Raw genomic sequence first — 57,671 nt, 5'->3', positions numbered from 1 at the left:
CGGAATCTACTTCATTCCTCAAAAGCCCGATATTGTTATACTTACACAAACGCCCAAAATTAATCTTGAACGACTTATAGATACGCTCCAGCCTGAAATCATAATTGCAGATGGCAGTAACTATTTATATGCTATCGAACTGTGGAAAGAAACCTGTAGAAAAAAAAGTATCCCTTTTCACTCAACCAGCGAAAAAGGATACTTTAAGATTAAAATATAGGTGTTACTTTAAAAATTGATTCGCTACTTGAAGCCAAGCTGCGGGACCTCCGGCCACATAGCCTGTTTTTCCTAATTGTTGTAAATTAATTTGAGTTCCGTTTTTTTGTGGATTCACAAACCAAATTGTAGGATATCCGGTTACTTGAAAGATTTGTTGCAATTGGGCATTTTGATTCTTTAATTTTTCTTCCAATTGAGTTCTTCTGGGAAAATCAAGCTCTACTAAAACTACATTTTTAGACCATTCTTGGAATTCCGGTTTTTTGAAAACTTCATTTTGCAAACGGATACACCACCCACACCAATCACTACCGGTAAAAAACAAAAGCATTGGTTTTTTGGTACGTGACGAAATTTCAATAGCCTTATTAATATCGGTATGCCATGTAAGTTCTTGAGCACTTACTGAGGTCATTGAAAACAAAATGAATCCAATAAGCAATACTTTTTTCATATTTAGATAGATTTTAATTCTTGTAAAAGTTGTTCTGCTTGATAATATCCTACTATTACTTTGGCAATTTCACCTTTTGCATCAATTACATACATAGAAGGATAGCCTTGTACTTGTAAAAAACCTGTAAATTCGTGCATACTATTTCTACCCTTTCTAGTGGCATCATAGCCGGGATTGGAATATTTTTTGCCTTTGTAATTCACTACAGAGTTTCCTTCACCATTAAATTTTACCGCATAATAATTGGCATTGATATAATCTGCAAATTCTTTGGTTTGAAACGTGTTTTTGTCTAACATTTTACAGGGGCCACACCAATCGGTATACACATCCATAAAAATAGGTTTCGGATTTTTCTTTTGAAGTGCAGTTGCTTCGTCAAAAGTTAACCACTTGATTTCTTGTGCTTGAGTGAACGCAACCGTCAAGAAGGCCACAACTAAAAATAACTTCTTCATACTATTAAATTTTTTCAATTTTGTATTTTTTCAAAAATGATGCCGAGATTATCGCACACCATGCATTAATTTTTTGATTATCGGATTTAAAGCCGAAATCAGAACTCCCATTCCTATGGGAACAATTGTAAAAATAAGGAAAAAAGTGCTTAGCGAGTATTCGTTGGATATTTTCTCAATCATACCTCCCATTGACCCGGCCAACTTATTACCCATTGCAATAAACAAATAATAAATTCCAAACATCACTCCTATCCATTTTGCAGGAACTAACTTACTCACATAGGATAATCCAACCGGTGATAAACAAAGTTCACCTAAAGTATGGAATAAATAGGCCAATATAAGCCAAACCATGCTTACCCTTACAAAATCTTCTCCAGTTACTATTGATTGAGCTCCAAAAGCTAAAAATCCAAATCCGATTCCCAATAAAATAAGACCAACACCAAATTTAACGGCACCGGGTAAATTGTATTTGCTTTCCCATATTTTTGAAAACATAGGTGCAAAAATGATAATAAACAACGAATTTAAAATTCCAAACCAAGTTGCCGGAACTTCTGTTTCTGTGGCACTAAATTCTCTATTTACTTTCCAAATCACAATCCCCCAAATAATGATAAAACTTAAAGATAAAATGATGTTTCCTAATGAATACTTAGAAAATGTTTTGGAAAATAATTTTGCCAATACATAGGAAATGATCCCAAGAGGCAATATAGTTAAAATAGCATCGATAATTTTGAATGAATAACCGGCATTTCCTTCGAGTATTCTTTGAGTGTATTTTTCAGCAAATATGGTCATTGAGCCACCTGCTTGTTCAAAAGCTGCCCAAAAGAAAACCGTAAACAAAGAAAAAATAAAAACCACAATCATTCTATCTCTTATGATATTAGCAGGAGTTGCATCTTCTACAACTTTTTCACTTTTGTTTTTAACTGGAGATAGGCCAACATCACCAAATATTTTTTGAGTGAAGAAAAACTGTAACATCCCAAAGAACATAAAAATTCCGGCCAATCCAAAACCTAAACTCCAAGAAACTTTTTCGCCAATATAACCACAAAGCATAATTCCTAGAAATGCACCAGCATTTACACCCATATAGAATATAGAATAGGCACCATCTTTCTTTTCCGGATGATCTTTATAAAGATGACTAATCATAGAAGTCATATTGGGTTTAAACAATCCATTCCCGATGATTAAACAACCTAAACCAACATATAAAAAGAATTCGGTTTCAATTGCCATAGATGCGTGACCTAAGGTCATAATAAATGCTCCAATAATTACAGCCCAGCGATAACCTAATAATTTATCAGCCAATAATCCGCCCAAAACCGGAGTCAAATATACCCCCATAGTATAAGTTCCATATAGAGCCATTGCTTTTTCCGTTGTCCATTCCCAGCCGCCTTTGTCAAAAGTGGATATTAAAAAAATAACCAAAATGGCACGCATTCCATAATAGGAAAAACGTTCCCACATTTCGGTAAAAAACAATACAAATAGCCCTGCAGGATGACCTAGAACTTGAGTTTTAAAAAAGTCGTTTGAAGATGTTGTCATTGGTAAATAATTATTTGATTCCGTGCATTAATTTTTTTAACAAGGGGGATAACAACAATAGGATTCCTCCAAATATTAATCCAACCCAGAATAATTTAGAAAATAAATCGGTATAACTGGCTAATGCAACAGTTACATCTGTTACTTCTCCGCCTTTTGTATCAATCTTAGCTAAATTAGCTAATACAGCTGCAATAAATTCAGAACTAGCTGTTGCTAAGAACCAAACCCCCATCATAAATCCTACAATTTTTTGAGGTGCTAATTTTGTTACTGATGAAAGTCCAACCGGAGATAGACAAAGTTCACCCATGGTATGAAGAAAATAGGCCAAAACTAACCATATCATAGCAATTTTTGCACCTTCAGGAGTTACATTTGCTCCTATCACTAACATTCCAAATCCTAATCCTACTAATATAATTGCAAATGCAAACTTTACCGGTGTATTTGGATTATATTTTCCAAGTTTCACCCATAAACTTGCTACTAATGGTGCAAATAAAATTATGAAAAGTGCATTCAAACTTAAGAACCAAGGGCCAGGAATTGTCCAATCAAAAAATTGACGATCCAAAACTCGGTCTGCATAGAGGTTCATTGATGTATATGCTTGTTCAAACAAAGCCCAAAAAACTACGGAGAAAACGATTAAAACGGTTAAAGCTAATAACCGTTCACGTATAATCTTTTCTTCTTTTATACTATAAAATATAATCATTAGTAAAGCGATTGCTCCTGTTATGCGTAAAGTCCAATCTACAACAGTGTGACGTTGAACCATTTGAGCGATAACAACTAAACTCGCAATCGATAAAATATAAATTAACCATTCTACGTTTATTCCAGCAAATACTTTTTTAGTCAAAATTTCAGGATTTTTGGGTTCTGCTTTTCCCATTAAATATTTTTGACCATATATAAACGTTATTAAACCCAAAATCATACCTATTCCAGCAGCTCCAAATCCGTAACCCCATCCATAATTTTCTCCAAGCCATCCACATAATAAAGTTGCTACAAATGACCCTAAGTTTATACCCATGTAGAATATAGTAAATCCAGAATCTCTTCTAATATCTTCTTTTTCATATAAGGCCCCAACTATAGATGAAATATTTGCTTTTAGAAATCCAACGCCCAAAATAATCAAAGACAATGAAAAGAAAAAGGCCTGTAAAGCAAAAGTATCCTGAATTAATTCGCCATTTTCTGCTAAATAGGCTTGATGACCTTCATAAGCTAAACCTAAATGTCCTAAAACTAAAAGTACACCACCAAAGATTACAGCTTTTCTAAAACCTAAATACTTATCGGCGAGATAACCTCCTACAACCGGTAATGCATATACCATTGCTGCATAACCCCCAACAATAAAATTTCCGGCTTCATCTGTAAATAAATGGTATTTTACTAAATAGTAAATGAGAAGTGCTTTCATTCCATAAAATGAAAATCGTTCCCACATTTCGGTTAAAAATAATATAAAAAGACCAATTGGATGACCCAAAAATTCTTTGTTAACTTGAGAAGTATCGTTTGTCATATGTTCTATTTATAGGTTAGTTTTGATATAATTAGTCATTGTAGTATACAATTGTAAGCGTATTTTTCCACCATAAATTCCGTGGTTGGTGTCTGGATAAATAGCTTGATCAAACTGTTTGTTAGCCAATTGCAAAGCACGAATCATTCGGGTTGCATTTTGAAAATGTACGTTATCATCGGCAGTACCGTGGATGATAAGGTAATTTCCTTTTAGTTTATCTACGTGATTGATGGGCGAATTATCATCATAACCACTTGCGTTTTCTTGTGGCGTTTGCATGTAGCGTTCTGTATAAATTGTGTCATAAAAACGCCAATTGGTTACCGGAGCAACTGCGATAGCCGTTTTAAATACTTCATTTCCTTTTAAGATGCAGTTGCTGGACATGAAACCACCATAACTCCATCCCCAAATTCCGATGCGGGTTTTATCGATGTAGGGATAATTTCCAAATACTTTTGCGGCATCAATTTGGTCTTCAACTTCGTATTTTCCTAATTCTTTTTGAGTTACTTTTTTGAAAGCTGCTCCTTTGAATCCGGTTCCTCTTCCGTCAACGCAAGCTACTAAATAGCCTTCTTGTGCCAATAGCATGTGCCAATAATCATTCGAATTTAACCATTGATTCGCCACTTGTTGTGAACCCGGTCCGCTGTATTGAAACAACAATAATGGATATTTTTTAGACGCATCAAAATCTTTTGGTTTGATGATGTAGGCATTCAGTTTATGACCTTTCTCGGTTATTAACTCAAAATACTCTTTGGTGGGAAGGTCGTAGCTTTCTAGTTTTGATGCTAATTCTTTATTATCTACAATCAATTGAACTTGCTTTCCGTCTTTGGAATTATTCAACGTAAATGAAGTGGGTTCGGTAGCACTCGAAAATGAATTGATGAAAAATTGAAAATTTGGACTAAAAGTTGCTTTGTTGGTACCGGTTTTGGTAGTTAAACGCATTTTACCTTTTCCATCTAATTTGATTTTATACACATCTCGATTAATGGAACCATTTTCAACCGATTGGTAATAAATTTGTCCGTTTTTCTCATCAAAACCATAATACGAAGTCACTTCCCAATTGCCTTTGGTGATTTGATTTCGCAATTTTCCGGATTTATCATAATGATAAATATGATTGAAACCGTCTTTCTCGGAAGTCCAAATAAAACTATTGTCTTTCAAAAAAGTCAAATTATCCGTCACATCCACGTAAGCAGCATCTTTCTCATTTAAAACCACTTTGGTTGTTCCGGTTTTGGCATCCACAAAAAGTAAATCCAGATTATTTTGATGACGGTTTAACACCTGAATACTTAATGCATTGGCATCATTCGTCCATTTTAAACGAGCGATATAAAAATCATTGTATTGATTTAAATTAATGTTTTGGGTAGTAGTAGTTGCTACTTCGTAAATATGCAAACTAACCTCTGCATTTTTCTCACCCGCTTTAGGATATTTAAACACTTCTTGCGAAGGATATAACTCTTTACCATACACATCCATTGAAAACTCGGGAACATCGGTTTCATCAAATTTAATGTAAGCCAAATGAGTGCTCGAACTATTCCAATCAAAAGCCCTCACAAATCCAAATTCTTCTTCATACACCCAGTCGGTAGTTCCGTTGATGATATGATTTTTCTTTCCGTCTGTTGTAATTTGAGTGTGCTTTGATGTTGCGAAGTCTAAAACATATAAGTTGTTTTGATAACCATACGCCATTTTTTTTCCGTCTGGCGAAAAAGTAGGTTCTTGAATTTTATAATCGGCAATTTTTTGCAATTTCTTTGTAGCTAAATCATACAAGTAATAATCAGAAACAGACGAATGACGGTAAATTGGCTCAGAATTTAAGGCAATCAACAGTTGCGTTTCAGTAGCATTAAAAGTATAACTATCGATAGAAGTTAATTCGACATGATTTTTGGTATCAATTAGCGTATTGACCTTTTTTAAGGTTGCAAAATCATACAAATCGATTTGAAAAGTTCGTGAAGCTCTGTCAAAATTTAAAACGGTATATTGATTGGAATTTTTGAGAGCCTGAAGGGCATCCATTCCTTTTGTTCTGAAAGTTCCTGAGGACCAGATGTCTTCTAAAGTAATTTTTTGTTGAGCAATGGCAGATGCCGATACAAGAAGTAAGAAACAAACGAGCTTTGAGAATTGATTCATTTTTGATGCGTTAAAAAAAGATTCAATTTTAGTGAAAAATTCGGAATAAATCGTGTTTTTTTCTGTTAAATAGCAATTTTGGGTTTATGTAAATGCAATCGTGAGTCAATTTATAATTTTATGAAAAAGGTATCGATACTTTTTCTTCCTTATCTTTGCATCACAATTTGAACTAAACATGAACCACGAGATTTCCGGATTTTCCAAATTATCCAAAACTGAAAAAATTGAATGGATTGCACAACAGTATTTTTCGCAACCTGATGAAGCTATTGCTTTACTTAAAAAGTATTGGAATTCTGATGAAAAACTGCAACAATTGCATGACGAATTCATCGAAAACACCATTTCCAACTTTTATTTGCCTTTAGGAATTGCTCCTAATTTTAACATCAACGGAAGAAATTATACCGTTCCGATGGTGATTGAAGAAAGTTCGGTGGTGGCGGCTGCGGCAAAATCGGCTAAATTTTGGTCAAAACGTGGCGGATTTAAAACAACCGTTTTGAACACCGAAAAAATCGGACAAGTTCATTTTATTTATAAAGGAGATAAATCGAAATTAATTGATTTTTTTAATCAAACGAAATCAAAATTCTACGATGAAACCAACAGCATTACTGCCAACATGCAAAAACGTGGGGGTGGAATTTTAGACATTGTGTTACATGATAAAACCGCTGAATTAGAAAATTACTATCAACTCCACGCTACATTTGAAACCAAAGACAGCATGGGTGCCAATTTCATCAATTCGTGTTTGGAACAATTTGCCAAAACCTTGAAACACGAAGCTCACATTTTTGAATCTTTTACGGAAGAAGAAAAAAACATAGAAGTAGTGATGAGTATTTTGTCTAATTATGTAACAAATTGCATCGTGCGTGCAGAAGTCTCCTGTACCCTAGAAGAATTGACCGAAAAACACATAGACAACCCAAAAGAGTTTGCAGAAAAATTTGTAAGAGCCGTTCAAATTGCACAAATTGAACCCTATCGAGCGGTAACACACAACAAAGGCATCATGAACGGAATTGATGCCGTAGTTTTAGCAACCGGTAACGATTTTAGAGCTGTGGAAGCCGGAGCACATGCTTATGCTTCTCGCGATGGTAAATACCGTAGTTTGTCACAGGCTGCGATTGAAAATGGTATTTTTACCTTTGCATTGGAAATTCCTTTGGCATTAGGAACCGTGGGCGGTTTAACATCATTACACCCATTGGTAAAATTGAATTTAGCCATTTTAGAAAAGCCATCAGCTCGCGAATTAATGCAAATTGTAGCCGCCGTTGGTTTGGCACAAAATTTTGCAGCTTTACGATCGTTGACTACCAAAGGTATTCAGGAAGGTCACATGAAAATGCACTTAAACAACATTTTAAATCAATACCAAGCTACACCTGAGGAACGTGTGAGAGTAACCGAATATTTTAAAGACAATACGATTTCACATGCTTCTGTGGCGGGATATTTGGAAGAAATTAGAAAATAATTTACTTTGAAACAAACCTTTTACAGCAACGGAAAATTACTCTTAACCGGAGAATATGTGGTGCTAGACGGAGCATTAGCTTTAGCATTACCTACAAAATTTGGTCAAAACCTAACTGTAGAACCCCAATTATCAAAGCAGATTCTTTGGAAAAGTTTGGATCAAGACGGAAGTATTTGGTTTGAAGATGCCTTTACGTTTGACGAAATCATCAAAAAACCGTTTGATGCCGAAAATTCGGTTCGAAATACCTTATTGGAGATATTGCATGAAGCCTTCCAAATGAATCCCGATTTTCTTTTAGACAAAAACGGATTTAACATTGAAACTCAACTCTCGTTTCCCAAGAATTGGGGTTTAGGCACTTCATCTACTTTAATTAATAATATAGGACAATGGTTAAAGATTGATGCTTTTGAACTATTGCAACGCAGTTTTGGAGGAAGTGGTTATGATATTGCTTGTGCTCAAAAAAATACACCTATTATATATCAATTGGTAGACCAAAAACCTATTTTTAAAAGAGTTGTATTTTATCCCGAATACAGAAATCACCTATTTTTTGTTTATTTAAATAGAAAACAAAGTAGTAAAACAGCTATTGCAAACTACATGAATAAACAAAGTGAGATTGGTAAAACCATCGAAAAAATAAATGCCATAACACAATCTGTACTTACTAATCCGGATTTTAAAACGTTTGTCTATTCGATGGAAAAGCACGAAAATATTTTAAGCGATGTTTTAGAAACTAGCACCATTAAAGAAGCTTTGTTTGATGATTTTAAAGGCACTATTAAGAGTTTAGGAGCATGGGGTGGCGATTTTATATTGGCCATTTCAAAAGAGAATCCTACAGGGTATTTCACAGAAAGAGGGTTTCATACTGTAATACCATTTGATGAAATGATTTTAAAATAAAAAATCCCGGATATCCGGGATTTTTTATTCTATACTGAAATAAATTCTTAATAGTTAAACTGGAATCTATTATCCTTAATTTTGGCTTTTTCTTTCAAGGCAGGAAACACTCTACCCAAAGCAGAAGCATTCTGACTGTTTAACGCATTTACTTGATTACCATAGTTCATTGTAGGTAATGCATCTGTACGGTTTGTTGTTTTGATAACAAAAACACTTCCGTTACCTTCAATAGGTGCAGACAATTTATTCACGGGTGTAGCAAAAGCAACTCCAACAACTTTAGGTTCAAAACCGGCAGAAGCTACAACGGGTGTTTCTAACGTTACATCTGGTGCATTTTGAACTTGAACCGCATTAGATTTAGCAATTGCATCAAGAGATGCCCCTTTCATTTTGGCTATAATCTTTTCTGCTTTCTTCTTATTTTTCAAAATAGGTTCAACTTGTAAACGTGCTTCTTCAATAGCCAAGAAACCTTCTTCGTTTATTTTTTTCAAACGAGCAACCAAATGCCCCACTTTTGGAATTTCAAAGCGTTTCACATCGTTTACATCGGTATCTTTTTCAAAAGCCCAACGAATTACTTGTCTTTGTGGACCGGCTTGACCCAACATTTCGTCTAATATTTTAACACGCAAAGAGGGTTCAATGGTTAGTTTCTGCTCTTTGGCAGCCGTTTCAAAAGATTTTTCAGTAGCAGCCATTTCAAATTTTACTGCATTAGCATAAGCACCCTCTGCCGTTTTTTCTGAAGCTTGTATTTTTTGAGCAATTGTAGCCAAACGAATGGCATCTTGCTTGTCTGTAACTTTAATAATGTGGTATCCAAACTCTGTTTCAACTAAACCAACTTTACCCACTCCGTTGTTGAATACAAAGTCATTAAAAGCCGGAACCATTTGACCTGGTCCAAAGAAATCTAAATCACCTCCTCTTTGAGCAGACCCTTGATCTTCAGAAGTAGTTAGTGCTAAAGATGTAAACGAATCCGGATTGGCATTGATTTGGGCTAAAATACCTTCAGCTTTTACCTTAGCTTCGTCTTTGGTACGATCTTCTTTAGGTTGTGCTCTAGACCCCGTAAAACTAATCAAAATGTGACTCGCTCTAGCTTTAGCTCCTGCTTTTCTTCCCATTGATTTGCTTAGAGCATAATAATCTCCATAAACATAAGGACCATAAACTTGACCTTCCGGTAAGTTAAACAAGGTTTCCGCAAATTCTGCCGGTAAGTCAGACTTGGCTAAATAGGTAGAATCATACGGGAAATCAGAATTTGCATTTACAAATTCAATAGTATTTGAAGTTGCTGCAAAACTAGGTAAAGTATCATTTTTGGCTGTAGCCGCATTGTAAACTACACGAGGAGACAAGAAAGAAGTCAACTTATTTTTGATTTCAATTTTGTCAGCTTCAGAAGCTTTATCCTCAATAATAACATATTCAATCTCACGCGTTTCGTCTGCTTTGTATTTTTTTGGATACTTTTTCATGTAATCCAATAATTCTTTATCAGACACTGTAACTTCACTGTCTTTTATAGAAGAATAAGGAACAGCAACAAAGTCAAAAGTAACTTTATTGTTTTCCATGTTGTATTTGAATTTGGCATCATTTTGAGTTGTAAAATAACCCGATTTTACCAAAGCTCCATAAATTTGATATTTTGCATTGATATTGGCATTCTCTTCTATAGACTCATAGTATTGAATTTCTTCAGGACTTTTGCTGGATTTGATGTATTGTCTGTATTTGTTAATGTCAAACTGCCCTAGCTCGTTTTGAAAACTTGGATTTTGACCAAAATTCTGGTCGGCTTTAAGTGTTTCAATCAAATGCTTCTCACTAATTCTGATTCCTAATTTTTCAAGCTCTTCAGACAATAATGCTACATTAATCTCTTGCTCCCAAACTCTATTTACCGCTTGAGTAGTAGACATTCCTTGACCGCTTTTTTCTGTATTTGCTACTTTTATTCTAAAATTTTCAAAAGCAATATCTTCTCCATTCACACTTCCTACATTTGTTGAAGATTGACTAAAACCGCCACTTTGAATTACATCTGCCAGTACGAAAGAGAATAATGCTAAAGCAATAATTACAATGAGTATAAAAGAACGTTGTCTAATTTTACCTAAAATCGCCATTTTTTAATATGTTTAATTTTATTTCAGTTTGCGAAAATACAATTATCTATGAAATAATTATAAAGAATTTCATTTAATTTTAATTTTTCACAAAAGATTTAAAGTTGTGGGTAATGGTTTAAAAAGAAACTCCAGTTAGTTGCTAAAATCTGTTGAAATTTTATATTTAAAAATAAATTTATTCTGAGATTTTTAAGGTAACCAACTCGATTTTGTTGCTGGTTGCTTCTTCGACTTCAAAATGAAAATTTCCAACTTCAATATAATCGCCTTTTTGCGGAATCTCTTTGGTATGATTCATAATAAATCCGCCCAAAGTAGAGTAAGAATCTTCTTCCGGTATGTTTAACTTGTAGGTTTCGTTTAAGTATTCCACATCCAAACGGGTAGAAAAGCGGTATATATTTTCTTTTATTTGTTCTTCGATTAAAGTTTCATCCGAGTCGTGTTCATCTTCAATTTCACCAAACAATTCTTCAATAATATCCTCTACCGTAATCATACCGGATGTTCCACCGTATTCATCCAAGACCACAGCAACACTTTTTCTTTTTTTGGTTAAAACATTCAATACATCTTTAATAAACATCGTTTCGGGCACAAATTCAACCGTCATTAACACTGATTTGATCGTTTTGGGTTTCTTGAACATTTCAAAAGAGTGTACATACCCTATAATATCATCCAAAGAAGATTGATAAACCAAAATTTTTGAATAGCCTGTTTCAATAAAAACTTCTCGAAGATCTTTTACTGAATCGTGAATTTCTACTGCAACAATTTCGGTTCTTGGATTCATGATATCTCTGGCTTTTACACCCGAAAACTCTAGAGCATTTTGAAATATTTGAATTTCAGAATCAACTTCTTTTGAATCGTCTACTGTATTCATTTGTTCCGTAATGTAATTTCCCAACTCTACTTTACTGAAAAAAAGTTGAGTTTGATCTCCGTTAGTTTTAAAAACCCTTTTTAAAATAATATCTGAAATCCAAATTACAAAAGAGGTTAAATAATAGAGTAATTGGTAAAAAAAATAAGCCGGAACTGCAAATATTTTGACAAAAGTATTGGCGTAAATTTGAAAGAAAACCTTTGGTAAAAATTCGGCTGTAATGAGAATTAAAATGGTTGACAACAAAGTCTGCACCATCAATACTGAAAAAGGAAGATTTAAACTGTTTGCATATTCCGGATACAACCAACTCACGATTAAATCGCCCATTGTAAAACCGTAAATTACCAAAACAATATTGTTTCCAACCAACATAGAAGCAATAAACTTAGATGGTTTTTCGGTAATTTTATTCAAAATTTTGGCTACTAATCCGTCTTGCATCTTTTCGATGCCCAAGAATACTTTGTTTGAAGAAACATATGCAATCTCCATACCGGAAAAGAAAGCCGATAAAAGCAAACAGATAACAATTACACTAATTTCAAACAAAGCTTTATTTTTTGGTGTTGTTCATTTTGTTAATGAACTTTCTTCTGAAGAAAAACATAAAAAGTGCCATTGCAGCAAAGAAAAACATCAACCAAGGGTTTCTTTCTTGCGATTGAAAAGAATCTATGCCTAAATAAATAAAAAAGGCAAATGCAAAAAGATAAAAATATTGAATGTATTTAAGATAAGCCATTACAGTTGATTTAAGTTTACAAGTTATTCTGCTTCGTTGATTTCGGCATAAACTTTTTGAAAATTGATGCGATTAAAATCTTTGCTGAAATCTAATCCTTGACCGGAGGTGTTTCCTTTCAAAGGGTCTGTAAATTTAAACTTTTTTTCGGTAAAAAACCATTCATTTTTTTGGTCGTAATACAATTGTTCGGTTTCTAAGAATTGGCCTCCATCTGAAGTCATTTTTACATTTCCTTGCAAATCGATAATTTGAGTACCTTTGAAGGTAATGGCATAATCGGATTTGATAAAATTTTTCTTCCCATTTTGATCATATAAAGTTACTTCAACGCCTTTTGGAAATTCCATAAAAGGATACTTTTCGTTACCGTAATCAAACATTTTAGGACTTACAAGAACTGCTTTAATTCTTCCGGAATCGGTGTATTTCAAATTGATAGTGTCGGCTTCACCGGTTGCCATAAACTCAGATACATTAATTTTCTGAATTTCTTTAAAATTACTTTCACATGCAAAAAACAATGTCACAGCAAAAACTGTGACACTATTTTTCAATATTTTTTTAAGCAATGACATAGGTATTACAAATTGGGCACCGCAACGCTTTTACCAACCCAACATTTGAAACTAATAGTTTGACCGGCTCTTCCGGAGCTAAAAATATCTTGTTTGGATGGAGCCAATTTATCATAAGATGCGGCAGCAGCAGTACCAGATGCCGTTCCGGCTTTACGGGCTGTTTGAGCTGCTAACCAATAAATAGCTCTCTTTTCAAACGGATCATCACCACATTCGTTTGCACTGTTGGCATACAACTGAGCAATAAACACATAGGCTTCACCAAAAGAAGGCTTGGCTGCCAGTGCTTTTTCAGCATAGGCTCTAGCTTGAACTTTATTGGAGTTCCCATAAATATTTCTTGCAATAGTATAATACACATTTGCTTTCTTATTGTTGTCTTTTTGTAATTCAGCCGATTGGTTGAAATACTCCAATGCTTTTGCTGTGTTTTTCTTAGTATAAAACGAAACCCCTAAATTGTAGGCAGACTCTGCCGTTGGATTTAAAGCATGTAAAGCATCTGATATTTTTGAGAACAATGGATCTGATGAACATCCTTTTTTGTCTAAACGATCAGCAGCTCTTTTCAACCATTCTGCATCTCCTTTTTTCTCTTCAAAACTTCCTCCTAAAAATGGAATAAGTCGGTCACAAGTAGACAACTGAGCAATTTTGTTATCCATACTTGTTCTAATTGTTTGAAAAGCATCTAGGTTAATTTGGTGATTGCTTTTCGAAGTGTTTTCTTTATCTGACAATTCTACTCCACTTTCCTCTTTTTGCAATAACACATCCAAAGCATCTGAAACTTGTTTTTCCTCTTCTTCAATTTTATCTGAAATCATATCGTACTTAGCAAATAAATCTTGAAGTTTAATTCCTTTTGTTCCGGCTTCAAAATCATTTACATAAATTTCAAAGTATACATATAATGCTTTAGGGTTGGAGAAATTGGCACGATCATTCTTGAAAGCATCGTCTAACAATTGATAAACTTCTGCTGGTGTTCCTACATTGTTTTCAAAGTAAGCCATAGCTTTTTTAATACGGTTACCACGTCCGTTATCTGGGAAATGTGTATCAAATTCCCCTAACATTTTAACCAACTCTTTAACTTCTGCTTCTTTATCAGCAGGTGTTTTTGCTTTGTCTATTCTGTGATTTAAAATTTGTTCCCCTCTAATATAGATAGCTTGATGGAACGTTGGGCAGTTTTTACGAGTATACATCCAGGGCTCATAGGCACTATCAAAATCTTTCGCTTTACAGAGCTCGTTAAAGATTGATAATTTTTCAGCACAATCTGCAGGTGTTTGAGCACTACTGCTAGTCATTCCAATTATAAAGGCAAATACAATACTTAATGTAGTTTTCATAATCTTAAAAATTTCTGTATTATTCATATTTTCTTTTAACAAACCATTTGTCGTTTAGTGACAAACCAATACTTACATTTAAATAATTTTCTTCTATCAAACCGGCGTTGGTTGTTCCGCGTTTTCCGAACTCTACTCCCAGATTAATATTAGAAAAAGAACCTGTAACCGGAAGACCTAAACCAAAAGTTATGCCATAATTATTTATCTGCTCGTTATTTAATAGCAATCCGGTATTTTCGTAATTAAATCCGCCACGATAAGTAACTCTTTTAAAGTAACTGGTAAAGGAGGAATAATTAGGTATATAAAAACCTCCAACACTTATTTTTTGGCTATTCTCAAAGCTTGCATTTTGAATATCATTAAACCGGTTTCCAAACTGACTTGATTCCTGAAATGTAACTTCTGCTCCAATTCCCCACTTCTTTTCCTCTCCAAATCCTAACCCAAAACCAAACTTAGACGGTATCTTTAGGCGGGTATTCGAAACGGGTATTTCTTCCTCAACTTGAGGAATTTCGCCAAAAACAGGAGAAAACAATACTGTAGCTATGGTTCTTTGATTTTGTAAAGTTAATTTCCCTTCAGGTGCATACACAAAACTTGAAAACAACGTATGCTTTTCACTTACTTTTCGAGAATACATTAATCCGAAATTCACATTAACCCCGCTAATGTTACTCTCATTTATTTCACGTGTTCCCAATTCTACTCCCGTAATGTAAGTTGAATTCTTTGTGGCAATATCACCAAAATTGTAATTCAAATCGGCTCCAATACTCAAGTGTGGGGTTATAGAATAACCCAATGCAGCAAATACTCGATTTACACCTCCTGAACCATCGTAAAGATTATTCACCTGACCCGGCTCACTGTTTAGATTTTGAATTTTATACCCCACAGAAGAAAAAGGCAAAAGCCCAATTGAAGCTCCAAACTTTTTTGAGATAGGCATAGCTACTACTAAATACTCCAAAGTGGTTCTTTGTGCCCGTTCTGACTCTGAGCTAGTTTTTAAACCTACAGAATTGTAATTTCCTGCTACTGTAAATGTGGTCAGTTTTAACTTCGAAAAAGAAGCCGGATTTTGTAAGTTCACGTGAATGGAATCTGAAAAAACAGAAACACCTCCCATTGATCTGTTGTCTATTGCCCCCTTGAACTTTACATCTCCAATTCCGTAGAAAGAATAAGGAGAGGCTGTTCCCTCTTGTCCAAAAGAAAGTGTCGAAATAAGTAAGACAACGCCTACGATTATTTTTTTAATCATTATGTGTTTGGTATTGAAATAAATCATTCAAACTATCTAATAAGAAATTTGAATTGGCAAATATGGTATTTTTTAATCTTTTAGCCAAAAAATCAGCGTCTCCTCCCGTTAAAATTATTGTAAAGTTTTGGTTTCCTTGCAAATATTGGTTGATAAAGCCGTCAATTTCATGTATAACACCATTTACAACACCTGAATGAATAGCTTCAAATGTTGAATTTCCGATAAAATGTTGTGGCTCGGCAAACTCTAAAAGGGGAAGTTTTGCTGTAAATTGATGCAAAGCTTCATATCTAAGTTTGATACCTGGAGAAATAGCTCCACCCCAATATTGATTTTTATCGTCTATATAATCGTAGGTTATAGCCGTGCCCGCATCTATTACTAATCTATTTTGATTTGGAAATCGCAATGTTGCACCGGAGGCTAATACCATGCGATCTATTCCTAGTGTATTTGGGGAAGCATATTTATTTACAAAAGGAAACTTATCATCTCTTGAAATGTGATGGATTGAAATGCTTTGAGGCACATTATTTAAGACTTGCTCATTAAAATTTGCAACCGACGCAACAACTAAATGCTTTATTTGAGGATGTTTTTGAAAAAAAACTTCCATTTTTTCTGAAATTTCATTCGACAGACAAACAAAGGTATCCCTTTGTATATTACCCTCATAAACAGCACCTTTAATTCGGGTATTTCCAACATCTAAAACTAGATTCATGGTGTTAAATTTAATTTTGCGAAGGTACGCAATGAATTTTTTTTACAATTGTTTTGGATAAAATAAAAATCACACTATATTTGCACCCGCATTGCCACGGTACCTTAGCTCAGATGGTAGAGCAACGGACTGAAAATCCGTGTGTCCCTGGTTCGATCCCTGGAGGTACCACCGAAAGCCTGAATAGAAATATTCAGGCTTTTTTAATTTTATCCTACTGTATCTTTTTGTGTTTGGGGTAAAACTTCCTTTTTGATTTCCAAATCACCGTTTGGAGCTGGTTCTTCATACTCAATCTCTTTTAAATCTTCTGATTTTCTTCCTATACCTATTTTAGGATTTTCCTGTGATCCTGTAATTTTAATTGGTATTCCTAAAATACCCAAAGGTGGCAGTCCCAACCTCATCTTTATATTCAAATCCCCATTAAAACTCGTCTCGCCTTCTATTCTGGGTCTGAAACCTGCAACTTTAAAACGGAATCGTTCTAATTTAATAATATTATTTTTTACGGTAGTACGAATAGATACTTTTGAAAGTTCGGGATCTTGCAAGGCATTGGTTTCCGTTTTTTGACTTACTACATTAAAAATCTTAAAACCTTTCATTTTAATATTCTTCACACTTAAAACTCCCCCTCCGGTTAAAGACGGATAAATTGGACTCATATCAGATCCCAACTTTCCGGATAATTTATAGTCTAATGCAACTATTCCTTCGGCGTAAGCTGCTGCCGAAGCCATTTCTTTGAATAGAGGTATTTCATTGTAAGCCCGTTTGATATCAAAATCTGATGCTTTTACTGATAAATCAAAATGAGCTTTATTAGAATTTTCGGGTGCATAAATTACATTAGATACCAATTTTGCTCCTGCAATACTCAAACTTGTATTTATCAATTGAAGCTGTCCTTTATTGATTTGAACTTTCCCCTTTAAATTCTCAATCAAAGTTTCATCCAATTTTATTTTTGCAAAATCTCCATTGAAATTGAAATTAAATTTCTGAGGTAAAAGCATAACACCATTTTCCACAACGGGTTCCTCTTCATTTTCAATTGGAGTTGGTATTAAAAATTCATTACAATTTAAAAACCGAGATGTAACCGAAAAATTCCCATTTAAAATCTCTGAATCAGACAACATAAAATTGATTACATTATTCATATACCCATTCATTTTAAAATCAGATTGGCCATAGCTTGCAGTAAAAGCATCAAAATACATACGATCTTGATTGAAAACAAATTGACCTTCTTCAATTACAAAAGGCAAAGGCAAAATATCAGAGTTTATTTTTATTTTTTTGAGATCTAATCGTCCTGTATTTTTTAAATTTTGAAATTTACCAGATGTGGCATCACTTTGTTTCCCTTTAAAACTCACATCAACATCTGCAAAACCGGTAACATTCAATCCTTCTTTATTAAAAACTTTGTAAATCTTTTCAATATTTAGTATCCCTTTTGCATTTATATCATATAAAACATCATCAAAATTTTGAAATGAAGCATTCGCCACAAAGGGTTTATCTTCAAAAACAAAAGATAAAGGTTCCAAAAACAACTTAGAATCAGCAAAATTGCCATTTGAGTTGGAAAGTTTAGCCACAACTTGAATGTTTTTTATTGGATTTGGATAAAATTGAGTTTGTATAAAACCGTCTTTTAGACTGAAACTACCCTTGGTTACTGGAAATTGACCCAAAGCTTTATCATAAGCTCCTCTTGAAGTAATATCGGCTTTAAAGATGCCTTTTAAGGTTAAATTTTTGAGCCCCAAAGCCTCGTCCAATTGAGCTAAATTAAGTTGCGACCGAACTCTGGCATCCAATTTAGGTTTTGAATACCCTTTTAGTTTGATATTCCCATTGAAATAATCTTGTCCAACATTAAAGAAAACAGAATCAATTTTAACCCCGATTTGTTCCACATCTAAAGCCGGTAATTGGGTGTCAAAATTTAAAAAAATATGACTTGCCGCAATAGGTGCATTTTTATTTGAAATATAACCTTCTCTCACTTTCATATTGAAATGTATATCGGGCTTTAAACTTTTTTCGGCAATATATTTGCCCTTAAGAGAAAAATACAAATCGGTTTTACCTTTAACTTGAGTATGCTCTAACCAAGTCACAAACTGCGGCGGTAAAGCCGTGAAAAAATTTTCTAACGAACTATTTTGAGATTGTACCGTAAAATCAAGATTATATCCGTTTTTTAAAAAATCCAACTTGCCTTTAAAGTCTACCGGTAATTTGTTTATCATTAACTTATTTTCATCAAAAAACAATTCTAATGAGTTTGTGTTCACTTTTGTAACAAGGTTGGCATTAACTTTTTTATTTTTAAGATAGTTTTCTGAATCAAACGTAAAATCAAAAGCCTCAATTTGGGCTTTTGTTTTGAGATTAAAAAGTGATTCATGTAAATTTCCTTTCCCTAAATAATCAAATCCGAGAGCTTTAATTTCAATTTTGGTTGACAAATCAGAATAGGTTAAATCTAGTTTTCGGATATCAATTCTATCCAATTGTATGGAAGTTGAGGAAGTATCCGATTCGGTAGTTTGTGTATCACTTTTATAAATATTATAATTGGGGTACCCTTGCTTTGAAACTTTGATATTGGCTTTTCCTTCTGAAATATAAATCTCTTCGATTTTTATTTTTTCTCCAAATAAAACCGAAGCTACATTAATTCCAAATGAAACTTCTTTTACAGAAAGTAGCGTGTCTTTTTCAAAAGGTTTTGAACCCTTTAACCAAAAATCTTCGAGGGTAAGGGTTAATGAGGGGAAATGAGTAAAAAAAGATAATTGAGTTTCTCCAAAATTTAGCTCACCGTTTATTTTAGCATTGGCAAACTCTTTTACTTTATTTTCAATTGTTTGGGAAAACAATTTAGGTAGTATAAAAAGTAACGCAAGAAAGACAAATATCACGATAAAAAATCGTTTCCCCCATTTAAAAACTTTTGATTTAAGATTTTTTAGTACCATACATATCGGGTCTTTAACGGAATAAAGGTACAAAAAAACAAAACCCAATCACTACGGATTGGGTTTTAAAAAAATCAAATTATATTTAATTCTTAACTAACTTCAAAGTTTGAACTCTGTTGTATTCGTCTGAGGTTTTAACCAAGTAGACTCCGTTGTCCAAATCACTTATATCAAAAACAGAATCACTTGTGAATGAGTTTTGAAATGATTTAACCAACTGTCCTGTTATTGAAAACACTTCTACTTTTTGAGTTGCTATACTAACAGAAAAATAATTACGTGTGGGGTTTGGAATTAAAAAGGCATTCTCTGTAATTTCTAAATCCGGATTACTTAATGTACTTGCAGGTCTGTTCCCAAAAACGCGGTATTCACCCGGTTGAAGGTTAATGGTTGCACTTGTACTAGTAACATTAACAGGAGAATTATCCATCAGATTATACCAAGTACCGGTATAGGGAAAATCGGGGATTATATTTTGAGCCGCTACAGAGAAATTGGCCAAAATCACAACATTTCGCAATTGATTGGATGGAATAGAATTATCAAAAACATAAATACGTTGTCTGATATTGTTTCCATCTGGACTAATGGCAAATTGACCATTGAAAACCGGATTATTTTTCTTTAAATCAATAAACTTAGCCCAATCGTTGTAAATTGCTACACGATTAGGAACAGAAAGCCAATTTTGAGTCCATTGCGGTTGTGGTTTAGTATCTAATTTACAATCTCCCGGAGTTGTGTCATAATCTGAATTAACAGTACCATTTGAACAAGTCCAAATTGAATCACTCATACCTAAAGAAGCAAAATGCCATATCATCTTAGGTCCAGGGATTAATAAATTAACTGCCCCAATTGCTCTCATTCTGAATAAAGCATTATTTAAATTTCCGTTTACAGGAGCTGAACCTCCACCATTTCCGAAAGTTAAAGCTTCATACATGATACGATCTTTATCATGACTTTCCGGGTAACCAATTAATCTTTTTCCATTGAAACCACGTGCAGTATGATTCATTCCGGAAAGATCGGCATTAATAGAATTCCCACCTAAAAGTTGTTTATAAGGAGTCCAAATTTCACCCCACAACATGATTCCTTTTCCTTCGTTTAATCTGTAGTTTGCCCATTCAGACTCTTCCTGATTTCCACCTAAGTGTTCAAAAATCACATAATGATTGGGGTCTAGCGACCATGAATAATCTGCATATTCTTTTAATACAGCTACTCGATCTGCTCTATAACCATTGGTACAAGCCTCATCGTTAGCATTACATTCTTGTGTAAACCCTTTGGTTAAATCCCATCTAAATCCATCAATCTTGTATTCTTCTATCCAATGTTTTATTACTCTTCTGGTGTAATATCTAGTTAAAGCCGATTGATGGTTAAAATCTTCACCAACACTATAACTGTGTCTGGCAACCGTATTAAAGAAAGGGTTGTCAGAGGCTGGTGCTCCCCATCCATCACCATCCGGATCATTCATCCACATACGCACACCTGGATTTCTTCCAAAGGCGTGATTTAATGCTAAATCCAAGATAACAGCAATGCCATTTTGGTGACACAGATCTACAAACTCTTTGAATTTTTCTGGAGTACCATAGAATTTATCCAAAGCCATATGAAACGATGTATTGTATCCCCAACTCTCATTACCTTCAAATTCCATCACCGGCATTAACTGAATGGCATTGACTTTGAGATTTTTAAAATAATCTATTCTATCTATTAGACTTTGGTAATTTCTATTCGCATCAAAATCTCGAATTAAAACTTCATAAATAACTAAATTATCTTTATTAGGTTTAACAAAATTAGTTGTTGCAGGGCTCCAAGGATAGGGTGTTTGACCCGTTCTTAAAACTGTAACTTCACGCTCTTGTCCTTGAGGATATGCCGGCAAATTAGGATATGAAATAGAAGGAATCCAAGGATCGTCAAATGGAGATAACACCATTGTAGAATACATATCAGCTGTTTTAACTAAGGCTGGTGAATTGGTCGTAGGTGTTTGATCCACCACCCAATATTGATAGGTATAGGTTTGATTTGGAGTTAGCCCAGTCAATTCTAACCAAAAAATATTGGTAGAAGGATCTCTTTTCATCGCGTAAGATGCATCAGGTTGCCAGTTATTAAAACTTCCCGCAACATAGACAAAATCTTTTCCCGGTGCATTTAACTTCAATAAAGCTCTGCTTGGATCTGAAGGAAAATAATTAATTCCATCTTCCATATTTGCCGGAATAGCTTGGCTTAAAGTTCCCGGATTTACTATAACGCTAAATCTTCTGGTAATAGTTGCAGAACCTTGCGTTACGGCAAGTTCATAAGTTTGATTTGCTGTAATATTTGTATGCGTAAATGAATAACTGGAAGTAGAAGCATTAGAGTTGATGATATTTCCATTAGCTCTCAATACATAACTTGCATTTCCACCTGTATTATTAGCGGATACATTTAAACTCCCTCCCGAATTAATTATAGTAGCACTATTATTAGCCGGTGCTGTTAAATTAAGTTGAAAAGTACCAACATTAAAAATAAAGTCACCACATGATGGGGGTAGCTTTAAGGTTTGAGAACCATTAGCATTTCTAAAAACCATTCCCAATTTGGTAGCATTAGCTTGTTGAGTGGCATTGATTCCAAAATATGTACTGGGTGTTAAGGTTATTGACCAAGTTCCGTTACCGTTGTTGGTCATTAGCCCTACTCCATTATCTTGACCCCAATTTCCAATAACAGAAAAGCCAAAAGCATTTGTATCGTCACCAATACCAGCATGCATGTATACTTTAGCTGGTGCTGTTCCCATTTGATTACAAGTTTGAGCAGCTGTTGATACAGTAATGGTTATTTGATCATTTACATTGAATGTTGCCGGTGTAATAGTAACTTGGGCAAAAACAATAGAAGTAAAAAAGGTAAGTAAAAAAGTAAAAAGGTACGTTTTTTTCATAGCTGAAAATTTAAAATGATAAAAAAGGGCTGTAGGAAACAGCCCTTTTTAAATAATATTAAGAAACTATTGAGCAATTAACTCATAAGTGTAAGCTCTTGGATTACTTAAATCCAATCTAACTAAATAAGTACCGGCAGCATCTAAAATCAAATCTGGCCCATCATAGTTTAAACTATCTGTACTACCTCCTAAGTTGATAGTCCATGCATTGTTTGCTCTAAATTTGTAACCGCCAGCTGTCATGGCTACTGTTCCTTCCCATTTTAATGTACTTGGATTGTAGGTAAGAACAGTACTATTATCCCATCCACCAGGTGTTGCTGCTCCCACAATTCCCCAAACTGTTGCATCTGTAGAATAAACAAGGGTGGTTGTATTAGCACGAACTCTGTAATATCCCGGAGAAGCTATACAATCTGTTTCACCAGACTCTGCAAGAACGCCAGAGAAAGAACCATCATCTCCCCAATCGGTATTCCCCCAGTTGAAAGCACCAGACTCACTTGGACCAACAAATTTATAACCACCATCTAACCACATGTATCCTTCATAATCTGTAGCACCAAATCCTGATGCTGCAATACGAGGTGCAGTTGGTGGATTCCAACCTTGATGATTACCCGGTACAGCTAACTTAGGTAACTCTGTTGTATATGAAGTTACTAAAATTGTAATTACATTTGAATACACTGGCTGACTATCAACAGTTCCGGTTGTAGCTTTGATACGGATATCTAATCCTTCTTCAACAAAAGGAGTTAAACCTGCAGCACCTGCAGCACCATTCAATTCAGCTACAGACCAAGTAATGTTTGTACCAGTTGTATTTCCAGCAATTACAATTGATTCAAAATCTGATCCCGATTTTGCTACTTCAATGTCATAGCTTACGGCTGTTGGAGTACCATAATCCGCTTTTGACCAACTAACTGTAATTGCAGGATTATTTTGTAAGGCAGGAGTTAGTGCTATTGTTGTTCCCCCATCAGGAGTTAAAATTGAGAAACTGCTTGGTGGAGTTAAAAACATTAGATCTTGTTCGTCTTCACAAGACCAAAACCCAATTGAAATTAGGGTTAACATTAATATTTTAAAAGTATTTTTCATTTTTGTTAATTTTTAAATTAGTCAAGTATTAATAACCTGGGTTTTGTGTTAAGTTAGGATTCGAAGCTAAAGAAGCTTCAGGAATTGGATACAAACGCATGTGTGCAGGAATAGAAATTCCATTACTTCCATTTCCTTTCCAAGCCCAATTATAAGTTCCACCCGTGTAACGGTTAAATCGAATTAAATCTTGTCTTCTGTGTGCTTCCCAATGTAATTCTCTGGCTCTTTCATCTAAGATAAAGTCAAGTGATAAGGCACTTTGTGAGATATTAGCAGTTTGAGAACCATTATTTGCTCTTTCTCTCAATGCATTCACATAATTTACAGCTGTACCCAAAGATGCATTTCCAGCTCCTCTAACCGCACACTCTGCATACATTAAATACACATCTGCTAGACGGAAAAGAGGAAAATCTGTATCAACAAATGTTGAATTTGGACCCGGAACACCCGTAGATGAAACATTAGAAAACTTGGCCAAAATAAAACCCGAATCTCTATCTGCAACATCTGTAATTTCAATGTTTCTTACACCAGATATAATTGTATTTCTGGCATCATTAGTAAACTGAGCACCTTCAAACTTTTGTACAAACTGTTTTCTTAAACGAAGTGCACCTCCCCAACCTCCGGCACCTACACCTAGAGATACTCCATTCTGTTCTATTGAACCAACAGATCCATTAATCATAACTGTTGTAGGACCAAAATTTTGAGTTAAAATTCCATCCGATTGAATCGCAAAAATCATTTCTGGAGACAAATGATTATCTGCTTTGAAATTGTTTAAGTAATTTGGATTTAAAGTATATCCTCCTGCAATAATTGCATTACACTGTTCTACACACTGAGTGTATTTATTTTGATTAATATATACTTCGGCATTCAAATACATTTTTGCTAATATCATTCGAGCAAAAGCTTGATCAAGTCTACCGGATTCGTTAGTTCTTGGAGCTTTCAAATCTGGAATAATAGCTAATAATTCCGATTCAATAAAATCAAAAAGTTGTTGTCTGTTGTACTCCGGACCTGCTGTATTCAAAGGATCAGTCTCAGTTACAAACGTAGCTTTTCCAAACAAGTCCATCAGGTGGTAGTAAGCCAAGGCTCTCAATGCACGTACTTCTTGTCTGTAAACAGCAATTTCTGCAACATCTTGTGGATTTGTAACTCCATACGAACTTAACTTAGCTGGTGTAGACTCTCTTAAATATTCATTAGCAAGGGCAACTTGAAACATTGCTCTACCATACATTCCTCTGATAATAGGGTTGGCAGCATTCCAAATATTTCTTTGAATTTCTCGAGTTCCTGGGTCATTTTCATAACTCCAAATTACTTCATCGGTAGCTAAGTCTTGCATGTACCACAATACCCTACCGTATTGACTCGTCCCCGCATCAATTCCTCCAATGTTTGAGGAACCAGCACCACCTGTACCTGTTAAGGACAAGTTCCCATAAACCCCCGCTAAAGCTTTTTTATGAGCTCCGGGCTGTGAATAAAACTCCTGTAATGTCTGTGTTAACGGATCTTCAGGAGTAATATCCAAGTCATCTACACACGAATGCATAAAAAATGCAATTCCTAGCAGAGCGACAAATTTAAAATTCATTTTTTTCATAGTCTTTTATATTAAAATTTCACGTTTGCTCCAAACAAGAATTGTCTTTGTCTAGGATAAATTGTAGCATCAATACCTCCTGTGATCTCAGGATCCAAACCACTATATTTAGTTATAATAAAAGGATTCTGAACAGTTGTAAACAATCTTAAAGAAGCTTTACCACCTAACCAATTAGGAAAAGTATAACCCATTGTCGCATAATCCATTCGTAAGAATGAACCGTTTTCAATAAACATATCTGACAAAACGTTTTCTCCATTTTGTTGGATGAAACCGGTATTCAAATAATTTGTAGAAATATTTTCTAAAGATTGACCCTCTAACAAAGTACTTGAATAGGATCTGGTAGAATTAATAGTATTTAAAATACGGTTACCAAAACTAGCTCTTAAGTTAAATCCTAAATCAAAATTCTTGTAATTTAGAGTAGTTGAAAAACCTAACAATAAATCCGGATCTGGATTTTTGTAAATGTATCTGTCTTCTCCACTTATAATACCATCTCCATTCAAGTCGGCAAAAGCTCCTTCAATAGGTGCTCCACTTTGATCGTACAATTGTTTATACACAAAGAATGAATTTGGAGTAAATCCTTCTTGGAAAATTTGAGAAGTACCTCCAGTTCCAGCTCCTGTAAATCCAGTAAACAAAGGAGTTCCCAAAGCTACTTTATCGATTCTTCTTTCAAATTTTGTAGCATTTAAATTTACATTCCAATTAAAGTTCTCTTTACGAATTACATCATAACCAACAGAGAACTCAACCCCTTTTGTACTCATATCTCCAATATTTTGTGGCCCTTGGTTTGAGAAGTTACCTCCATCTGCAAAAGCAGCAATTTGGAATAAGTCGTACGATTTTTTATAGAAGAAATCCAATGATCCACTTAATCTATTCTCAAAAAATCCATAATCAAGACCCGCGTTGTAGGTGTAAGTCTCTTCCCATTTAACTGGGCCATTTGCTGCAGGTACTCCTACAGGATAACTTACGCCTCCAATAACATATTGTGAATTGGGATCTCCTATATTGTATTGAGGTAAATAAAACAAACCTTGAGGAATTGCTTGTTGACCGGTAATACCCCAACCTAAACGCAATTTCAAATCAGATAACTTGGCTGTGTTTTTAAAGAAATCTTCTTTCAATTTCCATGCAAATGCTACTGCCGGGAAATTACCCCAACGGTTTTCTTTTCCAAATCTAGAAGTACCGTCACGACGATAAGTTAGAGTTAAAAGATATTTATCTTTGAAGTTGAAATTGGTTCTACCAAAGAAACCAATTAAAACCACATCAGGATCAGCAAAGGCCCCCGGTACATCATCAACATTATTTCTGTTTCTGGTAAAATTACCTTGGAATTCAAATTTTTGGTACGAATAACCGGCAGTTGCTTCAAAATCTAAATTGTTAAACGATTTATTATATACAAAATAGGAATCAAAAAGCTTATTTTTTCTAGTATTTTCAGAATACGAATCTACTCCATAAAGTGTAGTTCCGTTGATAAATCCGGTTAAAGCATTTCTACCTACTAATATTCTTCTTTCTCCATCTTCTTGATCAAAACCTACATTAACCACAGCTCTTAATTCTGGTAAGAAATGAAACTTGTAATCTACTTCTAGGTTACCAAAAAATCTGTTGTTAATACCTCTATCATTGGTTTGAAGCAATTGAGCTACAGGATTTCGAGTTGCGGGTGCCAAGAAATTAGAAGTATTTGGACCGTTTCTGTACTCAAAAAAACCATCATAAGGTGACGAGGCATCATAAACGGGTTGCGTAGGATCGAATCGGATAGCTGCACCTTCTACACCTGCTGCAAATCTATTTCTTTGATTTGTATAATTGGCTGATAATCTGACTTTCAAGTGACCTTCAAAAAACTCAGGAGACATATTCAAAGCCACTGAATTTCTGGTAAAAGCATTAGTTAAACGCAAACCTTCTTGATAGGTGTTACCCACAGACAAACGCGTTGGAATTCTATTAAATAAATTCCCCTTTAAAGACAAGTTATTATCAACAAAATCAGTACGTCTATAGATTTCTTCTTGCCAATCTGTATTAGCAGTTCCAAGACGATCAATCATAGGTTGGGTACCTACTTCATTTATCAAGGCTCTAAATTCATTAGCAGAAAAAACATCTACCTTATTGAATTTACGACCGGTACCGTATTGAAAATTGTACTCTACCTGTAGTGATTTTCCAGCTCTTTTGGTAGTAATGATAATAACACCATTAGAAGCACGAGAACCGTAAATTGCAGTTGCAGAAGCATCTTTTAATACGGTAAAGCTTTCAATATCATTCGGATTTAAAGAAGCTAAAACAGAGGTTGATCCCTCACCGGTTCTATTATCTAATGGCAATCCGTCTATTACAATAAGAGGATCATTTGAACCATACAATGAAGACCCTCCTCTAATTCTAATTTCAGAACCTGAACCCGGAGCACCACTGGTATTAATTGTAACACCGGCAACTTTACCATTTAATAAATTCTCTGCCGTTACGTTGGCTCCTTTATTAAAATCTTTGGTAGAAACTGTTGTAACAGATCCGGTAGCGTCTTTTCTTTTTACCGTACCATATCCCACAGAAACTAAGGTTACTTCATCCAACAAAGTTGAATCTTCTTCCAAAGAAACAGACAAGGCAGATTGTGAAGTGTAAGTTACAGAAACGGTTTTGAATCCTAGAAAAGAGAATTCAATAACATCTCCGCTTTTTAATTTTGACAGCGTAAAATTACCATCAAAATCAGTTGTGGCACCATTAGTAGTACCTTTGACAATTACGTTTACTCCCGGAAGCGGTTGGCCGGATGCTTTATCCGTGACAGTCCCTTTCAAAGTGCTCTGTGCCAACATTGTAAGAGGCAAGAGAAGCAACGTAATGAACAACTTTTTAGAAATTGTTTTCATAGAGTTTGTTTAAGTTAAAAAATTGTGTTTTGAGCTTGTATTTTATACTTCGAATGTTAAATTTAAGCAAATTTTTCAATATTTAGAAAGAACACATGTTAAATAGGATGCGAAAACGTTTTCGTGTTGAAAACTTTTAGAATAATCAGATATTTTAGGTGAAAAATTCCGATTCTGAAAAATATCAATTACCTTTATTCACAAATTTTTATTCCAGAAAATAAATTATGAAGAGAAAAGTAACTTTAAAACAAATTGCAAAAGAATTGGATGTTTCTATCTCAACCGTTTCAAAATCCCTCAAAGACAGTCCGGAAATAAGCGAAGATACACGTCAAAAAGTTCAAGCTTTTGCCAAACTTTATAATTACAAACCCAACAATATTGCCTTAAGTTTAAAAAACAAAAAAACAAAAACCATTGGCATTATAATTCCTGAAATTGTACATCATTTTTTTGCTACTGTAATTAGCGGAGTTGAAAATGTTGCCAATGAACATGGCTACAACGTTATCGTTTGCCTTTCTGACGAATCGTTTGACAAAGAGGTTATCAATATGGAAATGTTGGCCAACGGAAGTATCGATGGATTTATTATGTCTCTATCTAAAGAAACGCAACAAAAAAAGGACTTTCATCATATAACTGAAGTTATCAACCAAGGAATGCCGGTAGTTATGTTCGACCGTGTTACCAACGATATTTTATGTGACAAAGTTATTATAGACGATAGTCAAGCCGCTTATCAGGCCGTAAAAACATTGGTAAATAAAGGATATAAAAAAATCGCTTTGATTACCACTGTTGACTATGTGAGTGTTGGCAAACTTCGCACAGAAGGATACATTAAAGCATTGCAAAACAGCGATATTAAAATAGACGAAAACCTGATTCTCAAAATTGAAGACATAGATCACTGTGATGAAGCCATAGAAAATTTGATTACCCATCAGGAAATTGAAGCTATTTTTGCTGTGAATGAACTTTTTGCTGTTACCGCTATCAAATCGTCATTAAAAAAAGGACTGAAAGTTCCAGAAGATATTGCGGTAATTGGATTTACCGACGGAATCATTTCAAAATATTCCTCTCCAAGTATTACAACAGTAAGTCAAAACGGAATAAAAATGGGAGGTAAAGCCGCCAAAATGCTAATTGAACGATTAGAAAGAGAAGACGAAGATGATGAACATTACAGAACTGAAGTTATTGAAACGCATTTGGTAGAACGAGAATCTACGCCAACGTTGTAGTTGTCATATAAATTTGATTTACAGGGTTTTAAAAAATTTAAATTCCAAATCCAACTTTCATAAATTTTTTAAAAAAATAGTTTCACTTAAAAAAAAAACTATATTTGTACTTAATTATCAGAGCTTGTATTTTACTTCGAACCTAAGTTTTGATAAGCCATAAATCGCTTATCGTATTAATATTTAACTAATTACGATAATGGAAAAGCGTAAATTAAGTTTCTGGGAAATTTGGAACATGAGTTTCGGTTTCTTGGGAATACAAATGGGTTTTGCCCTACAAAATGCCAATGCCAGTAGAATTTTACAAAAATTTGGAGCTGATGTTCATGAGTTGTCTTGGTTTTGGATTATTGCCCCGCTAACGGGTTTAATTGTTCAACCCATCATTGGTCATTACAGCGACAATACTTGGAGTAAATTCGGACGAAGAAAGCCTTTCTTTTTACTAGGTGCTGTTCTTGCATCCGTTGGATTGATACTTATGCCTCAATCAGAAATGTTTATTGCTTTTCTTCCCGCTTTATGGGTGGGAGCCGGAATGTTGATGATCATGGACGTGTCTTTCAACATCGCAATGGAACCTTTCAGAGCCTTGGTTGGTGATAATTTAAGAACCGATCAACGTACACTTGGTTTCAGTATTCAAACGGCTCTAATCGGCATGGGTGCTGTAGTTGGTTCTGTTTTACCTTCTTTCTTGGAATGGTTAGGGATGACAGGCGAAACCGAATCCGGTATTCCAAATTACTTAATTTGGTCTTTTGTAATTGGTGCCATCATTTTAATTATTACCATTTTAGTTACGGTTATTACCACTCATGAGTATTCACCTGAAGAACTGGAAAAATTCTCCGATGAGAAGGCTCACAAAGAAGCTTTAGGTGACGAAAAACCAGCTCGATTATTGGATATTTTTGAAGATTTTGCTAAAATGCCCACTACTATGCGACAATTAAGCATGGTACAATTCTTTTCTTGGTTTGGCCTTTTCGGAATGTGGGTATTTACTACACCTGCAATTGCCCAACACATTTATGGATTAGCTTCAGATGATGTTAAAAACCCATTATTTGATGAAGCCGGAAACTGGGTAGGGACTTTATTTGGTGTGTACAATTTTGTATCCATGATATTTGCTTTTACGCTTCCTTACATTGCTAAACAAGTCGGTAGAAAAAAAACGCATGCTATTTCATTAATCATTGGAGGAATTGGTTTGATTTCCATGTACTTCATGCCTAATAAAGAATCCTTAATCTTTTCAATGGTGTGTGTTGGAGTAGCTTGGGCAAGTATTTTGGCTATGCCTTATGCTATTTTAGCAGGTTCTATTCACCCAAAAAAAATGGGAGTTTACATGGGGATTTTCAATTTCTTTATCGTAATTCCACAAATTATTAATGCCCTCATTGGAGGATTACTTGTTAAATATTTATATAATGATCATGCTATTTTTGCTTTAGTAACTAGCGGTGTCAGTTTTTTAATTGCTGCCATATTAGTTTACAAAGTACAAGATGTGGATGATGTAGTACAAAGCTAATGACTCAAAAATGTTTCATATTCGACCTCGATGGTGTAATAGTTGACACGGCTAAGTATCATTTCTTAGCCTGGCAAAAAATTGCTCACCAATTGGGTATCGAATTTACGCCCGAACACAATGAAGAACTCAAAGGAGTAAGTCGGGTTCGATCACTCGACCTCATTTTAGCCTTAGGAAATATAGAAGCTTCGCAAGAAGACAAAAACAAATGGCTCGTTCAAAAAAACGAAGACTATCTTTCCTATTTAGTAGATATGGACGAAAGTGAAATCTTGCCTGGCGTTTTACCGGTTCTCATCTATCTGAAAGAAAACAACCAAAAAATCGTTTTAGGTTCTGCCAGTAAAAACGCAAAACCTATTTTAGAAAAAGCCAAAATCATTGATTATTTTGATGCCATTGTGGATGGAAACGATGTGTCAAATGCCAAACCTGACCCGGAAGTTTTTATTCAAGGAGCCAAAAAAGTAAATTTTTCAAACGAAAAATGTATCGTTTTTGAAGATTCTGTTGCCGGAATTCAGGCTGCAAACATCGCCGGAATGACGAGTGTAGGAATTGGAGAAGTATCTATTTTGCATGAAGCTCAATTCGTATTCCCTGATTTTACGCACATTGATTTGAATTTTATACAAAATCTAATAAATAAATAGTAAAATTTTAATGTTTTTGATTTTTAAAAACTTGAAACTTGAAACTTTAAACTAAAATTAATGAACCAAGATTATATCATACCAGATAACTGGTCGATTATTGAAGAAGGATTTGAGCAAGACCTGGTTAAGTCTTCCGAAAGTTTGTTCAGCATTGGAAACGGTGCGATGGGACAACGTGCGAATTTTGAAGAAAAGTATTCCGGAAAAACCTTCCAAGGAAGTTATATTGCCGGAATTTATTATCCCGATAAAACCAAAGTGGGTTGGTGGAAAAACGGTTATCCCGAATATTTTGCCAAAGTATTGAATGCCCCTAATTGGATTGGCATTAACATCGAAATCAACGGTGAAAATTTGGATTTGGCCAATTGTGCAGCAGTGAAAAATTTCCGCAGAGAATTGAATATGAAAGAAGGTTGGTACCATCGTTCATTTATCGCAAAGCTTCAAAACGGAACTGAAATTGAAGTGCAAGTGCGTCGTTTTCTTTCATTGGATTTGGATGAAGTAGGTGTCATCAATTATCAAGTTACCCCTTTGAATCAGAATGCCAAGATTGTTTTCAAACCTTATCTTGATGCAGGTGTTCACAACGAAGATGCCAACTGGGAAGAAAAATTCTGGGAACCATTACACGTAAAAAATAGTGCAAACGAAGCTTTTGTAACAGCAAGAACTTTCAAAACCCATTTTACGGCAACCACATTCATGCACAATACGATTTTGATGGATGGAAAAAATGTAAATGTTTCTCCATCGAATGTTGTCGCTTCACATGATAAAATTGAATTTTTGTATGAAGTTACCGTTTCCCGAAATCAATCGGCTACCATTCAAAAAATAGGTGGTTACACCGTTTCGATGAACCATGAAAATACAGAAGAAGCGGCTAAAAATGTAGTTTCAAAAGCCGTTTCTATTGGTTATGACCAATTACTAGCCAATCAAGTTCAAGCTTGGGCAAAAATTTGGGAAATGAGCGATATTACCATAGATGGCGATGTGAAAGCTCAACAAGGGATTCGTTTCAATATTTTCCAATTAAACCAAACCTATTTAGGAAAAGATTCTCGTTTGAATATTGGTCCGAAAGGATTTACCGGAGAAAAATACGGCGGTTCAACCTATTGGGATACCGAGGCTTATTGTATTCCGTTTTACATGGCAACCAAAGACCAGCAAGTTGCCCGAAATTTATTGACCTATCGTTACAATCAATTGGATAAAGCGATAGAAAATGCGGGAAAACTAGGCTTCAAAAACGGTGCAGCTTTGTATCCAATGGTAACCATGAACGGTGAAGAATGCCATAACGAATGGGAAATTACGTTTGAAGAAATTCACCGTAACGGAGCCATTGCTTTTGCTATTTTTAACTATTACCGTTTTACCGGAGATTATAGCTACATTCCCGAAAAAGGGTTAGAAGTGTTAATCGGAATTGCACGTTTTTGGCACCAAAGAGCCACCTACTCTACTTACCGCAATCAGTATGTGATTTTAGGGGTTACGGGACCAAATGAGTATGAAAATAACGTGAATAACAATTGGTATACCAATTATATCGCAAAATGGTGTATTGACTATACTATAGAACAAATTCAGAAAATTGAAAAAGAATATTCGTCAGATTACACTCGAATTTTAAATAAGGTAAAACTTTCTACCGCGGAAATCAACCATTGGAAAGAAGTAGCAGACAATATGTATTTCCCTTATTCGGAAGAACATGGTGTGTATTTGCAACAGGATGGATTTTTGGATAAAGAATTAGTGAAAGTACATGACTTAGATAAAAGTCAGCGACCCATTAATCAAAAATGGTCGTGGGATCGAATTTTGCGTTCCCCTTACATCAAACAAGCCGATACGTTACAAGGATTCTACTTTTTTGAAGATCATTTCAGCAAAGAACAATTGGAGAAACATTTTGACTTTTATGAGCCATTTACGGTTCACGAAAGTTCGCTTTCACCTTGTGTTCACTCGATTCAAGCTGCAGTTTTAGGTAGAATGGAACAAGCGTATACGTTCTATTTACGTACTTCTCGATTGGATTTAGATGATTACAACAAAGAAGTACACGAAGGTTTACACATTACTTCGATGGCCGGAACATGGATGAGTATTGTAGAAGGTTTTGGTGGTATGCGTGTAAAAAATGACACCCTACACTTTGAACCGAAAATACCGGCTCAATGGAAAGGCTATTCGTTTAAAATTAATTTCAGAAATCAAATCTTGAAAGTTTCTGTTCACGCCAATGAAACTAAATTTTCGTTGGAAGGCGAAAAACCAATTACTGTTTTTGTCAACGGAAAAGAGGTTTTGGTGGAACCGGATAGTTTGGTTACCGTATAATAATTTCTCGCAAAGACGCTAAGTCGCAAAGGTTTGCTTAGCGTCTTTGCGACTTTGCGAGATTAAAACAATCAATCATGAAAAAAATTTCATTCCTTCTGTTTTGTCTCGCTTTTTCTTTTCTAAATGCTCAAGTCAATCGCATTGAACCACCCAACTGGTGGACCGGATTTAAAAACCAAAATCTGCAATTGCTTGTGCAGCATCCTAATATTGGAAATGCAACACCAAAAATAACTTACGAAGGGGTTTCAATTACTCAAGTTCACAAAGCCAAAAGTCCGAACTATTTGTTTATCGATTTAAAAATCGACGCATCTACAAAACCTGGGAAATTCAATATCATTTTCGAATCGGATAAAGGAAAAAAAATTACACAATCGTACGAACTTAAACCTAAATCTAAACCTTCAAAAGATTTTATTGGTTTCAATAGTTCCGATGCCATTTACCTCATCACTCCGGATCGTTTTGCCAACGGAAATGAAGCCAACGATGTGGTGAAAACCATGAATGAAACCACTTTAGACCGAACCCACGATTACAAACGTCACGGTGGCGATATTCAAGGCATTATCAACCATATTGATTACATTAAAAACTTAGGATTTACCGCTATTTGGCCTACTCCGGTTTTGACTAATGACATGAAAAGTGGTTCGTATCATGGCTATGCTATGACCGATTTTTATCAAGTTGACCCACGTTTTGGAACTTTAGCGGATTATAAAAATCTATCTGAAAAGCTTCATCAAAATGGTATGAAACTCATTATGGATCAAGTGGCTAATCATTGCGGTAGCGAACATTGGTGGATGAAAGATTTACCCTTTTCCGATTGGGTGAATTACCAAGAACTGTTTGAAAAAGAAAAAAAATACGTTACTTCCAATCACCGCAGAACGAGCAACCAAGATTTATACGCTTCCGAAAAAGACAAAAAAGAAATGGCCGACGGGTGGTTTGTTTCTTCCATGCCCGATTTAAATCAACGCAATCCTTACTTAGCCAAATATATCATTCAAAATAGCATTTGGTGGATTGAAACACTTCATTTAGGAGGAATTCGTCAAGATACCTATCCTTATCCGGATAAAACTTTTATGAGCAATTGGGCAGGAGCAATCATGAATGAATTTCCGAATTTTAATATTGTGGGCGAAGAATGGAGTTCGAATCCGCTACTGATTGGCTATTGGCAACAAGGAGCCAATAATAAAGATGGCTACCAATCCAATTTGCGTTCTACGATGGATTTCGCCATGCAAACACTTATTCCGCAAGCCATCAAAGAAACAGAAAGTTGGGACAAAGGATTAGCAAAACTTTACGATGGTTTAGCCAACGATTTTCATTATGCGTCTCCCAAAGACATTATGATTTTTCCGGACAATCACGACATGGATCGCATTTTTACTCAATTGGAAGAAAATGTAGAAAATACCAAAATGGCTTTGGCTACTTATTTAGTTTTACCTAGAATTCCGCAATTCTATTATGGAACAGAAATATTAATGCAAAACACCGCCAAACCCGGTGATCACGGCTTAATTCGAACCGATTTTCCCGGCGGATGGAAAGGCGATAAAATAAATGCTTTTACTGGCGATGGACTTTCAGCAGAGCAAAAAGATATGCAAACTTTTTTATCCAAAATTTTAAATTACCGTAAAAACAGTAAAGCCATTCACGACGGAAAAACCATGCATTTTGCTCCAAATAACGGAATTTACACTTTATTTAGGATGCTGAATGATGAGATTGTCGTTTTTATTTTAAACAAAAAGGATTCAGCAAAAGTAGATTTATCAATTTATAAAGAACTGAATTTGAATGGTAAAAAATTCAAAAACATCCTTACCGGTGAAGAATTTATATGGGATAATGAATTAAATTTAAACCAAAAAGGAGCTTTTATTTTTACTACAAAAATGAATTAACGAATGAAAAAACTCTTTTTACTTATATTCTTTACGACAATTGGTTTTGCTCAAAACACCAAAAGACAATATTTTTCTCATTCGTGGAATGGTTACGAACTGGAATTAAACACCACCGATGGTACCTATTTCATACAATTTTACAATGCTAAAATTGCCGAAACTTCATTTGTTCCCAAAGGTGAAAAATTCAATTCGCAATCGCATGCCGTTGTTCTAAAAACTAAAAATCATCCCTTTCAAATTCAGGAAAATGCCAATTTTATTGAAATGAAAACCGATGAATTGAGTATAAAAATCATCAAATCGCCATTTCAAATTACATATTCACACCAAAACAAAATTCTATTATCCGAAAAATTAGGTTACTTCAAACGCAAACACGAACCCTTGGAACGGGTAAAAGGTAACATCGTTTACGATTCTACCGAAGTGATTCAATTCAATATCAATGCTACAGAAAAACTGTATGGTGGCGGTGCAAGAGTATTAGGAATGAATCGTCGTGGCAACCGTTTAGCACTATACAACCGTGCCGATTACGGTTACGAAACCCGTTCTGAACTGATGAATTTCACCCTTCCAATTGTGATTTCATCCCAAAAATATATGGTTCATTTTGATAATGCTCCGGTAGGCTATTTGGATTTGGATAGTAAAAAAGAAAATGTTTTGGAATACGAAACCATTTCCGGCAGAAAAACCTATCAAGTGATTGTGGGCAATTCATGGGAAAATTTAATAGCCAATTATACTGAGTTAACGGGTAGACAACCGTTACCACCCCGTTGGGCGTTGGGTAATTTCTCATCTCGTTTCGGTTATCATTCTGAAGCCGAAGCCCGTAGGACCATTCAAAAATTCAAAGAGGAAAATATTCCCGTTGATGCCATTATTTTAGATTTGTATTGGTTTGGGAAGGAAGTTCAGGGCACCATGGGTAATCTGGAAGTGTATCGTGATAGCTTTCCTACGTTTGAAAAAATGGTGGATGATTTCAATAAAATGGGCATCAAAACCATTCCAATTATGGAACCGTTTATTTTGACCACTTCCAAAAAATGGCAAGAAGCGGTGGATAAAAAAATCTTGGCGACCGACTCTAAAGGAAATCCTTTTACGTATGATTTTTATTTTGGAAATACCGGTATTATCGATATTTTTAAAGCGGATGGTAAAAAATGGTTTTGGAACATTTATCAAGAATTAGCCAATAAAGGAGTTGGCGGAGTTTGGGGCGATTTGGGCGAACCCGAAGTATTTCCGGCCGCTGCTCAAACCTTTGGCGGAAGTGCTGATGAAGTGCACAATATTTACGGTCATAATTGGGCTAAATTGGTTTTTGAAGGCTATCAAAGTAACTTTCCAAACCAAAGACCTTTTATTTTGATGCGTTCCGGCTATTCGGGTTCGCAACGGTATGGTATGATTCCGTGGAGTGGCGATGTGAACAGAACGTGGGGCGGACTTTCCGGTCAAGTGGAAATTTCATTGCAAATGGGTATGCAAGGTTTGGCTTATATGCATTCCGATTTAGGCGGATTTGCAGGAGCGAATCTGGATGACGAATTGTATGTACGTTGGTTGCAATACGGTGTTTTCAATCCGATTTTTCGTCCGCATGCTCAATCGGATGTGGCTTCTGAACCGATTTTTAGAAGTGATTGGGCGAAAAATTTAGCCAAAAAAGCGATTGAATTGCGTTACTCAATGCTTCCCTACAATTATAGTTTGGCCTATGAAAATTCGCAAACCGGTATTCCATTAATGCGACCTTTGTTTTTTGAAGAACCGGATAATGAAACTTTACTAACCAAATCAGATGGTTATTTATGGGGGAAAGATTATCTGGTTTATCCGATTATGGAAGCAAATCAGCAATCAAAAGAAGTATATTTTCCTAAAAATGGGAATTGGACAGATATTTATTCCACAAAAAAATATAGTGGCGGTTCAACTGAAAAAATAAATGTTGTTACCTCTCACATCCCAACATTTGTGCGAAATGGTGTTTTGATTCCATGGACAAAAACAGTTCAAACCACTCAAAATTATGACAACTCCAACTTGAATTTTCTACTATATTTTGATGAAAAAGTAACATCAAGCGAACGTCAATTCTATTTTGATGAAGGAAATAATTCAAATGAAAATAATCCTGAATTACTTACATGTGAAACGGAAATTTCCAATAATGAACTTATAATTTCGTTAGAAAATAATTCATCAAAATCAAGTTCTAAATCTGGTTCCTGTTTAGTTTATCATATTAAAAATAAACCAAAATCTGTAAAAATAAATAATAAAAAAATAAAATTTATTTACAATAAAGAGTATAATATCTTATTATTTGATTATACCCATAGCAGTAACAAAACAACTATAAAAATTAAATTATAATGAAAAAAATATTGTTCACCCTAATCCTAACTTCTATGTTTCTAGGATGTTCACCCAAAAAAGAAGTGGTTCAAACCCAAACTCCATTTGTTTGGGAAGGAGCCAATTTGTATTTTTTATTAATTGATCGATTCAACAATGGCAATCCGGATAACGATAAAATCATTCCGAGAAATAAAGAAACCGGAGTACTTCGCAATTTCATGGGTGGCGACATCAAAGGGATTACCCAAAAAATTGACGAAGGTTATTTTACTGATTTAGGTATAAATGCCATTTGGATGACACCGGTTGTGGAACAAATTCATGGTTCGGTGGATGAAGGAACCGGAAATTCGTATGGTTTTCATGGCTATTGGACCAAAGATTGGACGAACATCGACCCGAGTTATGGTACAAAAGAGGATTTGAAAGAATTGGTTGAAAAAGCTCACGCTAAAGGTATCCGAATTGTGTTGGATGCCGTAATTAACCACACCGGACCGGTTACTGAATTAGACCCCGTTTGGCCGGAAAGTTGGGTACGAACCGGACCGAAATGTTCGTATGATACGTATCGTAACTTTATCGATTGTACGCTAGTAGAAAACCTTCCGGACATTAAAACCGAAAGCAATGAAAATGTGGAATTGCCACCCGCTTTGGTTGAAAAATGGAAAAAAGAAGGTCGTTACGAACAAGAAGTAGCCGAATTGGATGAATTTTTCAAACGCACCGGTTATCCAAGAGCACCGAAATATTACATCATGAAATGGTTGGCTGATTACATTACCGATTTCGGAATTGACGGGTATCGTGTAGATACCGTGAAACACACTACCGAAGATGTTTGGGCTGATTTTGCCAAAGTGTGTAAAAACGCTTTTGCTGATTACAAACAAAATAATCCAGATAAAGTGTTGGATGATAATGAATTTTTTATGGTTGGTGAAGTATATGGTTATGGAATAAGCGGAAAGCAACTTTATAATTTTGGCGACAAAAAAGTAAACTACTTTGAAAACGGGTTTAGCTCTCTCATCAATTTTGATTTTAAAGGTGATGCGAATAAGTCATATGAAGAACTATTTAGTAATTATTCTACAATTTTAAGTGCTGATTTAAAAGGGTTGAGCGTAATGAACTATGTTACTTCGCATGATGACGGCTGGCCCTTTGACAAAAAAAGAGAAAAAGCCTTTGATGCCGGTACGAAATTATTACTAACTCCCGGAATTTCTCAAGTGTATTATGGTGATGAAACCGCTCGTTCTCTGGAAATTGAAGGAGCACAAGGCGATGCTACTTTGCGTTCATTTATGAATTGGGAAGACCTCAAAACCAATGGAAACACGAAAAATGTATTGACGCATTTTCAAAAAATTGGACAGTTTCGAAAAAACCATCCGGCGGTTGGTGCAGGAATACACAAAGAAATTTCAAAAGCTCCGTTTTATACTTTCAGCAGAACCTTCACCAAAGGTGATTTTACGGATAAAGTAGTCATTGGTTTGGAATTACCATTCGGAAAAAAAGAAATCAATGTGGCAGGAATTTTTGAAGACGGAACGGTAGTTCACGATGCTTTTTCAGGAATTTCAACTACTGTAAAAGATGGAAAAGTGGTGATTGATAGTCAAATGGGGATTGTTTTGTTGGAGAGAAAGTAATTATAAATACTATTTTACATATCAAAATCGTTTATGAACATATAACGTTTATAAACGATTTTTTTGTTTACCGATAAAGACAGCATTATTCCTATATTTGAACACACCAATAAAAAACAAAACTGTTTAATGAATTTTTTTAGTATAAAATTTGTTTCAAAACCAATTCAATATATAATTGTTTTTCTGTTTTTTATGGGCCTATTTACCGCCTGCACAACCTACAAAACCCAACTAGGCAGTCAAGCTACTTCGTTTTACAACAATCAATCGCTTGATACGACCACCATTGTGTATTCTGTTTTTTTAACCGGAAATGCGGCGAACACGCAAAATGACGGAGCTACTCCAACACTTTCCAACTTTAAAAAACGGTTGGAAGCCGCTTCAAAAAATAGTACCGTCCTATTTTTAGGCGATAATGTTTTTCCAGTAAAAGGTATAAGTGAAAATCGTTCACTTGGTGAAGATAAACTTTTTAAACAGCTACAACTGACGGATAAATTCAAAGGAAATGTATATTTTATTCCCGGCGATTTTGATTGGGGTAAAGGTTTGAAAGACCTAAAAATTCAAGAAGATTTTATAACTCAAAAGTCTAAGAAAACGGCAAGTGTAATTCCTCAAAAAGGCTGTGGAATTGAAGTTATTTCCTTAAGCCCCACTGTTGAACTGGTAGCTCTTAACTCGCAATGGCTTATAGAAGATTGGGACAAACATCCGGAAATCAATTTCGGTTGTAGCGTGAAAACCAAAGAACAACTTTTTGAAGATTTAGACGATCTCCTTCGTCAAAACCCACACAAGACGGTGCTTCTTGCCACTCATCATCCGCTTTTGAGCAATGGCGTCTATGGCGGACAATATTCGTTACGAGATCAAATTTTTCCGTTAGAAAAAAACATTCCTTTACCTATAATTGGCAGTTTTTACAATCTCTACAGAAAAGCGAGTGGCACCAATCCTATGGATTTACAACATGTAGCCTATAAAGAAATGAATGATCGCATCAAAAGCATCGTTCAAAAATACCAAAATGTGGTAGTGGTTTCGGGTCACGAACAAAATTTACAATACATCAACAAAGAGGGTATTCAACAAATAATCAGTGGCTCCGGTGCTCATTTTACAGAAGCAAGAACAGTTAACCCAAAAGATTTTAGCTATGGCGGAAACGGATATGCTGTTGTAGATATTTTTGCTAACGGAGCTTCAACAGTTTCTTATTACACCACTTCCAATCGAAAAGAAGTGTTACTTTTTAAACAAAAAATCAGCGAACCCGAATCGGATGAGAAGCATCGCAATTACCCCAAACCCGTTGATTCGGAAATCAAACGTTCCGTATTTGGAAGATCTGTAAGTCGAAAAAGCGATATATATCAATTTCTTTGGGGCAAACATTACAAAAGTTATTACAAACAAAATATTGTAGTACAAACTGCCACTTTAGATACACTTTTGGGTGGATTAAAACCCTTAGGTTTTGATACTGAAAACACAACCACTTCACTTTTAACTTCCGACAAAAACGGGAGAGAATATATAATAACTCCTTTACAAAAAGATGCGAGCTCTTTTTTTAAATCTATTGCCTATAGAAACGATGCTTTTTCTACCCCAAACTCCAATACTTTATCCGAAGACTTTCTTAGAGATTACTTTACCACCATTCATCCGTACATTCCTTTGATAATCCCAACTTTGTCTCAAGCCATTAATGTGACGGCTATTCCACATAAATTGTATCACATTCCCAATCAAAATTCGTTAGGAAAATACAACTCCTCCTTTGGTGATCAATTTTATTATGTGGCACCCAAAGCCAATACTACACAAAAAAACAACATTGTGTTTGGGAAACCAAGTAACATCATAGATACAGATGAAATGCTTCACTTAATCAGAACCAATAAAAATCACGAAGTAGATCAGGTAGCCTATATTAGAGCCCGCTTGTTTGATATGCTCATTGGCGATTGGGACAAGCAAGCAAAAAACTGGCGTTGGGCTGTTTTTCAAGAAAAAAATAAAGTGATTTACAAACCCATTCCCATAAATCGCGATCAAGCTTTTGCTAAATATGACGGAGCTTTTCTAAAGCTTTTAAAAACAGTTCCGGAAATGGGACAAATGCACTCCTACTCCTATAATTATCCAAATCCAAAAAAATTTAATGCAGAAGTTTATGCTTTAGATTTGGCACTTTTAGCTTCGGTTGATGAAAAGCTATGGAAGGAACAAGCGCAATACATTCAAGAACATTTAACAAACGACATCATTAACAAAGCTTTTTTGGAATTGCCTTATGAATTGCAAGATGAAACTACATCCAAATTGAAACTCTATTTGCGTAACCGTTTGAAAAAATTGCCTCAAATTGCTAAAAATTACCAAAAGATTATTGATAAAAAAGTTGTAATAGTGGGCACCCACGATAATGATGTGTTTGTTATCAACCGAAATTCAAACGGACAAACAACCGTAGCGGTTTACAATGGAAAAAAGATTCCTGCCAATCTTATTTTTGAACGTACTTTCTCAAAAAAACAAACCCGTGAAATTTGGTTATTTGGTTTGGAAGGTAAAGACGAATTTAGCATGGAAGGCAAAGAGTCTAATGTAATTAAAATTCGACTAATTGGGGGTTTAAATCAAGATTCGTATGTTGTTGAAAACGGTAAAAAAGTGAAAATTCACGATTTCATTTCCAATTCAGGCACCATTCAAAAAGATTCGAAAACAACTGTTTTGCTATCCAACGATTACGAAACCAACACCTACAACTACAAGAGACCAAAATTTAATTCATTGGCTACGGCACCGGTTTTTGGCTTTAATCCGGATGATGGTATGCGTGTTGGAATTCGTTTTGATTTTACACAAAATGGATTCACGGGGCAGCCCTACTCTCAAAAACACCGTTTGCAAACGCAATATTATTTTGCAACACAAGGCTACGACTTAGCTTATAATGGATTGATTAAAAAAGCCTGGGGCAAGTATGATTTAGTACTTGATGCCTCGGCAACTAGCTCCAATTTTGTTCAAAATTTCTTTGGTTTTGGGAACGAAACAACCTATGATACCGATATTGATTTTGATTACAATAGAGTTCGAATGAGTTCCTATAAAGTAAGTCCGGGATTGGTTTGGCATAAAACCAAAGCTACCACATTAACAGCCCGTGCCTATTTTGAAGCTTTTCAAGTTGAAAATACCCCAAACCGATTTATTTCTGAAACACCTATTCCCAATCGTGTTTTTGATTTTCAACCTTTTGCCGGGATTGGATTGTCTTATTTATTTAAAAATTACGACAACGCCTTTGTGCCATCATTAGGCATGGCATTTCAAGCAGATGCCCAATGGACTGTAAATGCAAGTGACTTTACTAGACAGATTCCAAGTGCTTCGGCTAGTTTGAATTTGGTTTATAAATTAACCCCAAATAAAGAGTGGATTTTTGAAACTACATTGCAAGGTACACATCTTTTTAGTGATCATTTCGAATTTTATCAAGCTGCATTTTTGGGAGGAGATACCAATTTACGTGGATTTAGAGACAATCGATTTGCCGGAAAAGCATCGTTTTATCAAGGTTCGGATTTGCGGTATTTTATAGGCCAAATTAAAAATCCGTTTGCTCCCATTAATTATGGAGCTTTTATAGGTTTTGATTACGGCAGAGTTTGGTTTCCTGAAGAAATTTCAAATCGATGGCATCAATCAACCGGATTTGGTGTTTGGATGAATAGCAGTAATGTCATTTCTTCTACTCTATCTTATTTTCATTCCAGCGATGGCGGACGGATTGCATTTGGGATGAAGTTTAATTTTTAATTTTTTTTTTAATTACTTAAATCTGTGTTCAAAAATTAATATTTCCTTCATACTCAAAAAAGGTTTCTTTACAATTGAAATTTCATCTTTGTAAAAATCTTTTCCCATGAAACTAAATTGCTATTTGTTGGCTATCTTAGCCTTGACATGCATCAATTGTTCAAAAATGAAAAAACCACTCAACATAGGTCATCGTGGAGCGATGGGTCATGAAACCGAAAACACCTTGGCTTCTGTTAAAAAAGCATTAGAGTTACATGTGGATATGATAGAAATTGATGTTTTTTTGATAAAAAGTGGCGAATTGGTAGTTTTTCATGATGAAATTTTAGACAGTATAACCAATACTTCCGGGAGAATTGAAGATTTTACGTTTGAAGAATTGCAAAAAGTGATTGTAAAAGGAAACCATCGTATTCCAACGTTGAATGAAGTGATTGAAATCATGGATAGAAAAGTTCCCTTAAACATTGAACTTAAAGGAAAAAACACAGCCCAACCTACTTTTGAAGTATTAAAAAAATACTATCATAAAGGATGGAAAAAAGACGATTTTGTGATTTCCAGTTTTTTATGGAATGAATTGGAAACCTTTAGAAAATTGGATAAAGAAATTCCGATTGCTGTATTGACAGAAGAAAATCCGTTGGAAGCCCTTGCAACCGGAAAAAAATTGAGTGCAGTAGCCATCAACCCTTGGTGGGAAACTTTGACAAAGGAAAATCTCCAACAAATTCACAATGAAGGTTTTCTGATTTACACCTACACGGTAAATGAACCAAAAGATATTAAATGGGTTACCGAATTGGGAGTGGATGGAATTTTTTGTAATTTTCCCGAAAGATTACATTGATGTATGATGTTTTGATTGTGGGTGGTGGAGCAGCCGGTTTTTTTACCGCTATCAATATCGCCGAAAAAAACCCAAACTATAAAATTGCCATTCTGGAGCGTGGAAAAGAAGTGCTAACCAAAGTACGTGTTTCAGGTGGTGGAAGATGCAATGTGACACATGCGTGTTTTGTTCCGAATGATTTAGTGAAATTTTATCCGCGTGGTGAAAAAGAGTTGCGTGGACCATTTCATCAGTTTGGTTCGGGTGATACGATTGAATGGTTTTCCAACCATGGAGTGGAATTAAAAATTGAAGAAGATGGCAGAATGTTTCCGGTTTCCGATTCCTCTCAAACCATTATTGATTGTTTTTTGAATGCTGCCCAAAAACACAAAATTGACATCTTAACCGGACAAAGTGTGCAATCCATTTTTCGTTCGGAAGAAAGTTGGAAAGTTGAAACCAATCAGCAAACATTTCGTTGTGAAAATTTAGTGATGACTACCGGAAGCAATCCCAAAATGTGGGAAATGCTTGAAAAGTTGGGTCATACGATTGTTCCGCCTGTTCCTTCCCTATTTACCTTTAACATCAAAGATAAACGGATTAAAGATCTAATGGGCGTTTCGGCTTTTGCTTCGGTAAAAGTGCAAAACTCAAAACTATCGGCTTCGGGACCACTTTTAATTACCCATTGGGGCCTGAGTGGCCCGGGTATTTTACGTCTATCCGCATGGGGAGCACGTGAATTATTTGAGAAAAATTACCAATTTATTTTGGAAGTCAATTGGCTTAACGATGCCACTTTGGAAGAAACCGAAAACCAATTGAAAGCACTCAAATTGGAACACGCCAAAAAAGTCGTGGGCAAGAAATCCCCTTTTGATTTCCCCAACCGATTGTGGGAAAGTTTGGTACTGGCTTCTGAAATTTCGTTGGAAACCAAATGGGCCGATTTATCCAAAAAACAGCTTCAAAATTTAGCCTTGCAATTGACTAATGGCCAATTTCAAGTGAATGGTAAAAGTACATTTAAAGAGGAATTTGTGACCGCCGGCGGAATCGATTTAAAAGAAATTAACTTTAAAACAATGGAAAGCAAATTGTTACCAAATGTTTATTTTGCCGGTGAAATTTTGAACATCGATGCCATAACGGGAGGATTTAATTTTCAAAATGCCTGGACAGGTGGATTTATTGTGAGTCAAAGTCTGGTTTGAAAGCACTTCTACCCTGCCCGGGATTGAAACGGAAAGCCCAATAAGGACCAAAAAATTAAAACAATTCGCTTCGGTATTCCCAAACTTTGATTAGAAATAAACCCAAAAACACAATAGAAACCACAAATTTCATAAAAGTAGAAGCCAAAAAACCTATAAAAGATCCGGTTGCTGCTTTGAACGCTTTTTGAGAATCTTTGGAATCATGCAACAGCTCTCCAACAAAAGCTCCCACGAATGGCCCAATGATAAACCCAAACGGAATGGGAGCCAAAATGCCTACTACCAAACCAATATTAGTTCCCCAAATGCCGTATTTGCTACCGCCAAAATGCTTGGTCCCTTTTGCCGGAATGATGTAGTCGAGTATGCCCACAACAACTGCAATCACCAATGTAATTCCCAAAACAGTATAGCTCATGGGAACTGCTTTAGTAAGATACAATAATAACAATCCAACCCAACTGATGGGCGGACCGGGTAAAACCGGCAAAAAACTTCCCAGAATACCAATAATCATTAATATAAATGCGATAATTAAAAGTGTCGTATCCATAAATTATTTATTACTTTTGATACATTAAAAATAAGTATTGTTTAGATACAATCGAACAATGAGCAAATTTCATTCGGTTTTTATTCTGTTTTTTTTCTTGGTTTCTTGCCAATACTTCGAAAAGCCTATTCCTTCGGAGGAAGAGTTGCTACAAAAAAAATTAAAACAAATCAATTGGAATGAAGTTACCGTATACCCATCTGTAGCCCAGTGCGATAGTATTTTGGATAAAGAAATTCAAAAAACCTGTTTTTTTGAATACTTATCAGAAGTAATCCATAAGAAACTCAAACCCGACTCTTTAAGTTCTGAGGGTAAAATAATCGATACTATCCAAGTGAGAATTACCGTTTTTCCCGATTCCAGAATTAGTTTTGAACCCCTGTTCCCTGAAAAAGAAACTTCTTACAACAAACCTAAAACCGATAGTATTTTAAAAGCCCGATTGGTAAATTTCCCAAAAATTGAACCCGCCCAAAAAGAAGGAATACCGGTAAAAACCCAATTTATTTTACCCCTAATTCTCAAAGAAGACTAATTATCGGAGCTTATTGAGATACATATTTACCACATTCTCAATTCCTAAATAAAGAGACTCACAAATTAAAGCATGTCCAATAGAAACTTCTAATAACCCCGGAATGTTTTCTTTAAAAAATCGAATATTTTGCAAACTTAAATCGTGCCCGGCATTGATCCCTAAGTCTAATTGATTGGCCAAAATTGCTGCTTCTTGGTAAGGAAGTATAGCTTGTGTATTTCCTAAACCAAATTGATGTGCATACTGTTCTGTATACAATTCAATACGATCTGTTCCTGTAATTTTGGCTCCTTCAATCATTTTTAAATCCGGATCTACAAATATTGATGTTCGAATACCGTTTTGTTTGAACTCTTGGATTACATCCATCAAAAAATCCCGGTTTTTAAGAGTATCCCAACCTGCATTTGAGGTAATCGCATCATCTGCATCGGGAACCAATGTAACTTGAGTTGGTCTTATTTCTAAAACCAAGTCTATGAATTTTCGAACCGGATTTCCTTCAATATTGTATTCGGTATACACGTGATGCTTTAAATCTCGGGCATCTTGGTAACGTATGTGACGTTCATCCGGGCGGGGATGAACCGTTACGCCTTGGGCTCCAAACTTTTGAACATCTTGAGCTACTTGCACCACATTGGGCATATTTCCACCTCTGGAGTTTCTTAGGGTTGCAATTTTATTGATATTTACACTTAACTTTGTCATAGTAAAATAAATTCCTTTTTTCAGAATACAAAAATACAAAGTAAGTAAAGCATTTTTGTCGTCTTTTTTGATTATTTTGCAACGAATTTAAATGGCTATGTTAGATATTACAAATTATATAAATTCCGATTTCAAACCTTTTGAGAGTGACGAGTCCATTCGATTTGTACAGGATTTTTTTGCCGATTTGACTTTTTCGCATTTCCCTGTAATTCAGGAAGGCATTTACATTGGTAGTATTGCAGCCGATGATGTTGTTACTTTTGAAAATCAAAAAAAAATCATTGATTACAAATACACTCTTGAAGGTTTTTTTGCCAGAACCAACATGATTTGGTTGGATGTTTTGGAAGTTTTTGCCCAGAATCATACCAATTTAATCCCTGTTCTAGACGAAAACAACAAATATGTTGGCTATTACGAATTAAATGATATTGTTCAATTTTTTGCCGAAACCCCCTTTTTAAGAGAACAAGGTGGTATAATCGTAGTGAAAAAAAGTAGTAAAGAGTATGCAATGAGTCAAATTGCTCAAATTGTAGAAACCAACAATGGGAGAATATTAGGCCTGTTTATCTCTGAAATTGAAGGCGACTTTGTTCAAGTTACGATAAAAATAGCATTAGGAGGTCTTAATGAAATTATTCAAACATTCAGACGATACAATTATGAAATTATTTCGGAACACCAAGAGGATGCTTATTTGAACAACCTCAAAGAGCGTTCTGATTATTTGGATAAATACCTAAATATTTAACAATGAAAGTTGCTATTTACGGACAATATTATCAAAATGATACGGGTCCCATTATCAAAGACATCTTAAGTTTTTTTAATAAAAACAAGGTGGAATTGATTTTGGAGAAAGAATTCCTAAAAGTATTGCATGAATATAAAATTTGCGACAAAGATTACCCAACTTTTGATTCGCATACTCAGTTAAATTCAGATTTTGATATTTTGATAAGCATTGGAGGTGACGGAACCATTTTGAGGGCAATTACCTATGTGCGGAACTCCGGAATTCCAATACTTGGCATAAATGCCGGAAGATTAGGCTTTTTAGCCAAAGTTCAAAAAGAAAATATCGAACCTTTTTTACAAATTATATTAGAACAAAAATATTCTTTCTCAAAAAGAACTCTTTTGAGCGTAGAAAGCAAACCCAGAAACAAAACTTTACGAGAAATAAATTTTGCCTTAAATGAAATTACCGTAAGTCGTAAAGATACAACCTCTATGATTACGGTAGAAACTCATTTGAATGATGAATATTTAACTTCCTATTGGGCAGACGGCCTTATCATAGCCACTCCAACCGGCTCAACAGGATACTCTTTAAGCTGCGGTGGTCCCGTGCTGACTCCCGATGTAAAAAGTTTGGTTATAACTCCTATAGCCCCGCACAACTTAAATGCCAGACCCTTGGTAATTCCCGACAAAACTGAAATCAGATTGAAAGTAAGCGGAAGAGAACCTCAATATCTGGTATCTTTAGACAGCCGTATTATTGCCATGAACAACAAAACCGAATTGATAATCCGGAAAACACCCTTTAAAATCAACATGGTAGAAATTCCGGACGAGACTTTTCTTAAAACCCTTAGAAACAAATTACTATGGGGTGAAGACAAACGAAACTGATACACTCCAACAAATTAACAGGTAATCAAAATACTATCCTGCTTTTTATTGCGTTTTTTTTGAACTAATTTGTGATAAATAGCAATAAAAAAGACTATTAACTAGTCATAATTGTTATATTTGCACGCTATTTCAAAACCAATGAATAGAACTCTTATTGTTATCGTTTTAATGGCTTTTCAAAACCTTATTCACGCTCAAATTAATGAAGTGGGATTGTTTTTGGGCGGCTCAAATTATATTGGTGATATTGGCCCTACAGACTACGTAGCTCCAAAAGATATTGCTATTGGTTTTGTTTACAAATGGAATAAAAGTGTACGTCATTCGTACCGTTTTTCTTATACTTATGGCAAATTGGAGTCTCAAGACCGTAACTCCGATGTGCCATTGCGAGTAGAACGTGATTTGGCTTTTGACAATTCTGTACATGAATTTTCTGCAGGTCTTGAATTTAATTTTTTTGAATTTGACCTCCATCATTTAAAACCCCAATACACACCTTACATCTATACCGGTTTGAGTTATTTTGCATACTACGAAAAATATTTTCTAGGAAAAGATTTAAAAGAAGATTATAGAGAAGGAGCCCTCGCTATTCCTATGATTTTAGGTTTTAAAGCAAGACTAACCCAAAATTTTGTAATAGGTATTGAGGCCGGTGCCCGATATACTTTTACAGACAATTTGGACGGAAGTAATCCGAAAAATGAGAACCTTAGCGAATTGAAATTTGGAAATATAAACAGTAAAGATTGGTATGTATTTACCGGATTTACGTTAACTTACACTTTTGGAGAAAACCCATGTTTTTGTCCACGATAAAATGAATACTATAGATTTAATAAATAAAGAAACACTACCGCAACATCTGGCAATTATTATGGATGGAAACGGTCGTTGGGCAAAACAAAAAGGAATGCTACGGGTTTTTGGTCATGAAAATGGCACAAAAGCAGTACGCAAAACCGTAGAAGCTTGTGCTCAATTGGGTATAAAAAACCTTACTCTTTATGCTTTTTCTACCGAAAATTGGAATAGACCCAAAACAGAAGTAGATACCCTGATGAACTTACTCATCAAATCCCTGAAAAAAGAACTCAAAACGCTACAGGAAAACAAAATTAAACTGAATAGTATTGGCAATTTGGAAAAACTACCCGAGTCGGCAAGGGTAGAACTTTTAGAAGTTATTAACAAAACCAAATCAAATGAACAGATGACTCTCACTTTAGCTTTAAGCTATGGATCCCGAGAAGAACTGGTTTCAGCCGTAAAACAAATAAGCAATAAAGTTAAAAATAATATAATTTCGCCGGAATCTATTGACGAAACAATTATTAATCAACATCTTTACACACACAATCTTCCTGATGTAGACCTGGTTATACGAACTAGTGGCGAACACAGAATAAGTAATTTTTTATTATGGCAAATAGCTTATGCCGAGTTTTATTTTACTGAAGTATTGTGGCCGGATTTTAGAGAAGAACATTTATATGAAGCTATCATTAGTTATCAAAAAAGAGAACGTAGGTTTGGAAAAACAAGTGAACAAATCAAATAAAATATACAGATTGAAAAAATATACCTCTATTCTATTTTTACTTCTTTTAGGAAGTAGTTTTCATTTAATTGCACAAGAAAAAGCCCCCTTTGAAAGAGGTTCACAATACATTCTAGGCGATATAGAAGTTACCGGAAAAATCAGCTTTAACCAACAGACTGTAGTTACTTTTGCCGGCCTTGAAAAAGGGCAAAGAATTGTAGTGCCCGGAGAAGAAATAAGTACCGCAATTAAAAAAATCGGAAAACTGGGCTTGTTTAGTGATATTGACATGTACATCACCGAAATTAAAGGTGACACCATTTTTTTGGAACTTAACCTAATCGAATTGCCCAAACTTAGCGATGTAAAAATTAATGGTGTAAAAAAAGGAAAAGCCGAAACTATAATCAAAGATAATGGCCTTACAAAAGGAAAAGTTGTAAATGAAAATCTAATTACTACGACCAAAAACAACATTGAAAGCAACTACAAAAAAGACGGTTATTACAATGCAAAAGCTGTAGTAGTTACTTATCCGGATACTACAGCGGGTAACAACGTACAAATGGTTGTAAATGTAGATAGGGGAAGTAAAATAAAAATTAATTCTATAGAAATTGAAGGAAACGAATTTCTAACCGATAAAAAAGTTAGAAAAGCCATGAGCGGTACGAAAATTAAATTTCCGGGTCGTTTTTGGAAAGGCTCAAAGTACATTAAAGATACCTATAAAGAAGATTTGACCAAAATTATTTCCAAATACAAAGAAAAAGGATTCAGAGATGCTCGTATTCTGTCTGATAGCGTTTTCTTCAATAAAGACAAAAATACCATTGGCATAAAAATCAAAGTAGAAGAAGGAAAAAAATACTATTTTGGAAACATCAAATTCCTAGGAAATACAATATATTCAGACCAATATTTAAGTCGCGTTTTAGGAATCAATAAAGGGGAAACATACAATGGCGTTTTATTGGAAGAACGTATTGCAAATAAGAAAAATCCAGACGCAAATGATATAACCAATTTGTATCAAAACAATGGATATTTATTTTCTAGTGTAAACCCTGTAGAGGTAAAAACGGCCAATGATACCATTGACTTTGAAATCCGAATTATCGAAGGTCCATTGGCATACTTTAATAAAATTTCAGTAGTTGGTAATGAAAAAACCAATGACCATGTGATTTACAGAGAACTAAGAACAAAACCCGGTCAAAAATACAGTAAAGAAGCCTTGGTAAGAACCATACGTGAAATTGGACAATTGGGATTCTTTGATCCGGAATCAATAGACCCTAAATTCAAAAATGTAGATCCTGCAGCAGGAACTCTGGACATCGAATACAATCTGGTTGAAAAAGGGTCAAGTCAAATTGAGCTTCAAGGTGGTTACGGCGGAGGTGGCTTTATTGGTACTTTGGGTCTTTCTTTTAATAATTTCTCAGCTCGAAACATTTTCAACAAAGAGGCTTACAAACCCTTACCTATGGGTGATGGTCAAAGAATGTCACTTAGACTGCAAGCCAGTTCATTTTTTCAAACTTACAGTTTAACTTTTTCTGAGCCTTGGTGGGGTGGAAAAAAACCCATCCAATTTTCAACATCTATATCACATAGTAAGCAGTTTTTAAACGACTTCCGAACTCGAAATGTAGATAGAACACGTAGTTTCAATATTACTTCTATATCTGTTGGTATTGGAAAAAGATTAAATACCCCGGATGACTTTTTTAATTTATCTCAGGCAATAAGTTTCCAATATTACGATTTAAATAATTACAATACAGGTCTCTTTACCTTTGGTAATGGTTCATCACGCAACTTTGCCTATACCGTTGGTTTAACTAGAAATAACAAAGGGATAAATCCTATTTTCCCGGTTTATGGCTCAGAATTCTCAATCTCTGCCAAAGTAACTCCGCCTTATTCGCTATTTAATGGTATTGATTATAAAAACTTAGAAAATTTAGAAGCCTACAAAGTTAGAACTACTACAGAACAAACAGATCCTACAACCGGAAACATTATTCCAATTGGGACTTATTTAAATGAAAGTGGCCAACCCGTGGATAATTTTCAAGATGCTGCTGCTGATAGAGCTAAAATTGACCAAAAAAGATTCAATTATTTAGAATTCTATAAAATTAAACTTAGAGCTGATTGGTATACCAAAATTGCCGGAACCAATCAAAAAGCTTTAGTTTTCAGAACACTAGGAGAATTCGGATACATGGGAGCTTACAATCAAGATAGGGGTCTAGTTCCTTTTGAGAGATTTTTCCTGGGTGGTGATGGATTAGCCAATTTTGCATTAGACGGACGGGAAATTATTCAGCTCCGTGGCTATCCTAACCAATCATTATCAAGTATTGATGGGGGTACTATATACAACAAATTCACCATGGAATTAAGATATCCCCTAACATTAAAATCGGCTGCATCCATTTTTGTTTTAGGATTTGTAGAAGCCGGAGCTTCATACAATAACTTTAAAGAGTACAATCCTTTTGTTATGCAACGCTCAGCCGGATTTGGTTTACGTGTATTTATGCCAGCCTTTGGACTCTTAGGAATTGATTTCGGACACGGATTTGATCCGATCCCGGGTCAAACTCAAAAAAATGGATGGGAAACACATTTTATTATCGGACAACAATTTTAATTGTTAATTTCTGTTATATTTACATTATAATTTTAGAAATATGAAGAAATTACTTTTTTTAGTTCTTGTTTCATTGTTAAACAATACGATTGAAGCCCAAACTCGAGGTATTCGTATAGGTTACATAGACATGGAATATATCTTACAAAATGTTCCGGATTACACAGAAGCCAACAATCAATTGGAATTGAAAGCTCAAAAATGGAAACAAGAAATCGAAGCTAAAAGAACTGAAATTAACGAATTAAAAGAAGCTCTTAAAAACGAAAGAGTACTTTTAACCAAGGAATTAATTGAAGAAAAAGAGGAAGAAATTGCTTTTCTTGAAAATGAACTTTTGGAATACCAACAAAAAAGATTTGGCCCCAACGGCGACTTGGTTGTTCAAAAAGCTGTATTGGTAAAACCTATTCAAGATCAAGTATTTACTGCCGTACAAGATATTGCAGAAGTTCGTAAATACGATTTCATTTTAGATAAATCATCAGACCTAACAGTTCTTTTTGCTGCCAAACGATACGACATAAGCGATCAAGTTATTCGATCTTTAACAAGAGCGTCCAAAAGAGAGCAAATGAGTAAAAAAGAACTCAAGGCTCTTGAAGAAAAAGAAAGGAAAGAAGATTTTGTAGATGACAATCCTGCATTAGCTGAAAGAAAACGCATACTCGAAGAACGAAAAGCTCAGAGAGATAGTATTGCTGAAGCCCGCAAATTGGCAACCGAAGCAAAGAAAAAAGAATTTGAAGATCGAAGAGCAAAATTACTAGAAGAAAGATCTGCCAAAAAAAGTGGCACAGTTTCTGATAAACCCAAATCAGAGGAGTCTTCTTCCGATAAAGAAAATAGTGAATCCACTCCTTCTCCAAAAGATAAAGCGGCAGAAACCAGACAAAAAGCAGCAGAGGCAAGACAGAAAGCAATAGATGATCGGAAAAGAGAAATTGAAGAACGCAAACAAAAAATATTAGCCGACAGAGAAGCTGCCAAAAAAGCTAAGGAAGAAAAAGATAAAGAAAAACAAAACGAAAACAATAATTAATAACAACTAGAAATGATGAAACAATTGAAAAATTTATTTTTTGCAGCCCTTTTTATATTAGGTGCATCACAAAGCATTACTGCTCAAACTAAAATAGCTCATGTAGACACAAATGAACTTTTTACTAAAATGCCTGCTATGATTGATGCTCAAAAACAATTGGAACAATTGAGCAAACAATACGATTCGGAATTTAAAAATATGGCCGATGAATATTATTCAAAACTAAAAAAATACGAAGAAGAAGCCAACAAAGTTGATGACAAAACCAATCAGGAAAGAACTAAGGAAATCAACGACATGGAAAAAAGAATTCGTGATTACAGAGATAATGCTCAAAAAGAGTTACAACAAAAAGAATCAGATTTAGCAAAACCTCTTATGGATAAAATTAGAGCTTCTATTGCTAAAGTAGGTAAAGCGAAAGGATTCAATTATGTAATAGATGTAAATAGTGCCATATTTGCAGACGGAACCGATTTAACCAATGATGTAAAGAAAGATTTAGGATTCTAATTCATCCTTTAATCCAAAAAAAGCTCAAATCTAAATTTAGAATTTGAGCTTTTTTTTTATTTTTGATTATGACAAATTCAAATCCTATAGGTCTATTTGATTCGGGTATTGGAGGTACTTCAATATGGAGAGAAATTCATTCGCTTTTACCTAATGAAAGTACTATTTACTTAGCCGATAGTAAAAATGCACCCTATGGACAAAAATCTAAAGATGAAATCATTCATCTAAGCTTTAAAAACACAGAATTTTTATTAAATAAAAACGCCAAACTTATTGTTGTGGCATGTAATACTGCAACTACGAATGCGATTAAGGAACTTCGTTCCAAATACGACATTCCATTTATCGGAATAGAACCGGCAATAAAACCAGCGGCAAATCAATCTCAAACTCACACTATCGGTGTTTTGGCGACTAAAGGCACATTAACAAGTGAATTGTTTAGTAAAAGTGTTTTAAATTATCCAAACACCAAAATAATTGAGCAAATTGGTTACGGACTAGTACCCTTAATTGAAGAAGGAAAACAAGATTCAGTTGAAACGTTAAAATTACTCGAATCGTTTCTAACTCCCATGATTAAGGCAAACATAGATTATTTAGTTTTAGGCTGTAGTCATTATCCCTATTTGATACCTCAAATAAAAAAAATCCTTCCTCCGCACATTAAAATCATAGACTCCGGAGAAGCTGTAGCACGTCAAACCAAATCGGTTTTAAATGAAAAAATTGGATTTAACACCTCCTCAACACCTTTCACTGAATTTTATATAAATGCTAATCCTAATGTTCTTAAAAACATTTTAAACGGCCCTTTCAATATCATTGAAAGGGACTTCTAAATTAATCCTCTTTAAACCAACTTGAATACATTACGTAATTCTTTGAAATACGTTCTATTTCTCCTGAAAATGCAGACTCATCTATAGATTTTACTTTTTTGGCAGGAACACCTGCATAAATGGATCCCGATTCTATATGTGTGTTTTGAGTTACAACAGCTCCAGCCGCTATAATAGAATTACTTTCTACAATACAATTATCCATTACAATAGCTCCCATTCCAATTAACACATTGTCCTTAATGGTACAACCGTGTACAATGGCGTTGTGTCCAATAGAAACATTATTACCTATAACTGTTGGATGTTTTTGATACGTACAATGTATTACAGCACCATCCTGAATGTTTACTTTATTTCCAATGGATATAAAATGGACATCGCCTCTAATTACTGCATTAAACCACACACTACATTCAGCTCCAAAGGTTACATCCCCTACAATAGTTGCGTTTTCGGCAATAAAACAATCTTTCGGAATTAATGGTGATTTTCCGTTTACTGATTTGATTATCATAAAATAAGTTAAAAAAACCCGTTACAAGGTAACGGGTATAGAGATTAATTAATTGCTGGACAGTTACACTCAAATTTGTCTCGTTTACAGAACAGATTGATTCCCAAGGTGAGCTGATGAAAACCTGCATTATCAAAACGAACATTTCCTGCCAAATAAGAATAAGTGTAAGCAAACATAAATTGGTTATAATTCACTCCAATAATAGGTGTAAAATATTGAAGCTTTTGGTCGGAAACCGAATTTCCGTCTACAAATTGGGCTCCGTCAAAACTTCTACGATATGACAATCCTCCCCAAATTTTTCCAAAGTCTAAATCCTTATATACTTTTAAATTTAAATCAATAGATTTTTCTTGAGTTTGCTCTACAAGTTGAAACAAAAATGAAGGTTCAAATTGTATTCTTTCACTTTCGCCAAAGACATAACCGGCACTAAATAAATACTTTCTAAGATTATCTGACTCAAACTCTGTGTAAATCTCTCTTCTAATATTTGCAATAGCATTTTTCACGGTGAAATGTGCATAAAACTCAAGATAATTATAGGATGCCCCTAAATCAACATTGAAATACGAATCTTTCTGATAAATCCCCCCAATAATCGGATCAAAATTTTGATTATCTAAAAAAGAAGTCTCATCTAATTGACTTTGAACCAATGCTCCACTGATACCAAATGACAATTGATTTAAATCTATTTCACTTCTGGAAAACATAATATGGTGTGCATAGGTTAATTTTACCCCTTTTTGTGAATGGTATCCATTTCTATCTGTAAACAAAATAGCTCCTACACCAGATCTTTCTCCAACACTTGTGTTAAAACTCAAGGTACTTAATTGAGGAGCTTCAGATTGATCAAACCATTGACCTCTTGTAGTTAATCTAACTTTACCACAGTTTGCAGCACCCGCCATTGAAGGGTGTATAAGATAATAATTGTCTGTTAAATAATCTGAATAAACCGCTATTCCCTCTTGAGAATAAATGCTTTGTGTTACAAGTGCAACTAATACTAAATACCTTTTTTTGATTTTAAGATTCATGGGGTTTTATCGTTTTAATGAAAAATGCTTTTTAAACACCTTAATTTGTCCTTGTTCTTCATACTCTACTGTAAACCAATAATCT

At 34.9% G+C, this 57,671-nt stretch carries 43 protein-coding genes and 1 tRNA gene (1 of these 44 running past the window's edge); 23 read left to right on the top strand and 21 right to left on the bottom strand.

Features of this window, described 5'->3' with window-relative positions; all coding sequences use genetic code 11:
• Positions 1 to 220, top strand: partial view of a ComEC/Rec2 family competence protein gene (locus V7M80_RS05740; RefSeq protein ID WP_333694667.1) — the 3' end only. The gene continues 1,808 nt to the left of window position 1, outside the view; 220 of the gene's 2,028 nt are visible here — the last part of the coding sequence; its start codon lies off the left edge, out of view; its stop codon occupies positions 218 to 220.
• A gap of 3 nt (positions 221 to 223) precedes the next feature.
• Here the strand turns inward: V7M80_RS05740 and V7M80_RS05735 are convergent, their stop codons facing one another.
• Genes V7M80_RS05735 through V7M80_RS05715 form a run of 5 tightly spaced genes read right to left on the bottom strand, consistent with a single transcriptional unit; the run spans position 224 to position 6,445 of the window.
• Positions 224 to 676: a thioredoxin family protein gene (locus V7M80_RS05735; protein ID WP_333694666.1), complete on the bottom strand. Its 453-nt coding sequence runs from the start codon at positions 674 to 676 to the stop codon at positions 224 to 226.
• 2 nt (positions 677 to 678) lie between these two features.
• Entirely contained in the window at positions 679 to 1,137 is a 459-nt protein-coding gene (locus V7M80_RS05730) for a thioredoxin family protein (RefSeq protein WP_333694665.1), read from the bottom strand.
• Between the two features lie 48 nt (positions 1,138 to 1,185).
• The gene (locus V7M80_RS05725) at positions 1,186 to 2,715 is read right to left on the bottom strand and encodes a peptide MFS transporter (RefSeq protein ID WP_333694664.1); all 1,530 of its coding nucleotides are present in this window, start codon (positions 2,713 to 2,715) and stop codon (positions 1,186 to 1,188) included.
• Between the two features lie 10 nt (positions 2,716 to 2,725).
• Positions 2,726 to 4,261, bottom strand: coding sequence for a peptide MFS transporter (locus tag V7M80_RS05720; RefSeq protein WP_333694663.1), 1,536 nt, complete (start codon positions 4,259 to 4,261; stop codon positions 2,726 to 2,728).
• A 9-nt stretch (positions 4,262 to 4,270) separates the two neighbouring features.
• Positions 4,271 to 6,445 carry a S9 family peptidase gene (locus V7M80_RS05715; protein WP_333694662.1) on the bottom strand — a complete coding sequence of 725 codons (2,175 nt, stop codon included), beginning with the start codon at positions 6,443 to 6,445 and terminating at the stop codon, positions 4,271 to 4,273.
• Positions 6,446 to 6,623: 178 nt separating this feature from the next.
• Between V7M80_RS05715 and V7M80_RS05710 the strand changes: the two genes are divergently transcribed.
• Both V7M80_RS05710 and V7M80_RS05705 read left to right on the top strand, forming a co-directional pair.
• Complete coding sequence (locus V7M80_RS05710; protein ID WP_333694661.1) at positions 6,624 to 7,940, top strand: hydroxymethylglutaryl-CoA reductase, degradative; 1,317 nt, start codon at positions 6,624 to 6,626, stop codon at positions 7,938 to 7,940.
• Positions 7,941 to 7,946: 6 nt separating this feature from the next.
• The gene (locus tag V7M80_RS05705) at positions 7,947 to 8,861 is read left to right on the top strand and encodes a GYDIA family GHMP kinase (protein WP_333694660.1); all 915 of its coding nucleotides are present in this window, start codon (positions 7,947 to 7,949) and stop codon (positions 8,859 to 8,861) included.
• Between the two features lie 47 nt (positions 8,862 to 8,908).
• Here V7M80_RS05705 and V7M80_RS05700 read toward each other — a convergent pair whose 3' ends face one another.
• From V7M80_RS05700 to V7M80_RS05670, 7 genes are all read right to left on the bottom strand, one after another.
• A complete protein-coding gene (locus tag V7M80_RS05700; RefSeq protein ID WP_333694659.1) occupies positions 8,909 to 11,011 on the bottom strand; it encodes a peptidylprolyl isomerase in 2,103 nt (700 codons plus the stop codon).
• A gap of 178 nt (positions 11,012 to 11,189) precedes the next feature.
• On the bottom strand, positions 11,190 to 12,401 hold the full coding sequence (locus tag V7M80_RS05695; RefSeq protein ID WP_442902345.1) for a hemolysin family protein: 1,212 nt from the start codon (positions 12,399 to 12,401) through the stop codon (positions 11,190 to 11,192).
• Between the two features lie 61 nt (positions 12,402 to 12,462).
• The gene (locus tag V7M80_RS05690; protein WP_333694657.1) at positions 12,463 to 12,651 is read right to left on the bottom strand and encodes a hypothetical protein; all 189 of its coding nucleotides are present in this window, start codon (positions 12,649 to 12,651) and stop codon (positions 12,463 to 12,465) included.
• Between the two features lie 23 nt (positions 12,652 to 12,674).
• Positions 12,675 to 13,208, bottom strand: a complete 534-nt coding sequence (gene lptC, locus V7M80_RS05685) for an LPS export ABC transporter periplasmic protein LptC (RefSeq protein ID WP_333694656.1) — start codon at positions 13,206 to 13,208, stop codon at positions 12,675 to 12,677.
• 26 nt (positions 13,209 to 13,234) lie between these two features.
• Positions 13,235 to 14,590 carry a tetratricopeptide repeat protein gene (locus tag V7M80_RS05680; RefSeq protein WP_333694655.1) on the bottom strand — a complete coding sequence of 452 codons (1,356 nt, stop codon included), beginning with the start codon at positions 14,588 to 14,590 and terminating at the stop codon, positions 13,235 to 13,237.
• A 19-nt stretch (positions 14,591 to 14,609) separates the two neighbouring features.
• Positions 14,610 to 15,863 (bottom strand): hypothetical protein, encoded by a 1,254-nt coding sequence (locus V7M80_RS05675; protein ID WP_333694654.1) that lies wholly within the window; start codon positions 15,861 to 15,863, stop codon positions 14,610 to 14,612.
• A complete protein-coding gene (locus tag V7M80_RS05670; protein WP_333694653.1) occupies positions 15,856 to 16,590 on the bottom strand; it encodes a type III pantothenate kinase in 735 nt (244 codons plus the stop codon). The genes V7M80_RS05675 and V7M80_RS05670 overlap by 8 nt, the downstream gene beginning before the upstream one ends.
• Before the next feature lie 98 nt (positions 16,591 to 16,688).
• On the opposite strand from V7M80_RS05670, the gene V7M80_RS05665 reads away from it, so the two are divergent.
• Positions 16,689 to 16,761, top strand: a tRNA-Phe gene (locus V7M80_RS05665).
• Positions 16,762 to 16,799: 38 nt separating this feature from the next.
• Here the strand turns inward: V7M80_RS05665 and V7M80_RS05660 are convergent.
• The 5 genes from V7M80_RS05660 to V7M80_RS05640 all read right to left on the bottom strand — a co-directional run bounded on the left by V7M80_RS05660 (position 16,800) and on the right by V7M80_RS05640 (position 28,245).
• Positions 16,800 to 19,490 carry an AsmA-like C-terminal region-containing protein gene (locus V7M80_RS05660; protein WP_333694652.1) on the bottom strand — a complete coding sequence of 897 codons (2,691 nt, stop codon included), beginning with the start codon at positions 19,488 to 19,490 and terminating at the stop codon, positions 16,800 to 16,802.
• Between the two features lie 184 nt (positions 19,491 to 19,674).
• The gene (locus V7M80_RS05655) at positions 19,675 to 22,566 is read right to left on the bottom strand and encodes an alpha-amylase family glycosyl hydrolase (protein ID WP_333694651.1); all 2,892 of its coding nucleotides are present in this window, start codon (positions 22,564 to 22,566) and stop codon (positions 19,675 to 19,677) included.
• A 66-nt stretch (positions 22,567 to 22,632) separates the two neighbouring features.
• Positions 22,633 to 23,676 (bottom strand): SusE domain-containing protein, encoded by a 1,044-nt coding sequence (locus V7M80_RS05650; RefSeq protein WP_333694650.1) that lies wholly within the window; start codon positions 23,674 to 23,676, stop codon positions 22,633 to 22,635.
• Between the two features lie 28 nt (positions 23,677 to 23,704).
• Positions 23,705 to 25,297 (bottom strand): RagB/SusD family nutrient uptake outer membrane protein, encoded by a 1,593-nt coding sequence (locus tag V7M80_RS05645; protein ID WP_333694649.1) that lies wholly within the window; start codon positions 25,295 to 25,297, stop codon positions 23,705 to 23,707.
• 20 nt (positions 25,298 to 25,317) lie between these two features.
• The gene (locus V7M80_RS05640; RefSeq protein ID WP_333694648.1) at positions 25,318 to 28,245 is read right to left on the bottom strand and encodes a SusC/RagA family TonB-linked outer membrane protein; all 2,928 of its coding nucleotides are present in this window, start codon (positions 28,243 to 28,245) and stop codon (positions 25,318 to 25,320) included.
• 227 nt (positions 28,246 to 28,472) lie between these two features.
• Here V7M80_RS05640 and V7M80_RS05635 point away from each other — a divergent pair, with 227 nt between their 5' ends.
• The 10 genes from V7M80_RS05635 to V7M80_RS05590 all read left to right on the top strand — a co-directional run bounded on the left by V7M80_RS05635 (position 28,473) and on the right by V7M80_RS05590 (position 45,951).
• Positions 28,473 to 29,498, top strand: coding sequence for a LacI family DNA-binding transcriptional regulator (locus tag V7M80_RS05635; protein ID WP_333694647.1), 1,026 nt, complete (start codon positions 28,473 to 28,475; stop codon positions 29,496 to 29,498).
• Between the two features lie 199 nt (positions 29,499 to 29,697).
• Complete coding sequence (locus tag V7M80_RS05630) at positions 29,698 to 31,044, top strand: MFS transporter (RefSeq protein ID WP_333694646.1); 1,347 nt, start codon at positions 29,698 to 29,700, stop codon at positions 31,042 to 31,044.
• The gene (gene pgmB, locus V7M80_RS05625) at positions 31,044 to 31,700 is read left to right on the top strand and encodes a beta-phosphoglucomutase (RefSeq protein ID WP_333694645.1); all 657 of its coding nucleotides are present in this window, start codon (positions 31,044 to 31,046) and stop codon (positions 31,698 to 31,700) included. Before V7M80_RS05630 ends, pgmB begins: the two co-directional genes overlap by 1 nt.
• Positions 31,701 to 31,760: 60 nt before the next feature.
• Entirely contained in the window at positions 31,761 to 34,064 is a 2,304-nt protein-coding gene (locus tag V7M80_RS05620) for a glycoside hydrolase family 65 protein (protein WP_333694644.1), read from the top strand.
• A gap of 77 nt (positions 34,065 to 34,141) precedes the next feature.
• A complete protein-coding gene (locus V7M80_RS05615; RefSeq protein WP_333694643.1) occupies positions 34,142 to 36,004 on the top strand; it encodes a glycoside hydrolase family 13 protein in 1,863 nt (620 codons plus the stop codon).
• A 3-nt stretch (positions 36,005 to 36,007) separates the two neighbouring features.
• Positions 36,008 to 38,404, top strand: a complete 2,397-nt coding sequence (locus tag V7M80_RS05610; protein WP_333694642.1) for a TIM-barrel domain-containing protein — start codon at positions 36,008 to 36,010, stop codon at positions 38,402 to 38,404.
• Entirely contained in the window at positions 38,404 to 40,053 is a 1,650-nt protein-coding gene (locus V7M80_RS05605) for an alpha-amylase family glycosyl hydrolase (RefSeq protein WP_333694641.1), read from the top strand. The genes V7M80_RS05610 and V7M80_RS05605 overlap by 1 nt, the downstream gene beginning before the upstream one ends.
• 129 nt (positions 40,054 to 40,182) lie before the next feature.
• Positions 40,183 to 43,896 (top strand): metallophosphoesterase, encoded by a 3,714-nt coding sequence (locus tag V7M80_RS05600; RefSeq protein WP_333694640.1) that lies wholly within the window; start codon positions 40,183 to 40,185, stop codon positions 43,894 to 43,896.
• Between the two features lie 166 nt (positions 43,897 to 44,062).
• Positions 44,063 to 44,749 (top strand): glycerophosphodiester phosphodiesterase, encoded by a 687-nt coding sequence (locus V7M80_RS05595; protein WP_333694639.1) that lies wholly within the window; start codon positions 44,063 to 44,065, stop codon positions 44,747 to 44,749.
• A complete protein-coding gene (locus tag V7M80_RS05590) occupies positions 44,749 to 45,951 on the top strand; it encodes an NAD(P)/FAD-dependent oxidoreductase (protein WP_442902342.1) in 1,203 nt (400 codons plus the stop codon). The genes V7M80_RS05595 and V7M80_RS05590 overlap by 1 nt, the downstream gene beginning before the upstream one ends.
• A 55-nt stretch (positions 45,952 to 46,006) precedes the next feature.
• On the opposite strand, the gene V7M80_RS05585 is transcribed toward V7M80_RS05590, so the two are convergent.
• Positions 46,007 to 46,507 (bottom strand): DUF456 domain-containing protein, encoded by a 501-nt coding sequence (locus tag V7M80_RS05585; RefSeq protein ID WP_333694638.1) that lies wholly within the window; start codon positions 46,505 to 46,507, stop codon positions 46,007 to 46,009.
• A 58-nt stretch (positions 46,508 to 46,565) separates the two neighbouring features.
• Between V7M80_RS05585 and V7M80_RS05580 the strand changes: the two genes are divergently transcribed.
• Entirely contained in the window at positions 46,566 to 47,045 is a 480-nt protein-coding gene (locus V7M80_RS05580; RefSeq protein ID WP_333694637.1) for a hypothetical protein, read from the top strand.
• Here the strand turns inward: V7M80_RS05580 and V7M80_RS05575 are convergent, their stop codons facing one another.
• Positions 47,046 to 47,759, bottom strand: a complete 714-nt coding sequence (locus tag V7M80_RS05575) for a pyridoxine 5'-phosphate synthase (RefSeq protein ID WP_333694636.1) — start codon at positions 47,757 to 47,759, stop codon at positions 47,046 to 47,048.
• A gap of 97 nt (positions 47,760 to 47,856) precedes the next feature.
• Between V7M80_RS05575 and V7M80_RS05570 the strand changes: the two genes are divergently transcribed.
• The 8 genes from V7M80_RS05570 to murI all read left to right on the top strand — a co-directional run bounded on the left by V7M80_RS05570 (position 47,857) and on the right by murI (position 56,020).
• Entirely contained in the window at positions 47,857 to 48,516 is a 660-nt protein-coding gene (locus tag V7M80_RS05570; protein WP_333694635.1) for a CBS domain-containing protein, read from the top strand.
• A 2-nt stretch (positions 48,517 to 48,518) separates the two neighbouring features.
• On the top strand, positions 48,519 to 49,403 hold the full coding sequence (locus tag V7M80_RS05565) for an NAD kinase (protein WP_333694634.1): 885 nt from the start codon (positions 48,519 to 48,521) through the stop codon (positions 49,401 to 49,403).
• A gap of 141 nt (positions 49,404 to 49,544) precedes the next feature.
• Entirely contained in the window at positions 49,545 to 50,228 is a 684-nt protein-coding gene (gene porG, locus V7M80_RS05560; RefSeq protein WP_333694633.1) for a type IX secretion system protein PorG, read from the top strand.
• 1 nt (position 50,229) lies between these two features.
• On the top strand, positions 50,230 to 50,970 hold the full coding sequence (locus V7M80_RS05555; protein WP_333694632.1) for an isoprenyl transferase: 741 nt from the start codon (positions 50,230 to 50,232) through the stop codon (positions 50,968 to 50,970).
• On the top strand, positions 50,903 to 53,617 hold the full coding sequence (locus V7M80_RS05550; RefSeq protein ID WP_333694631.1) for a BamA/OMP85 family outer membrane protein: 2,715 nt from the start codon (positions 50,903 to 50,905) through the stop codon (positions 53,615 to 53,617). The genes V7M80_RS05555 and V7M80_RS05550 overlap by 68 nt, the downstream gene beginning before the upstream one ends.
• A gap of 40 nt (positions 53,618 to 53,657) precedes the next feature.
• The gene (locus V7M80_RS05545) at positions 53,658 to 54,659 is read left to right on the top strand and encodes an OmpH family outer membrane protein (protein ID WP_333694630.1); all 1,002 of its coding nucleotides are present in this window, start codon (positions 53,658 to 53,660) and stop codon (positions 54,657 to 54,659) included.
• A 12-nt stretch (positions 54,660 to 54,671) separates the two neighbouring features.
• The gene (locus V7M80_RS05540; protein WP_333694629.1) at positions 54,672 to 55,175 is read left to right on the top strand and encodes an OmpH family outer membrane protein; all 504 of its coding nucleotides are present in this window, start codon (positions 54,672 to 54,674) and stop codon (positions 55,173 to 55,175) included.
• A gap of 68 nt (positions 55,176 to 55,243) precedes the next feature.
• A complete protein-coding gene (murI, locus tag V7M80_RS05535) occupies positions 55,244 to 56,020 on the top strand; it encodes a glutamate racemase (RefSeq protein WP_333694628.1) in 777 nt (258 codons plus the stop codon).
• 1 nt (position 56,021) lies between these two features.
• On the opposite strand, the gene V7M80_RS05530 is transcribed toward murI, so the two are convergent.
• On the bottom strand, positions 56,022 to 56,537 hold the full coding sequence (locus V7M80_RS05530; protein ID WP_333694627.1) for a gamma carbonic anhydrase family protein: 516 nt from the start codon (positions 56,535 to 56,537) through the stop codon (positions 56,022 to 56,024).
• A gap of 44 nt (positions 56,538 to 56,581) precedes the next feature.
• Positions 56,582 to 57,586 (bottom strand): PorP/SprF family type IX secretion system membrane protein, encoded by a 1,005-nt coding sequence (locus V7M80_RS05525; protein WP_333694626.1) that lies wholly within the window; start codon positions 57,584 to 57,586, stop codon positions 56,582 to 56,584.
• Positions 57,587 to 57,671 lie beyond the last annotated feature (85 nt).

This window comes from Flavobacterium sp. (assembly GCF_036759525.1).
GTDB lineage: Bacteria > Bacteroidota > Bacteroidia > Flavobacteriales > Flavobacteriaceae > Flavobacterium.
Note: the sequence above shows the minus strand (reverse complement) of the source record. Positions and strands in the feature narration are given on the sequence as shown.

What these genes read in the sequence shown, in the direction of transcription:
- V7M80_RS05710 (WP_333694661.1), top strand. Translation starts at nt 6,624, where the DNA reads ATGAACCACGAGATTTCCGGATTTTCCAAATTATCCAAAACTGAAAAA.
- V7M80_RS05655 (WP_333694651.1), bottom strand. Translation starts at nt 22,566, where the DNA reads ATGAAAAAAACGTACCTTTTTACTTTTTTACTTACCTTTTTTACTTCT.
- V7M80_RS05720 (WP_333694663.1), bottom strand. Translation starts at nt 4,261, where the DNA reads ATGACAAACGATACTTCTCAAGTTAACAAAGAATTTTTGGGTCATCCA.
- V7M80_RS05690 (WP_333694657.1), bottom strand. Translation starts at nt 12,651, where the DNA reads ATGGCTTATCTTAAATACATTCAATATTTTTATCTTTTTGCATTTGCC.
- V7M80_RS05580 (WP_333694637.1), top strand. Translation starts at nt 46,566, where the DNA reads ATGAGCAAATTTCATTCGGTTTTTATTCTGTTTTTTTTCTTGGTTTCT.
- V7M80_RS05590 (WP_442902342.1), top strand. Translation starts at nt 44,749, where the DNA reads ATGTATGATGTTTTGATTGTGGGTGGTGGAGCAGCCGGTTTTTTTACC.
- porG (WP_333694633.1), top strand. Translation starts at nt 49,545, where the DNA reads ATGAATAGAACTCTTATTGTTATCGTTTTAATGGCTTTTCAAAACCTT.
- V7M80_RS05695 (WP_442902345.1), bottom strand. Translation starts at nt 12,401, where the DNA reads ATGGAGATTGCATATGTTTCTTCAAACAAAGTATTCTTGGGCATCGAA.
- V7M80_RS05635 (WP_333694647.1), top strand. Translation starts at nt 28,473, where the DNA reads ATGAAGAGAAAAGTAACTTTAAAACAAATTGCAAAAGAATTGGATGTT.
- V7M80_RS05595 (WP_333694639.1), top strand. Translation starts at nt 44,063, where the DNA reads ATGAAAAAACCACTCAACATAGGTCATCGTGGAGCGATGGGTCATGAA.
- V7M80_RS05585 (WP_333694638.1), bottom strand. Translation starts at nt 46,507, where the DNA reads ATGGATACGACACTTTTAATTATCGCATTTATATTAATGATTATTGGT.
- V7M80_RS05600 (WP_333694640.1), top strand. Translation starts at nt 40,183, where the DNA reads ATGAATTTTTTTAGTATAAAATTTGTTTCAAAACCAATTCAATATATA.
- V7M80_RS05530 (WP_333694627.1), bottom strand. Translation starts at nt 56,537, where the DNA reads ATGATAATCAAATCAGTAAACGGAAAATCACCATTAATTCCGAAAGAT.
- V7M80_RS05610 (WP_333694642.1), top strand. Translation starts at nt 36,008, where the DNA reads ATGAAAAAACTCTTTTTACTTATATTCTTTACGACAATTGGTTTTGCT.
- V7M80_RS05730 (WP_333694665.1), bottom strand. Translation starts at nt 1,137, where the DNA reads ATGAAGAAGTTATTTTTAGTTGTGGCCTTCTTGACGGTTGCGTTCACT.
- murI (WP_333694628.1), top strand. Translation starts at nt 55,244, where the DNA reads ATGACAAATTCAAATCCTATAGGTCTATTTGATTCGGGTATTGGAGGT.
- V7M80_RS05675 (WP_333694654.1), bottom strand. Translation starts at nt 15,863, where the DNA reads ATGATTAAAAAAATAATCGTAGGCGTTGTCTTACTTATTTCGACACTT.
- V7M80_RS05615 (WP_333694643.1), top strand. Translation starts at nt 34,142, where the DNA reads ATGAAAAAAATTTCATTCCTTCTGTTTTGTCTCGCTTTTTCTTTTCTA.
- V7M80_RS05650 (WP_333694650.1), bottom strand. Translation starts at nt 23,676, where the DNA reads ATGAAAAATACTTTTAAAATATTAATGTTAACCCTAATTTCAATTGGG.
- V7M80_RS05670 (WP_333694653.1), bottom strand. Translation starts at nt 16,590, where the DNA reads ATGAATCTAGTTTTAGATGTTGGAAATACCCGAATTAAAGGTGCTGTT.
- V7M80_RS05620 (WP_333694644.1), top strand. Translation starts at nt 31,761, where the DNA reads ATGAACCAAGATTATATCATACCAGATAACTGGTCGATTATTGAAGAA.
- V7M80_RS05715 (WP_333694662.1), bottom strand. Translation starts at nt 6,445, where the DNA reads ATGAATCAATTCTCAAAGCTCGTTTGTTTCTTACTTCTTGTATCGGCA.
- V7M80_RS05540 (WP_333694629.1), top strand. Translation starts at nt 54,672, where the DNA reads ATGATGAAACAATTGAAAAATTTATTTTTTGCAGCCCTTTTTATATTA.
- V7M80_RS05735 (WP_333694666.1), bottom strand. Translation starts at nt 676, where the DNA reads ATGAAAAAAGTATTGCTTATTGGATTCATTTTGTTTTCAATGACCTCA.
- V7M80_RS05645 (WP_333694649.1), bottom strand. Translation starts at nt 25,297, where the DNA reads ATGAATTTTAAATTTGTCGCTCTGCTAGGAATTGCATTTTTTATGCAT.
- pgmB (WP_333694645.1), top strand. Translation starts at nt 31,044, where the DNA reads ATGACTCAAAAATGTTTCATATTCGACCTCGATGGTGTAATAGTTGAC.
- V7M80_RS05565 (WP_333694634.1), top strand. Translation starts at nt 48,519, where the DNA reads ATGAAAGTTGCTATTTACGGACAATATTATCAAAATGATACGGGTCCC.
- V7M80_RS05640 (WP_333694648.1), bottom strand. Translation starts at nt 28,245, where the DNA reads ATGAAAACAATTTCTAAAAAGTTGTTCATTACGTTGCTTCTCTTGCCT.
- V7M80_RS05575 (WP_333694636.1), bottom strand. Translation starts at nt 47,759, where the DNA reads ATGACAAAGTTAAGTGTAAATATCAATAAAATTGCAACCCTAAGAAAC.
- V7M80_RS05550 (WP_333694631.1), top strand. Translation starts at nt 50,903, where the DNA reads ATGAAGCTATCATTAGTTATCAAAAAAGAGAACGTAGGTTTGGAAAAA.
- V7M80_RS05545 (WP_333694630.1), top strand. Translation starts at nt 53,658, where the DNA reads ATGAAGAAATTACTTTTTTTAGTTCTTGTTTCATTGTTAAACAATACG.
- V7M80_RS05605 (WP_333694641.1), top strand. Translation starts at nt 38,404, where the DNA reads ATGAAAAAAATATTGTTCACCCTAATCCTAACTTCTATGTTTCTAGGA.
- V7M80_RS05725 (WP_333694664.1), bottom strand. Translation starts at nt 2,715, where the DNA reads ATGACAACATCTTCAAACGACTTTTTTAAAACTCAAGTTCTAGGTCAT.
- V7M80_RS05700 (WP_333694659.1), bottom strand. Translation starts at nt 11,011, where the DNA reads ATGGCGATTTTAGGTAAAATTAGACAACGTTCTTTTATACTCATTGTA.
- V7M80_RS05570 (WP_333694635.1), top strand. Translation starts at nt 47,857, where the DNA reads ATGTTAGATATTACAAATTATATAAATTCCGATTTCAAACCTTTTGAG.
- V7M80_RS05630 (WP_333694646.1), top strand. Translation starts at nt 29,698, where the DNA reads ATGGAAAAGCGTAAATTAAGTTTCTGGGAAATTTGGAACATGAGTTTC.
- V7M80_RS05680 (WP_333694655.1), bottom strand. Translation starts at nt 14,590, where the DNA reads ATGAAAACTACATTAAGTATTGTATTTGCCTTTATAATTGGAATGACT.
- V7M80_RS05555 (WP_333694632.1), top strand. Translation starts at nt 50,230, where the DNA reads ATGAATACTATAGATTTAATAAATAAAGAAACACTACCGCAACATCTG.
- V7M80_RS05525 (WP_333694626.1), bottom strand. Translation starts at nt 57,586, where the DNA reads ATGAATCTTAAAATCAAAAAAAGGTATTTAGTATTAGTTGCACTTGTA.